The sequence below is a fragment of the Kitasatospora sp. NPDC097605 genome, from assembly GCF_040302725.1.
Taxonomy (GTDB): Bacteria; Actinomycetota; Actinomycetes; order Streptomycetales; family Streptomycetaceae; genus Kitasatospora.
Genome location: NZ_JBEOSF010000003.1, coordinates 282,336 through 339,278 on the forward strand (window position 1 = coordinate 282,336; position 56,943 = coordinate 339,278).

The 56,943-nt window shown below is 73.5% G+C and carries 48 protein-coding genes, 4 tRNA genes and 2 pseudogenes (2 of these 54 running past the window's edge); 32 read left to right on the forward strand and 22 right to left on the reverse strand.

Annotated elements, in window-relative coordinates; translation table 11 throughout:
• Positions 1-377, reverse strand: the start of a protein-coding gene (locus tag ABTX81_RS05010) for a helix-turn-helix domain-containing protein (protein WP_350541566.1). 970 nt of this gene lie to the left of the window's left edge; only the first 377 of its 1,347 coding nucleotides appear in the window; the start codon lies at positions 375-377; its stop codon lies beyond the left edge, outside the window.
• Positions 378-661: 284 nt separating this feature from the next.
• Here ABTX81_RS05010 and cyaB point away from each other — a divergent pair, with 284 nt between their 5' ends.
• The 4 genes and pseudogenes from cyaB to ABTX81_RS05030 form a co-directional block, all read left to right on the forward strand.
• Entirely contained in the window at positions 662-1,243 is a 582-nt protein-coding gene (gene cyaB / locus ABTX81_RS05015) for a class IV adenylate cyclase (RefSeq protein WP_350541567.1), read from the forward strand.
• Positions 1,244-1,368: 125 nt separating this feature from the next.
• Entirely contained in the window at positions 1,369-1,989 is a 621-nt protein-coding gene (locus ABTX81_RS05020; RefSeq protein ID WP_350541568.1) for an HhH-GPD-type base excision DNA repair protein, read from the forward strand.
• A gap of 149 nt (positions 1,990-2,138) precedes the next feature.
• Positions 2,139-3,083 (forward strand): S1 family peptidase, encoded by a 945-nt coding sequence (locus ABTX81_RS05025; RefSeq protein ID WP_350541569.1) that lies wholly within the window; start codon positions 2,139-2,141, stop codon positions 3,081-3,083.
• A 28-nt stretch (positions 3,084-3,111) separates the two neighbouring features.
• Positions 3,112-3,396 (forward strand): annotated as a pseudogene (locus ABTX81_RS05030) (DUF2087 domain-containing protein); the annotation flags it as partial.
• Between the two features lie 108 nt (positions 3,397-3,504).
• Here ABTX81_RS05030 and ABTX81_RS05035 read toward each other — a convergent pair.
• A complete protein-coding gene (locus ABTX81_RS05035) occupies positions 3,505-5,091 on the reverse strand; it encodes an MFS transporter (protein ID WP_502892706.1) in 1,587 nt (528 codons plus the stop codon).
• A gap of 42 nt (positions 5,092-5,133) precedes the next feature.
• On the opposite strand from ABTX81_RS05035, the gene ABTX81_RS05040 reads away from it, so the two are divergent.
• Positions 5,134-6,096 (forward strand): helix-turn-helix transcriptional regulator, encoded by a 963-nt coding sequence (locus ABTX81_RS05040; RefSeq protein WP_350541666.1) that lies wholly within the window; start codon positions 5,134-5,136, stop codon positions 6,094-6,096.
• 8 nt (positions 6,097-6,104) lie between these two features.
• On the opposite strand, the gene ABTX81_RS05045 is transcribed toward ABTX81_RS05040, so the two are convergent.
• Both ABTX81_RS05045 and ABTX81_RS05050 read right to left on the reverse strand, forming a co-directional pair.
• Positions 6,105-6,989, reverse strand: coding sequence for a hypothetical protein (locus ABTX81_RS05045; protein ID WP_350541570.1), 885 nt, complete (start codon positions 6,987-6,989; stop codon positions 6,105-6,107).
• Between the two features lie 5 nt (positions 6,990-6,994).
• Positions 6,995-7,513 (reverse strand): YbhB/YbcL family Raf kinase inhibitor-like protein, encoded by a 519-nt coding sequence (locus ABTX81_RS05050; protein WP_350541571.1) that lies wholly within the window; start codon positions 7,511-7,513, stop codon positions 6,995-6,997.
• Positions 7,514-7,639: 126 nt separating this feature from the next.
• On the opposite strand from ABTX81_RS05050, the gene ABTX81_RS05055 reads away from it, so the two are divergent.
• The 3 genes from ABTX81_RS05055 to ABTX81_RS05065 all read left to right on the forward strand — a co-directional run bounded on the left by ABTX81_RS05055 (position 7,640) and on the right by ABTX81_RS05065 (position 10,706).
• Entirely contained in the window at positions 7,640-8,311 is a 672-nt protein-coding gene (locus tag ABTX81_RS05055) for a rhomboid family intramembrane serine protease (protein ID WP_350541572.1), read from the forward strand.
• Between the two features lie 89 nt (positions 8,312-8,400).
• Positions 8,401-9,564, forward strand: coding sequence for a glycoside hydrolase family protein (locus ABTX81_RS05060; RefSeq protein WP_350541573.1), 1,164 nt, complete (start codon positions 8,401-8,403; stop codon positions 9,562-9,564).
• A 143-nt stretch (positions 9,565-9,707) separates the two neighbouring features.
• A complete protein-coding gene (locus ABTX81_RS05065) occupies positions 9,708-10,706 on the forward strand; it encodes a hypothetical protein (RefSeq protein ID WP_350541574.1) in 999 nt (332 codons plus the stop codon).
• A 31-nt stretch (positions 10,707-10,737) separates the two neighbouring features.
• Here the strand turns inward: ABTX81_RS05065 and ABTX81_RS05070 are convergent, their stop codons facing one another.
• Positions 10,738-12,300, reverse strand: a complete 1,563-nt coding sequence (locus ABTX81_RS05070) for a helicase HerA-like domain-containing protein (RefSeq protein ID WP_350541575.1) — start codon at positions 12,298-12,300, stop codon at positions 10,738-10,740.
• A gap of 140 nt (positions 12,301-12,440) precedes the next feature.
• Here ABTX81_RS05070 and ABTX81_RS05075 point away from each other — a divergent pair, with 140 nt between their 5' ends.
• On the forward strand, positions 12,441-12,737 hold the full coding sequence (locus ABTX81_RS05075; RefSeq protein ID WP_030061387.1) for a type II toxin-antitoxin system VapB family antitoxin: 297 nt from the start codon (positions 12,441-12,443) through the stop codon (positions 12,735-12,737).
• A gap of 276 nt (positions 12,738-13,013) precedes the next feature.
• A complete protein-coding gene (locus ABTX81_RS05080) occupies positions 13,014-13,685 on the forward strand; it encodes a LytR C-terminal domain-containing protein (protein WP_350541576.1) in 672 nt (223 codons plus the stop codon).
• An 82-nt stretch (positions 13,686-13,767) separates the two neighbouring features.
• Here ABTX81_RS05080 and upp read toward each other — a convergent pair whose 3' ends face one another.
• On the reverse strand, positions 13,768-14,403 hold the full coding sequence (gene upp / locus ABTX81_RS05085) for a uracil phosphoribosyltransferase (protein ID WP_350541577.1): 636 nt from the start codon (positions 14,401-14,403) through the stop codon (positions 13,768-13,770).
• A 173-nt stretch (positions 14,404-14,576) separates the two neighbouring features.
• Between upp and ABTX81_RS05090 the strand changes: the two genes are divergently transcribed.
• The 8 genes from ABTX81_RS05090 to ABTX81_RS05125 all read left to right on the forward strand — a co-directional run bounded on the left by ABTX81_RS05090 (position 14,577) and on the right by ABTX81_RS05125 (position 19,586).
• Positions 14,577-14,813, forward strand: coding sequence for a hypothetical protein (locus ABTX81_RS05090; RefSeq protein ID WP_350541578.1), 237 nt, complete (start codon positions 14,577-14,579; stop codon positions 14,811-14,813).
• Positions 14,814-15,055: 242 nt separating this feature from the next.
• Positions 15,056-15,604, forward strand: a complete 549-nt coding sequence (locus ABTX81_RS05095; protein WP_350541579.1) for a tRNA adenosine deaminase-associated protein — start codon at positions 15,056-15,058, stop codon at positions 15,602-15,604.
• Between the two features lie 57 nt (positions 15,605-15,661).
• Complete coding sequence (locus tag ABTX81_RS05100) at positions 15,662-16,222, forward strand: nucleoside deaminase (protein ID WP_350541580.1); 561 nt, start codon at positions 15,662-15,664, stop codon at positions 16,220-16,222.
• A 92-nt stretch (positions 16,223-16,314) separates the two neighbouring features.
• Positions 16,315-16,404: transfer RNA gene (locus ABTX81_RS05105), tRNA-Ser, on the forward strand.
• A gap of 460 nt (positions 16,405-16,864) precedes the next feature.
• Complete coding sequence (locus tag ABTX81_RS05110; protein WP_199926184.1) at positions 16,865-17,029, forward strand: hypothetical protein; 165 nt, start codon at positions 16,865-16,867, stop codon at positions 17,027-17,029.
• A gap of 60 nt (positions 17,030-17,089) precedes the next feature.
• Positions 17,090-17,383 carry a Dabb family protein gene (locus tag ABTX81_RS05115; RefSeq protein ID WP_350541581.1) on the forward strand — a complete coding sequence of 98 codons (294 nt, stop codon included), beginning with the start codon at positions 17,090-17,092 and terminating at the stop codon, positions 17,381-17,383.
• A gap of 300 nt (positions 17,384-17,683) precedes the next feature.
• Entirely contained in the window at positions 17,684-18,553 is an 870-nt protein-coding gene (locus tag ABTX81_RS05120) for an RNA polymerase sigma factor SigF (protein WP_350541582.1), read from the forward strand.
• A 178-nt stretch (positions 18,554-18,731) separates the two neighbouring features.
• On the forward strand, positions 18,732-19,586 hold the full coding sequence (locus tag ABTX81_RS05125) for an RNA polymerase sigma factor SigF (protein ID WP_350541583.1): 855 nt from the start codon (positions 18,732-18,734) through the stop codon (positions 19,584-19,586).
• Positions 19,587-19,599: 13 nt separating this feature from the next.
• Here the strand turns inward: ABTX81_RS05125 and ABTX81_RS05130 are convergent, their stop codons facing one another.
• Positions 19,600-20,436 carry a tyrosine-protein phosphatase gene (locus ABTX81_RS05130; RefSeq protein WP_350541585.1) on the reverse strand — a complete coding sequence of 279 codons (837 nt, stop codon included), beginning with the start codon at positions 20,434-20,436 and terminating at the stop codon, positions 19,600-19,602.
• Positions 20,437-20,848: 412 nt separating this feature from the next.
• Here ABTX81_RS05130 and ABTX81_RS05135 point away from each other — a divergent pair, with 412 nt between their 5' ends.
• The 8 genes and pseudogenes from ABTX81_RS05135 to ABTX81_RS05170 all read left to right on the forward strand — a co-directional run bounded on the left by ABTX81_RS05135 (position 20,849) and on the right by ABTX81_RS05170 (position 31,239).
• The gene (locus ABTX81_RS05135; RefSeq protein WP_350541586.1) at positions 20,849-23,236 is read left to right on the forward strand and encodes a hypothetical protein; all 2,388 of its coding nucleotides are present in this window, start codon (positions 20,849-20,851) and stop codon (positions 23,234-23,236) included.
• 106 nt (positions 23,237-23,342) lie between these two features.
• The gene (pelF, locus tag ABTX81_RS05140; protein WP_350541587.1) at positions 23,343-24,851 is read left to right on the forward strand and encodes a GT4 family glycosyltransferase PelF; all 1,509 of its coding nucleotides are present in this window, start codon (positions 23,343-23,345) and stop codon (positions 24,849-24,851) included.
• Positions 24,848-26,362 carry a hypothetical protein gene (locus ABTX81_RS05145; protein WP_350541588.1) on the forward strand — a complete coding sequence of 505 codons (1,515 nt, stop codon included), beginning with the start codon at positions 24,848-24,850 and terminating at the stop codon, positions 26,360-26,362. The genes pelF and ABTX81_RS05145 overlap by 4 nt, the downstream gene beginning before the upstream one ends.
• Before the next feature lie 150 nt (positions 26,363-26,512).
• Positions 26,513-27,505, forward strand: a complete 993-nt coding sequence (locus ABTX81_RS05150) for an SDR family NAD(P)-dependent oxidoreductase (protein WP_350541589.1) — start codon at positions 26,513-26,515, stop codon at positions 27,503-27,505.
• A gap of 76 nt (positions 27,506-27,581) precedes the next feature.
• Positions 27,582-28,289 (forward strand): annotated as a pseudogene (locus ABTX81_RS05155) (nucleotidyltransferase family protein); the annotation flags it as partial.
• Positions 28,290-28,453: 164 nt separating this feature from the next.
• The gene (locus ABTX81_RS05160; protein ID WP_350541590.1) at positions 28,454-29,359 is read left to right on the forward strand and encodes an NAD-dependent epimerase/dehydratase family protein; all 906 of its coding nucleotides are present in this window, start codon (positions 28,454-28,456) and stop codon (positions 29,357-29,359) included.
• Positions 29,356-30,060 (forward strand): spherulation-specific family 4 protein, encoded by a 705-nt coding sequence (locus tag ABTX81_RS05165; protein ID WP_350541591.1) that lies wholly within the window; start codon positions 29,356-29,358, stop codon positions 30,058-30,060. The genes ABTX81_RS05160 and ABTX81_RS05165 overlap by 4 nt, the downstream gene beginning before the upstream one ends.
• 75 nt (positions 30,061-30,135) lie before the next feature.
• A complete protein-coding gene (locus tag ABTX81_RS05170; protein WP_502892707.1) occupies positions 30,136-31,239 on the forward strand; it encodes an endo alpha-1,4 polygalactosaminidase in 1,104 nt (367 codons plus the stop codon).
• A 57-nt stretch (positions 31,240-31,296) separates the two neighbouring features.
• Here the strand turns inward: ABTX81_RS05170 and ABTX81_RS05175 are convergent, their stop codons facing one another.
• Positions 31,297-31,494: a hypothetical protein gene (locus ABTX81_RS05175; RefSeq protein WP_350541592.1), complete on the reverse strand. Its 198-nt coding sequence runs from the start codon at positions 31,492-31,494 to the stop codon at positions 31,297-31,299.
• Positions 31,495-31,621: 127 nt separating this feature from the next.
• Between ABTX81_RS05175 and ABTX81_RS05180 the strand changes: the two genes are divergently transcribed.
• The gene (locus ABTX81_RS05180) at positions 31,622-32,587 is read left to right on the forward strand and encodes an aldo/keto reductase (protein ID WP_350541593.1); all 966 of its coding nucleotides are present in this window, start codon (positions 31,622-31,624) and stop codon (positions 32,585-32,587) included.
• A gap of 72 nt (positions 32,588-32,659) precedes the next feature.
• On the opposite strand, the gene ABTX81_RS05185 is transcribed toward ABTX81_RS05180, so the two are convergent.
• The 7 genes from ABTX81_RS05185 to ABTX81_RS05215 form a co-directional block, all read right to left on the reverse strand.
• The gene (locus ABTX81_RS05185) at positions 32,660-33,652 is read right to left on the reverse strand and encodes a C40 family peptidase (RefSeq protein WP_350541595.1); all 993 of its coding nucleotides are present in this window, start codon (positions 33,650-33,652) and stop codon (positions 32,660-32,662) included.
• Positions 33,649-34,860 (reverse strand): SPFH domain-containing protein, encoded by a 1,212-nt coding sequence (locus ABTX81_RS05190; RefSeq protein ID WP_350541596.1) that lies wholly within the window; start codon positions 34,858-34,860, stop codon positions 33,649-33,651. Before ABTX81_RS05190 ends, ABTX81_RS05185 begins: the two co-directional genes overlap by 4 nt.
• A gap of 270 nt (positions 34,861-35,130) precedes the next feature.
• Entirely contained in the window at positions 35,131-37,767 is a 2,637-nt protein-coding gene (locus tag ABTX81_RS05195; protein WP_350541598.1) for an Ig-like domain-containing protein, read from the reverse strand.
• A gap of 277 nt (positions 37,768-38,044) precedes the next feature.
• Complete coding sequence (locus ABTX81_RS05200) at positions 38,045-38,437, reverse strand: hypothetical protein (RefSeq protein WP_350541599.1); 393 nt, start codon at positions 38,435-38,437, stop codon at positions 38,045-38,047.
• Positions 38,438-38,737: 300 nt separating this feature from the next.
• Positions 38,738-38,813, reverse strand: a tRNA-Arg gene (locus ABTX81_RS05205).
• Between the two features lie 31 nt (positions 38,814-38,844).
• Positions 38,845-38,920 (reverse strand) — tRNA-Arg (locus tag ABTX81_RS05210).
• Between the two features lie 184 nt (positions 38,921-39,104).
• Positions 39,105-39,198: transfer RNA gene (locus tag ABTX81_RS05215), tRNA-Ser, on the reverse strand.
• Between the two features lie 179 nt (positions 39,199-39,377).
• On the opposite strand from ABTX81_RS05215, the gene ABTX81_RS05220 reads away from it, so the two are divergent.
• A complete protein-coding gene (locus ABTX81_RS05220; protein WP_350541600.1) occupies positions 39,378-43,109 on the forward strand; it encodes a PAS domain-containing protein in 3,732 nt (1,243 codons plus the stop codon).
• A gap of 91 nt (positions 43,110-43,200) precedes the next feature.
• On the opposite strand, the gene ABTX81_RS05225 is transcribed toward ABTX81_RS05220, so the two are convergent.
• Positions 43,201-44,862 (reverse strand): long-chain fatty acid--CoA ligase, encoded by a 1,662-nt coding sequence (locus ABTX81_RS05225; RefSeq protein ID WP_350541601.1) that lies wholly within the window; start codon positions 44,860-44,862, stop codon positions 43,201-43,203.
• Between the two features lie 230 nt (positions 44,863-45,092).
• On the opposite strand from ABTX81_RS05225, the gene ABTX81_RS05230 reads away from it, so the two are divergent.
• The gene (locus ABTX81_RS05230) at positions 45,093-45,290 is read left to right on the forward strand and encodes a hypothetical protein (protein ID WP_350541602.1); all 198 of its coding nucleotides are present in this window, start codon (positions 45,093-45,095) and stop codon (positions 45,288-45,290) included.
• 51 nt (positions 45,291-45,341) lie between these two features.
• Here ABTX81_RS05230 and ABTX81_RS05235 read toward each other — a convergent pair whose 3' ends face one another.
• The gene (locus ABTX81_RS05235) at positions 45,342-46,220 is read right to left on the reverse strand and encodes a DUF1906 domain-containing protein (RefSeq protein WP_350541603.1); all 879 of its coding nucleotides are present in this window, start codon (positions 46,218-46,220) and stop codon (positions 45,342-45,344) included.
• 152 nt (positions 46,221-46,372) lie between these two features.
• On the opposite strand from ABTX81_RS05235, the gene ABTX81_RS05240 reads away from it, so the two are divergent.
• Positions 46,373-47,428, forward strand: a complete 1,056-nt coding sequence (locus ABTX81_RS05240) for an EamA family transporter (RefSeq protein WP_350541604.1) — start codon at positions 46,373-46,375, stop codon at positions 47,426-47,428.
• A 146-nt stretch (positions 47,429-47,574) separates the two neighbouring features.
• Here the strand turns inward: ABTX81_RS05240 and ABTX81_RS05245 are convergent, their stop codons facing one another.
• The 5 genes from ABTX81_RS05245 to ABTX81_RS05265 all read right to left on the reverse strand — a co-directional run bounded on the left by ABTX81_RS05245 (position 47,575) and on the right by ABTX81_RS05265 (position 54,171).
• Positions 47,575-48,336: a pyridoxine/pyridoxamine 5'-phosphate oxidase gene (locus ABTX81_RS05245; protein WP_350541606.1), complete on the reverse strand. Its 762-nt coding sequence runs from the start codon at positions 48,334-48,336 to the stop codon at positions 47,575-47,577.
• Positions 48,337-49,267: 931 nt separating this feature from the next.
• On the reverse strand, positions 49,268-50,632 hold the full coding sequence (locus tag ABTX81_RS05250) for an FAD-binding oxidoreductase (RefSeq protein ID WP_350541607.1): 1,365 nt from the start codon (positions 50,630-50,632) through the stop codon (positions 49,268-49,270).
• Entirely contained in the window at positions 50,625-52,085 is a 1,461-nt protein-coding gene (locus ABTX81_RS05255) for an MFS transporter (protein WP_350541608.1), read from the reverse strand. The genes ABTX81_RS05250 and ABTX81_RS05255 overlap by 8 nt, the downstream gene beginning before the upstream one ends.
• 62 nt (positions 52,086-52,147) lie before the next feature.
• Positions 52,148-52,978: a MerR family transcriptional regulator gene (locus ABTX81_RS05260; RefSeq protein ID WP_350541609.1), complete on the reverse strand. Its 831-nt coding sequence runs from the start codon at positions 52,976-52,978 to the stop codon at positions 52,148-52,150.
• An 83-nt stretch (positions 52,979-53,061) separates the two neighbouring features.
• On the reverse strand, positions 53,062-54,171 hold the full coding sequence (locus ABTX81_RS05265) for a peptidoglycan-binding protein (RefSeq protein WP_350541610.1): 1,110 nt from the start codon (positions 54,169-54,171) through the stop codon (positions 53,062-53,064).
• A gap of 706 nt (positions 54,172-54,877) precedes the next feature.
• On the opposite strand from ABTX81_RS05265, the gene ABTX81_RS05270 reads away from it, so the two are divergent.
• Complete coding sequence (locus ABTX81_RS05270) at positions 54,878-55,999, forward strand: AAA family ATPase (protein ID WP_350541611.1); 1,122 nt, start codon at positions 54,878-54,880, stop codon at positions 55,997-55,999.
• A 327-nt stretch (positions 56,000-56,326) separates the two neighbouring features.
• A protein-coding gene (locus ABTX81_RS05275) for a S8 family peptidase (protein WP_350541612.1) crosses the window boundary here: on the forward strand, positions 56,327-56,943 show its 5' end (the start). It continues 1,309 nt past the right edge of the window; only the first 617 of its 1,926 coding nucleotides appear in the window; the start codon lies at positions 56,327-56,329; its stop codon lies off the right edge, out of view.

The window sequence follows — 56,943 nt, forward strand, 5'->3', positions numbered from 1 at the left end:
CCCGCTCCCAGGACCGTCGTCGCGCCGGCGGCGAGCAGTTGGCGCCGTCCGAGGCCGCCGGGCCAGCGGACGCCGTCGCGGTCGACCCGCAGGAGTACGGACTCCCCGTCGGCCGCGGCCTCGCCCGCCCGCGTTCCGCGCCCGGTGCTCCCCTCGGGCGGTGCCAGCCTCTCCAGCTCGCCGCCGGCGCCCAGTTGGGCATCGCAGCGGCGGGCAAGGTCGGGCGGCGGGGCCTTCTGCCCGCGCTCGATCTTGCTGAGGTGGCCCTTGCTGTAGTTGAGCAGCTCGGCGAGCCGGGTGAGCGTCAGCCCGGCCGCGAGCCGCCGCCTGCGCAACTCGGGACCGAATCCACTCGCGGGCGAACTGGACGTGCGCATGCCAACCCCCTCCTCGGAAACCGTCCGGCCACCTGTCGTCGTCGGGGGCCGGAAGCGGGCTCTCCCCTGCTTCCGCCAAGAATGGTGACACGCACACCGGCGGGCCGAACGGGGATTGCGGGCGTTTCCCGTTTCCTCTTTTTCGGCCGTGCCGACATATTGGCTCCTCGCCTTGCGGACAAACCGAGTTGGACACCGGGCCGAATTCGCAATCCTGGTCACCCGCGATCGAATAGCCTCGAACGTCGAGCCCGATCAGCGTTCCGTCCAGGGGAGCACCCGCCGTGAAGTACATCGAGGTCGAGCAGAAGTTCCGACTCCTCAGCCCCGCAGGCGAGTTGAAGGCGCAGCTCAGCGCGCTCGGCGCCACGCCGGGGCGGCCGGGCCGGCAGGTCGACACGTACTACAACGCGCCGCACCGGGACTTCCTCGACAACGACGTGGTGTCCGAGTGGCTGCGCGTGCGGGTCGAGGACGGGGCGGCGTCGGTCAACTTCAAGCGCTTCCACCCGATCGAGTCACCGGCCAAGACGCACTGCGACGAGTACGAGAGCGTGGTCGGCGACGTCGAGGCCGTCCGGCGGCTGCTCGGTTCGCTCGACTTCGCCGAGCTGACCGTCGTCGACAAGACGCGCGAGGAGTGGCACGCCGACGGGATCGCCGTCGCTTTCGACACCGTGGCCGGCCTCGGCGACTTCGTCGAGTTCGAGTTCAAGGGCGACGCCGACACGGTCGACCGGGCCACCACCCGGCTGGAGGCGTTCATCGCCGCGCTCGACATCGAACTCGGCGACCGGATCCACCTCGGCTACCCCCACATGACCCTCGGTCTGGAGCAGTCGACGCCGTCGGACCGGGCCGGATAGCTCCGCCGACGAACCACCGCCTGGTTCCAAGGAATCACCGGGTCATGGCGTGTTGACGCGGCCCCCTCCTCGACCGTCCAGCAGACTGGGCGCGACCCGAGTCCACGCTCCGAGGAGGTCATCCGATGAACGTCACCGTGCGGCTCGCACAGCAGCCCGAGGCCGACGAGCTGCTCGGGAGGAGCCCGCTCGCGGCGCTCGTCGGGATGCTGTTGGACCAGCAGGTGCCCATGGAGTGGGCGTTCACCGGGCCGCTCACGATCGCGCAGCGGTTGGGGCACGAGGACCTCGACGCGCACGAGATCGCCACCTACAACCCGGAGGAGTTCGTCGCGCTGTTGTGCGAGAAGCCGGCCGTGCACCGGTATCCGGCGGCGATGGCGAAGCGGGTGCAGCAGCTCTGCCAGTTCCTGGTGGCGCAGTACGACGGGGACGCCGGCGCGCTGTGGAAGGACGTCGCCACCGGCCGCGAACTGCTCAGCCGGCTCAACGCCCTTCCGGGGTTCGGGAAGCAGAAGTCGCAGATCTTCCTCGCACTGCTCGGCAAGCAGTACGGCGTACGGCCGGAGGGCTGGCGGGAGGCGGCCGGGCTGTACGGCGAGGAGGACTCGTTCCGCTCGGTCGCGGACATCACCGGGCCGGAGTCGCTGGAGCGGGTGCGCGCCACCAAGCAGGAGGTGAAGCGCGCCGCCAAGGAGGAGAAGGCCGCGAAGGAGGCCCAGGCGAAGGCCAAGGCCCGGGTCTGAGGCGCACACCCCGGGCCCAGGGGGGACATCCCCACCATCCGGGCACCTGCTGCCGGGTCCCCGGGTCCACCTGGTACCACCGTGGCCTGCGGAGACTTCGACAACCAGGCTGAACACATCCGAAATTTCCCGGCAAAAGGAACGCTCCTGTGTTCAGTCTGAAGTCCTCCCGTCGCCGTACCGCCCGCGCCGTCGCCGTCGGTGCCCTCACCGCCGCCGCCGGCGCCACCCTCATGGCCGGCAGCGCCGGGGCGATCGTCAACGGCGGGGACTCCACCGCGAGCTACCCGTTCATGGCGACGATCCCGGAGGCGGCCCCTTCCTACGGCGTGCTCGACGGCAACTGCGGCGCCTCGCTGATCGACCGTCAGTGGGTCCTGACGGCGGCCCACTGCGTCACCGGGGAGGGCCTCGAACTGGAGGGCACCGTCCGGATCGGCAGCGACCAGCGGAAGACCGGGGGCACCGTCCGGAAGATCGACCGGACCTTCGTCCACCCCGGCTACGTGAACGGCGAGGGCGTGGCCCCCAACAAGGACGACCTCGCTCTGGTCCGCCTCGACCAGCCCGTCACCGAGCAGCCCATCAGGATCGCGCAGGAGGCGGGGCGACCGGGCACCGCCACCCGCCTGCTGGGCTTCGGCACCGAGGTCGACGGCGAGCTCGCGTTCCCGAACCGGCTCAAGGAGCTGGACACCCGCCTCGGCGCGGAGTCCGACTGCGCGCCCGGCTTCGCGGGCCCGAACCGGCTGTGCACGATCACCACCAAGCCGAAGGCGATGGCCTGCTCCGGGGACTCCGGAGGCCCGCAGCTCCAGAAGGGCCGCACCGAGGAGTGGGAACTGGTCGGCGTCACTTCGGGCCCCGGCGCCCTGAACGTGCCCTGCTCGGAAGGTCCCGGCCTCTACACCAGCGCCCCCGCCTACGCGAGCTGGATCAAGGACACCATGAAGGCCAACGGCACCGAGGCCCTCGCCGAGACCGGAACCAACGACAACACCGCGGCGCTCGCCGCGGTGGCCGGGGCGCTGGTCCTCGCCGGTGGCGCCACCACCGTCGCGCTGCGCCGCCGGAAGACGCGCCGCTCCGCCTGAACCGGGCCGGGGCCGACGGGGCCGCCCGGTGGCGAAAGCCCGTCGCCGGGCTCCCACCCGCACCCGACGCTCGAACCCCGACCGATGCCGCTGTCGCCGCGTCCGCGCTGTTCGCCCCCGACGGCCGGCTGATCGCCGTACCCCGCCGTGCCGCCCGCCGCGAGCAGCTGCTCGACCACCTCGCCCGGACGCTCTTCGAGCCGGACCCTCCGCCGCCGGGGGCGAGGTCAACGGCGCCCTGCGGACGATGCACGACGACTTCCCGGCCCTGCGCCGCCACCTCGTCGAGGGGCGGCTCCTCGCCCGCGCCAGGGTCGGCAGCAGCTGCCGGCGCGCCGACGCCCGAGAATCCCCCGGGGCGCACACGAGTGACCCCGGCCGCGCACAGCGCGCGACCGGGGCCTCCGTACGAGCCCGACGGCTACACCAGGACCAGCTCCGGCTCCTGGTCCTGCTCCGGATCCGCCACCGCCGCCGTCGGACCGGCACCCGCCGCCCTCCGCCGCCCGGGCAGCGCGAACATCAGCAGGAACACCACCCCGAGCACCGCGAGCACCCACCACATCGCGTGCTGGAACGCCCCGACGAACGGCTCGCCGGCCACCGTCCCGGCCGGCATCGCGCCGAAGAACGCCACCGACACCAGGCCCAGGCCGAGCGCCAGGCCCACCTGGTTGACCGTGTTGATCAGCCCGGACGCCGAGCCGGCGTGCTCCCGGGGGACCTCCGCCAGTACCGCGTCCGTGATCGGCGCGACGATCAGGCCCATCCCGAGGCCCATCACCACCAGCGGCAGCGCCATCTGCCAGGGCGCGATGCCGGTCCCGTACCGGTGCGCCTCACCGATGTAGACGAGCACGCCGAGCGCCATCACCAGCGCGCCCGCCTGGAGCACCTTGCGCCCGAACCGGGGGACGAGCTGCTGCACGGAGACGCCGGCCGCCGCCGAGACGGCGATCGAGAACGGGATGCCGGTCGCCCCGGCCTTCAGCGGGCTCCAGCCGAGCCCCAGCTGCATGTAGAGGGTCCAGACCAGGAAGAAGATCCCGGAGACGACGCCGAAGGTCAGCTGGACGCCGATGCCCGCCGCGAACGACTTCACCCGGAACAGCGACAGCTCCACCAGCGGCGAGCCGTCCCGCCGCGTCTTCATCCGCTCGTAGGCCACGAACAGCGCGAACACGGGCAGGCTGCCGGCCATCATCAGGTGGCCCCAGAGCGGCCAGCCGGCCTCCCGGCCGTGGGTCAGCGGGTAGATCAGCATCAGCAGTCCGGCGCTGGCCAGCACCACGCCCGGCAGGTCCAGCTTCAGGGCCCGCTCGGCCTTGGACTCGCCGATGAAGACCCGGCCCAGCAGCAGGCCGGCGATGCCGACCGGCAGGTTGATCAGGAAGATCGGACGCCAGCCGAGGCCGAACACGTCCCACTCGGTCAGCACCGCGCCGATCAGCGGGCCGCTGACCGCGCCGAGCCCGACCACCGCGCCGAACAGGCCGAACACCTTGCCGCGCTCCTCCGCCGGGAAGGTCGCGTGCACGATCGACAGCACCTGCGGCACCATCAGCGCCGCCGTCCCGCCCTGCAGGATCCGCATCGCGACGAGCATCTCGGAGCCGCTCGCGAAGCCGCACAGCGCCGAAGCGAGCGTGAAGCCGGCTATGCCGATCAGGAACAGCCGCTTCCGGCCGTAGATGTCACCCAACCGGCCACCGGTGATCAAACCGATGGCGAAGGCCAGCGCGTACCCGCCGGTCACCCACTGCACGGCGGAGAACGACGCGCCCGTGGACTCCTGGATGCTCGGGATCGCGATGTTCACGATCGTCACGTCCACCAGGTCCATGAACGAGGCCGTCATCACGATCGCCAGCGCGATCCACCTCCGCCGGTCCGAGACCGGGTCCGCCACCACGTCCGCCACCGGGTCCGCCACCGGATCCGAAACCTTGCCCACCACACGCTCCTCGTCGCCGTTCCTCGTCAGCACGTCGACGAAACTAGGGGGCATCTAGGTCAGGTCCTGACCGCCACTTCCGGCACCCTGGATGCCATGACGGACACCCCGGCACGACTCCTCAGCCTGCTCTCCCTCCTCCAGACCCCGCGCGAGTGGCCCGGCAGCGAGCTCGCCGAACGGCTCCAGGTCAGCCCCCGCACCATCCGCCGCGACATCGACCGGCTCCGCGACCTCGGCTACCCGGTCGAGGCCACCATGGGACCGGTCGGCGGCTACCGGCTGGTCGCGGGCACCGCAATGCCCCCGCTGCTGCTCGACGACGAGGAGGCCGTGGCCATCGCGGTCGGCCTGCGGGCGGCGGCCGGGCACGCCGTGGTCGGCATCGAGGAGGCCTCGGTGCGCGCCCTCGGCAAACTGCTCCAGGTACTGCCCGCCCGGCTCCGCCACCGGGTCGCCACCCTCGACCGGGCCACCCTCCCGCTGCTCAGCGGCGACGGCCCGACCGTCGACCCGGAGGACCTCACCGTGCTGGCCAACGCGGTCGCCAACCGCGAGCGGCTGCGCTTCGGCTACCGGGCCGGCGACGGCGCCCAGACCCGGCGCCAGGTCGAGCCGAACCGGCTGGTCTCGGCCGGCCGCCGCTGGTACCTGGTCGGCTTCGACCTCGACCGGGACGACTGGCGGCTGTTCCGGGTGGACCGGATCAGCGAGCCCTTCGCCACCGGCGCCCGCTTCACCCCGCGCCCGCTCCCCGCCGAGGACGCCGCCGCGTACGTGGCGGGCAAGCTCCGCCGGCAGTCCCCCACCCCGACCCTCGACGCCACCCTCCACCTGCCCGCCGACGAGGTCCGCCACCGGCTGGGCGGCTACGGCGACGCCGACGAGATCGTGCCGGTCGACGAGCGGAGCTGCCGGATCCGCTCGCACACCGACGCGCTCGACTGGCTGGCCGTGCGGCTGCTGATGCTCGGCTGCGAATTCGAGGTCCACTCACCGCCCGAGATGCACGCCCGTCTCCGCGACCTGGCCGGCCGGGCCGCCCGCGCCGCCGGCTGACGACCGGATCAGGCCTCCACCCGGTACCAGGCGTCACCGGCCCGGAACCACAGCACCCCGTCCCGCCCGTGCGCGCGCTCCCGGTCGAGCACCCCGGGCAGCCGGAGCACACCGCGCCGGTGCTCCGCCCACCTGCCGCCGGCCGTTCGCCCGTACCAGGCCAACTCGCCGTCCCCGGTGAGGAAGACGCCCCGGTCGCCGGTGACCGCGAAACCCAGCGGAAGCCGGACCGGGGACGGCACGCTGCGCGAGGTCCCGGCGGCCGGGTCGATCCGGGTGAGCAGGCTGCCCGAACTGTCCGGGTACCAGGCCAGCCAGGCCGACGTGCCCTCGGTCGCCGCCGCCAGGCCCTCCAGCGGACTCTCGGGCAACTCGCCCTCGCCCGGCCGCCAGACCACCCGTCCCCCGGGGTCCACCGCGGTCAGCCCGGGGTGCGCCAGGGGGTGGTCGCCGTAGATGCCCTCGTCCCCGAAGGCCATCCAGATCCGGCCCTCGCGGTCGGTGGTGAGCGCCCGGAGGTCGTCGCCCAGCGCGAGATCGCGGACCGGCCGCCCCTCAGCACCGAGGACGACCGCGTTCGGTGCCGAAGCATCCCGGCCACGGCCCGCCCGGTATCCGGCGAGCAGGACCCGGCGGCCGGGCAGCAGCGCCAGGTGCGCCGGCCGGACCGGCACCCGCACGAGCGGCCGCCGCCGCTCACCCCGGGCGGTCACCGTCACCAACTCCGCGTCGAACGGCGGCGGCACGGACGGGCCTCGCCCGTCCACCAGCAGCACCGCGAGCACGCCGTCCGGACCGACCGTCCAGGCCACCGCCCGACGGCCGGCCCGGACATCCCGCTCCGGCAGCCGCCAGACCTCGGCGGCCCGGACGGCGGCCGGAGCGGTCGACACCCGGGTCAGACCCCGTACTCGGCCGTGATGACGGCGCGGGCCAGGGTGTGGAAGGTGATGTTGAAGCCGACCTGGGCCGGCGGCGTGTCGGCGCCGACGTCCAGCGCGTCCACGTCGAGGGCGTGCACGGCGAAGGCGTAGCGGTGGGCCGGCCCGGGCGGCGGGGCGGCGCCGTCGTACTTGTTGCCCGGGAAGTCGTTGCGCCCGTGGAACGAGCGCTCACCCGGCAGGTCGGCGTCCGAGGCCCCGGCGCCGCGCGCCAGCCCGGTGGTGTCGGCCGGCAGGTTGAGCGCGAGCCAGTGCCACCAGCCGGAGCCGGTCGGGGCGTCCGGGTCGTAGCAGGTCACGGCGATCGAGCGGGTCCCCTCCGGCAGCCCGGACCAGGCCAGCTGCGGCGAGACGTTGTCCCCGCCGTAGATGAACTCCTTGGCCAGCGTCCCGCCCTCGGTGATGTCCTCGCTGCTCAGCGGGAAGGACGGCACCTGCGGCAGGAACTCGTACGGCAGCGGCGGACGCACACTCATGGATGGTCACCTCTCGGCACGGTGGGAAAGGGGCTGCCCGGACCCGGGTTCGGGCCGACGGGCAGGATGCACAGGATTCACCTTAGTGGGGTGACCAACCACTGCTCCCGGCCCTACAGTCGGGTCATGTCACCGCGATTCGCCCGTCTGCTCCGCGACTCCCGCGCCGCGCTGTTCACGATGCTCGGCGCGCTGGCCGTCATCTGGGCGGTGCAGGTGGCGAACTGGCTCGACGACTACCGGCTCTCCTACGAGTACGGGATGAGCTCCGGGCAGCTGGACGAGCTGCCGGACATGCTCACCATGCCGTTGCTGCACTTCGGCTGGGACCACATCCAGGCCAACTCCTGGCCCCTGTTCGCGTTCGGGTTCCTGGCCGCGTACCGGGGGATGAAGCGGTTCCTGCTGGCGACGGTACTGATCGTGGTGGCCGGCGGGCTGACGGTCTGGTTCTTCGAGCGGCCCGACGCCGTGACCGCCGGGGCCAGCGGGGTGGTCTACGGGTACTTCGGCTATGTGGTGCTGCGCGGGGTCTTCGACCGCAACCTGGTGGACACGGTGATCGGCGTGGTCGTCGCCGCCGTGTACTCGTACCTGCTGCTGGGCGTGCTGCCGGGCGCGCAGGGCGTCAGCTGGCTGGGCCACCTGGGCGGGCTGGCCGGCGGGCTGGCCGGCGCCTGGCTGCTGCGGAACCGGGGCGACCGGGGCGACCGGACCCCGAAGGCCGCCCCGAAGACCGCCGACCCGGCGAGCCCGGGCGCCGCGCTGCTCAAGGAGCTCGACGACCTGGGCATCTGAGGTCCGCGCCGCGCCCCGCCAGGTATAGACCATTCCCGCCCCTGCGGTTAGCGTGGGCAGGCATCTGCCCCCTGCTCCGGAGCCGCACCGTGGAGTCGTCCGTCCTCGCCTTCGCCACCGACCTCCTCGACGAGGGCGCCGACACCTTCTTCGGCAACCTCACCGACCGGGCCGGGGTCGGCGGCGTCACCCTCGCCTCGGTCTACCACGAGGCCCGCGACGTCTTCCCGCACAACCCGCGCCGGGTGATCCGCTACCTGGAGCCGGGCGCCGCCTACTTCCGCCCCGACGCCGCCCGCTGGTCCGGGCGGCGGCTGCGGCCCGTGCCGTCCACCGCGATCGGCGAGCGCGACCCGTTCGCCGAGGCCGCCGAGGAGGCCGGCCGGCGCGGTCTGAAGCTGCACGCCTGGACGGTGTTCTGCCACAACGACCGGCTCGGCTTCGAGCACCCGGACTGCGCGCCCGCCAACGCCTTCGGCGACCGCCACCTGACCGAGCTGTGCCCGGCCCACCCGGAGGTGCGCGAGTACGCCCGCACCCTGGTGGCGGAGCTGGCCCGGTACGGCGTGGACGCGATCCGGGCGGAGTCGCTGCACTTCCACGGCCTGCGCCACGGCTACCACCACGAGCGCTACTTCGAGGAGCTGGGCCCCGCCGCCGAGGCACTGCTCGGCCTCTGCTTCTGCGCGCACTGCCGGGCGGCAGCCGTCCGCGCGGGCGTGCCCGCCGACGAGGTCGCCGCGGCGGTCCGCGCCGAGCTGCGCCGCCGGCTGGCCGACGACGCGGCCGCCGCCGAGCCGGCCGCGCTGGACGAGCTGGCGGACGGCGCCGTCGCCGCCTACGTGGACGCCTCGGCGGCGACGGTGACCTCGCTGGCCGCCGAGCTGGCCGAGGAGGCGGCGCGGCACGGCATGCGGCTGACGTTCATGGACGGCGGCGGGCCGGGCACCGGCTGGCTGTCCGGGATCGACCTGCCGGGGCTGGCGAAGGCCGCCCACCAGATCGAGACGCTGGGCTACGCGCGCACCCCGGAGGAGGTCCGGGAGAAGGTCGCCGCCTTCGCCCTGCACGGGGTGCGCCCGCAGGACATGGCGGTGATCCTGCGTCCGATGGCGTCGGACTGCGACGGGCCGGCGAACCTGGCGGCGAAGATCGCCGTGCTGCGCGGGCTGGGCGTGCCGGAGGTCGAGTTCTACCACTACGGCCTGATGCGCCTCTCCTCCCTCGACCGGATCGGCGCCGCACTCGGCTGAGCGACACCCGCCCGGCCTGATCGGATCCGATCCGCGATTGGCCTGATTCGATCGATCAGCTGCGCGAAATGATCCTGACCATGCCAACACCCGGACCCTAAGCTCCCCCTCAGTCGTGATCATCCGACGAGGGGGAGCACCCAATGTCCACAGCACGGATCACCCGCCGCGGCCTGCTCGCCGGAGCCGCCGGCACCGCCGGTGCCGCCGCCCTGGCCACCGTCGCCGGCGCCGGCGAGGCCTCCGCCGCCACCGTCCCGCCGCCCAGCCCGTACACCCTCAAGCTGCCGCACCAGATCGAGGCCGAGGCGCTGGTCGACAACCTGCGCCTGCGCCCCTGGGACCACCTCGCCAACCGCTACAAGCGGGCCGGCGTGTTCGACGACGTCCCCACCAGCGTCCGCTGGGGCACCGCCGGGCACCCGGAGGAGTTCTCCAACCTCTCCCAGTGCTCCTCGTTCCTCACCCTGGTGCTCCAGCGCGCCTACGGCACCGCGCCCACCGTGCCCGCCGGCACCCCGATGCCCTGGGGCGACTACAGCTACGGCTGGGCGACCAGGGACTACTTCCAGCAGTACTTCATCAAGGACCCGGCCAACCCCAACCCCTACCCGACCGCGGAGAAGTACCAGCAGGCCTTCCTGGACACGGCCTCGCTGCCGCACTTCACCCGCGTCACCAAGCCGGTGAACCTGCGCCCCGGCGACCTGGTGGCCCTCGACTACTACCCGGACGAGGACAACACCAAGCCGTACACCGGGCACATCGTCATGATCCGCGAGCGCAAGGGCACCTGGTCCGACCCGGTGGTGGACGCGAAGATCGGCCGTCCGGTCGTCCCGTACGTCTTCGAGGTCGTCGACTGCACCAGTGACCCGCACGGCAACCCGGCGCTCGGCGGCACCGCCACCGACCTCTACCGCGCCTTCCCGGACAGCCGGATCGAGGAGGTCCCCGGCACCAACGGCTCCTCCACCTGGAAGGAGCACGACGGCGTCGGCTACGGCCACATGGTGTTCTACGCGGACGCCGACACCAAGCTGTTCGCCGGCTACCGCTGGAGCCTGAACACCACGGTGCCGCGCTCCGTCACCGAGCGTCCGATCTCGGCCGGGCGGGTCTGGCTCAGCGACAACATCTGACAGCGACCGCAACCGAGCCGGGCGCACCCCGTCACCTGCGCCGCCGGGACGTACCGAACAGGCTCCGGGAGATCTCCCGGCCGAGCTGCGTCCCGGCGGAGCGGGCAAACGACTTCAGCGCCGGGTTGGCCAGCAACGACCCGAGCAGCCCGGTCCCCTCCTTCTCCCGCCGCCCCTCGGACTCGCGCTCCCGCTCCGGCTCCCCCGCCGGCACCGGCGCCGGCTCCGCCTCCGGCCGGGCCGCCCGCGCCGCCAGCTTCTCGTACGCCGACTCCCGGTCGATCGCCTCCCGGTACCGCCCCACCAGCGCCGACCCGTCCACCGCCGCCCGCAACGCCGCCGGATCGAGCGGCCCCATCAGCGACTGCGGCGCCCGCAGCCTGGTCGCCGCGACCGGCGTCGGCGCGCCCTTCTCGGACAGCACCGTGACCACCGCCTCCCCCGTCCCCAGCGAGGTCAGCACCTCCCCCAGGTCGTACGCGGGCGACTTCGGGAAGGTCGAGACGGTCGCCTTCAGCGCCTTGGCGTCGTCCGGGGTGAACGCCCGCAGCGCGTGCTGCACCCGGTTGCCCAGCTGCGCCAGCACGTCCCCGGGCACGTCCTTCGGCGTCTGGGTGACGAAGAAGATCCCCACCCCCTTCGAGCGGATCAGCCGCACGGTCTGGGTGATCGCCTCCAGGAAGGCCTTGGAGGCGCCCTTGAACAGCAGGTGCGCCTCGTCGAAGAAGAAGACCAGCTTCGGCCGGTCGAGGTCCCCGACCTCCGGCAGCTCCTGGTAGAGGTCGGCGAGCAGCCACATCAGGAAGGTCGAGAAGAGCCGCGGCCGGTCCTGCACCGCGGGCAGCTCCAGCACCGAGACCACGCCCCGGCCGTCCTCGGCGCGCCGCAGCAGCTCGGCGGTGTCGAACTCCGGCTCGCCGAAGAAGGCCCCGGCGCCCTCGTTCTCCAGCAGGGTGAGCGAGCGCAGGATCACCCCGGCGGTGGCGGCGGAGAGCCCGCCGATGCCCTTCAGCTCCTCCTTGCCCTCGGGCGAGGTGAGGAAGGTGATGACCGAGGTGAGGTCCTTGAGGTCGTACAGCTCCAGGCCCCGCCGGTCGGCGTAGTGGAAGACCAGGCCCAGCGAGGACTCCTGGGTCTCGTTCAGGTCCAGCACCTTGGCCAGCAGCAGCGGACCGAAGCTGGTCACCGTCGCCCGCAGCGGGATGCCGGTGCCCTGGCCGCCGAGCGCGTAGAACTCGGCGGGGCAGCCGGCGGCCCGCCAGTCCTGGCCGACCTCGGCGGCCCGGGCGGCGGTCCGCTCGCCGGGCGTGCCGGGCGCGGCCACTCCGGAGACGTCGCCCTTGATGTCGGCGAGGAAGACCGGCACGCCCTGGGCGGAGAGCTGTTCGGCGATCAGCTGGAGGGTCTTGGTCTTGCCGGTGCCGGTGGCTCCGGCCACCAGCCCGTGCCGGTTGAGCACCCCGAGCGGCACCCGCACCGGGGCGTCGGTGTAGGCGGTGCCGTCCAGCAGCACCGCGCCGAGATCCAGCGCGGGCCCGGTGAAGGCGTACCCGTCGGCGATCTCCCGGACGGCGGACGGAACAGCAGCGGACATCGGACGACCCTCCAACCGCGCGGGACCTACACGACATTTCCCATGAAACAGCCGCAATCCCCCGCCCGCAGCCCGTACCCGTGCGCGTGGCGGCGTCGCGGCTGCTGCGCCATCCGCCGCCCAAACGGTAGGCTTTCCGTGTGATCTTCAAGCGCATCGGCAATGGGCGGCCGTACCCGGATCACGGCCGTACCAGCACCCGCCAGTGGGCGGACGTCGCCCCGCGCCCGGTGCGACTCGACCAGTTGGTGACCACCAAGGGGCAGCTGGACCTGGAAACCCTCCTCGCGGAGGACTCCACCTTCTACGGGGACCTCTTCGCGCACGTCGTGAAGTGGCACGGTGACCTGTACCTGGAGGACGGACTGCACCGCGCGGTCCGCGCCGCGCTCCAGCAGCGCCAGGTGCTGCACGCCCGTGTCCTCGAAATGGAATGACCCGGGGGCCGGCCGACCGGCCCCGCACGCGTTCGGACCGCCCTCCGGCCAGAGCCGGAGGGCGGTCCGTTCATACCCGGGCGCGGGCGCGGTGCCGCCATTCGGGTACCGGCGTACTCCCGATGATGATCGTTTAGTACCTTCACCGCTGTACGGCACTAATCTGCTGACTACGGCCGCGACCGCGTTCGTGTGACACCGCGTTCGCGTGGCACCGCGCCCGGCCCACCGTCACCCGATCCCCGCCCTGGCACGAGGGGGAGACAAACCGTGAGCATGTTGACTCCCCAAGGCCTGAAGGGGAAGCAGTACCGGATCACCGGCAACTCCTATCCACGGCTGGGCCGCCCGCCGAAGAAGAGCCGCAAGGTGATCGCGCTGATCGCCGCGGTGCTGGCGCTGGCGCTGATCGGGCTGGGCGGCGTCCAGCTCTGGGACATCTTCAGCGGCAAGGGCAAGAACGCCTCCGCCGAGGCCTGCGCCACCCCGTCCGGCAAGCCGCTGGCCGCCCCGGCCCCGGAGCCGACGCCGACCGTACCGGGCTCGGCCGCCGCGCCGATCGACCCGAAGGCCGTCCCGCAGCCGGCGGCGGTCACCGTGAACGTCTACAACGCCACCGCCAAGGCCGGTCTGGCCGCCCGCACCGCCGAAGAGCTGAAGAAGCGCGGCTTCACCATCGGCAAGGTCGGCAACGCCCCGGCCGAGCTGGACAAGAAGGTGCCCGGCACCGCCCAGGTGATCGCCGGCCCGGCCGGCGCCGGGGCGTCCACCCTGGTCGGCTCGGTGATCGCGGGCGCGACCAGCACCGCCGACGCCCGCACCGACGCCACCGTGGACTTCGTCATCGGCGACAGCTACAACGCGCTGCTGGACGAGACCCAGGCCGCCGCCGCGCTGGCGCTGGCCACCAAGCCGGTCCCGGCCCCGAGCGGCACCGGCAGCTGCTGACCGGTCCCCGCGCACCACGAGGCTCCACGACGAAGCCCCCCGGCACCGCGCCGGGGGGCTTCGCACTGGCCGGGAGGACCGCTCAGCCCGCGGTGCCGTACAGCCGGTCGCCCGCGTCGCCGAGGCCCGGGACGATGTAGCCGTTCTCGTTCAGCCGCTCGTCGACGGCCGCGGTGACCACGGTGACCGGCAGGCCGGCCAGCTCGCGCTCCATCACCGCAACGCCCTCGGGGGCGGCCAGCAGCACCACGGCGGTGACGTCGGTGGCGCCGCGCTCGATCAGCATCCGGATCGCCGCGACCAGCGTGCCGCCGGTGGCCAGCATCGGGTCGAGCACGTAGACCTGGCGGCCGGAGAGGTCGTCCGGCATCCGGGTGGCGTAGGTGGACGCCTCCAGGGTCTCCTCGTTGCGCACCATGCCCAGGAAGCCGACCTCCGCGGTCGGCAGCAGCCGGGTCATGCCGTCCAGCATGCCGAGGCCGGCCCGCAGGATCGGCACCACCAACGGGCGCGGGTAGGAGAGCCGGGTGCCGGTGGTCACGGCCACCGGGGTGGTGATCTCCACCTCGTCGGTGCGGACGTCCCGGGTGGCCTCGTACGCGAGGAGGGTCACCAGCTCGTCGGTCAGGCGACGGAAGGTCGGCGAGTCGGTGCGCTCGTCGCGCAGGGTGGAGAGCTTGTGGGCGACCAGGGGGTGGTCGACGACGTGGATCCGCATGCATCGAGGTTAGCCCGGGTCCGGACGCCCGTACGACACGCCGTGCCAGGCCGGGCCGCGGCCGACCCGGGCGGATGCGCCTTCCGTGGTGACGCGCCGTGACGGGGCGAGAATGTCCGGACGGATCGGCCTCCTGTGGTATCAACCCGGCCGATCTGGGAAAGTCTGGTCCTATGACGAGCAACCCGAACCCCGGGGACGGCTCGGCGGACGGGGCCGAGGTCTCGTCGGGCGACCGCTCGGGTCCGCCCCCGGACCGGCCGGAGACCGAGGCGGAGCGCCGCCGGCGCCGCGCCGTCTTCCTGCGCGAGCTGACCGAGGCGCGCGAACTGCGCGAGCGGGTGCAGCCCCGGCGGACCAAGGAACGCCGGATGCGCGAGGCGATGCGGATGCGAACCTTCCGCTTCTAACGGGCCCTCCACGGCTTCTCCACAGACCCGCCGCCGCCCGGCCTCCCTACACCGTCCGGCGGCCAACCCTTCCGACACGACCTGCAAAGACGCGCTGCAGAACACCCCCCGCAAAGCCTCGCTTTCTGTCACGATTCCGATGGGACGGTCCGAACAGCGGACCGCCTCTGGCGCGGGGGCGGCCAGTTCCGCGTCGCCCGCGAGCGCCGACAACCGAGACCGAGATCTTGGGAGTGTCCCTGGTGGCGTACTTCGCTGCAGTGCTTGCTCGCACCGAGGACGGGTGGGATGTGAGCGAGACGGAGCTCGACGACGTCGAAACCCTCGCCGACCTCGCCGACCTGGCCCGGGAGGCGACCCAGGACGACGACAGCGTCCTGGTCTTCATCGAACAGGAGGACGCCTGGTTCGCCATCGTCCGGGTGGACGGCGAGGAGGACCCGCGGATCTTCGTGTCGGACGGCGCCGCCGCCGCCCGCAGCTCCTACGGCTCCGTGCTCACCGACGAGCTGGTGGACCAGGCCGGCGAGAGCGAGTTCGGCGACCTCGACGACCTGGTCGCCGAGCTGGAGGAGGACGCGCAGGCCGAGGAGCAGGAGGACGACGAGGACGGCGACGGCCGCGGCGGCGTCCCGGTCGGCCCGCTCGGCGACGCCCATCTGCTGACCGAGTTCGGCCTGGCCGCCGACGAGCTGATCGCCCTCAGCGGCGAGGGCGCGGTGCCCGGCGACGCCCTGGAGGAGATCGCCGAGGCGCTCGGCTGCGGTGAGGTCCTGGAGGCCGTCCGGTAACGCCCCGTGTCCGCCACCCGGACGGCCGGACCACCGCCATGCCCGACACTGGATGCCATGCAGTCCGTCCGCCCGATCCCGCCGCTGCCCGCTCCCGTCCGCCCCGACCCGGTCCGCGACCGCTGGGCGGCGCCGATGCGCCTCGCCATCGCCGAGGCCGCCCTGGCGCCGGCCACCGGGGACGTCCCGGTCGGGGCGCTCGTCCTCGGCCCGGACGGCGAGGTCCTCGGCCGGGGCCACAACGAGCGCGAGGCCGTCGGCGACCCGACCGCCCACGCCGAGGTGGTGGCCATCCGCGAGGCCGCGGCGAAGCTGGGAAGGGCCGCGCGAAGCGCGTCGAGCGAGGGTGGTGGTGGGCGACGGGAGGGCGAGTGGCGGCTGAGCGGGTGCACGCTGGTCGTCACGCTGGAGCCCTGCACGATGTGCGCGGGCGCGATCGTGCTCTCCCGGATCGACCGCGTGGTCTACGGCGCCCTCGACGAGAAGGCCGGCGCGGCCGGCTCGCTCTTCGACGTCCTGCGCGACCGGCGGCTCAACCACCGCCCCGAGGTGATCTGGGGCGTCCTCGCCGACGAGTGCGGCGAGCAGCTGCGCGCCTTCTTCGACACCCACCGCTGAACCCACCGCTGAACCCACCACCGAACCCGTCGCCGGAGCCGCCGCGGGAACGGATTTCGTTCCCGCGCCACCCGTCCGGTAGAGTTCCCCTCGGTAGCGTGTCCGAGCGGCCAAAGGAGCACGCCTCGAAAGCGTGTGTGGGGGCAACTCCACCGTGGGTTCGAATCCCACCGCTACCGCCAGCAAGCCCGAAGGCCCCGCCCGGTGAACCGGACGGGGCCTTCGGCGTTCCCGCGCACCCTCGGACGCGGAAAGGGCTCCGTACCCGTCGGCCGATGACCACCAACGCCTGTCGAGTACGGAGCCTGGAAGAGGGGGAGCGGTTCGGGGGGACTGACCGCTCCCCCGGCGGAGTCCCACAACCGGGGCCGCGTCGGGGGGAAGCCGCGGCACCCGGTCCCACAGCGGGGAGCTCCGGATCCACGCACCGGGGATTCCTGCCAGATCCTCGGTACATCAACCATCCTGCCGCGCCTCGGCGGCCCGGGCACCCGGAGAAAGGCCCCAGTCGCGGGGACCTTCGTCCCGGCAGGTGAACGCGTCGCACACTTGATAGGCCGTCCGGGTGGATAAGCTGCCCGTTGCACGGGCCGCTCGGGGACCGAGCGACGGCGGCCCACGGCAGGGAGGAAGGTCAACCGGATGGCGCAGGCGAAGAAGATCGGAATGGTCCTCCTGCTCATCTTCGTGCTCTACACGATCATCACCTCGCCCGCCCGTGCGGCCGAGCTGGTCCAGTTGGGGTTCGAAGGCATCTCGAACGCCGCCAAGGCGGTCGGCACCTTCATGACCGGCCTGGTGAAATAGCCCGGCCCCCACCGGTTACGGTGGGCCCGACACCCGACCCCGTCCGCGAGGAGCGGCTCCGTGATCCGCCATCTGGTCCTGTTCAAGCTCAACGAAGGCGTCAGCAAGGACGACGAGCGCGCGCTCGCCGGCGCCAAGGCCTTCACCGAGCTCGGCCCGGTCGTTCCCGAGCTGCGCGAGTGGGAGTGCGGCTGGAACACCACCGAGCGCGACATCGCCCACGACTACGCCATCAACAGCCTGGTCGAGGACCGTGAGGCCCTCCAGGCGTACCTCACCCACCCGGCCCACCAGGCCGCGGCCGCGCAGTGGCGCGAGTTCGCCACCTGGGTGATCGCCGACATCGAGGTCTGAGCCCGGCGGCCCGTCCCCGACGCCCCCGGCCCCGGCCGGCGCGTCCCCCGGACGGCCCGCGGCGCCCCACCCGGCATTCGGGCGGGGCGCCTCGTGCTGTCCCGGCACGACCCGTCCGCCGCACCGCCGCCGTGCGGGGCGGGTCCGGACGGCGCACCAACACACCTCCGCGTGGTACTTGCCCGACATGCGCCCGCCTTGTGATGCTATGACCGGTTTTGCCGGACATGGCGAGGGCGGTGAACGAGACGCGACACCCGGTCCGCAGTTCCCACCGTTGTCGACTTTGGGAGGGGTGACGTGTCCGTGCGGACACCAGGGAGCGCACCGGACGACGAGGTGCTGGCCGCCGTGATCAGCCCGGCCGGCGAGCTCCGCCCGGACGGCCTGCGCGGCCCCGGCGGCCGCCCCGCCGTCGACGTGCGCACCCTCACCCGGGTGCTCTTCGAGCGGCTCGCCGAGCTGCCCCCGGACGCCCCCGAGCGCGAGCGGGTCCGCGCCGCGCTGATCGAGGTGAACATCCCCCTCGTCCGGTACGCCGCCACCCGCTTCCGCAGCCGCAGCGAGCCGATGGAGGACGTCGTCCAGGTCGGCACCATCGGACTGATCAACGCCATCGACCGGTTCGACCCCGGCCGCGGGGTGCAGTTCCCCACCTACGCGCTGCCGACCATCCTCGGCGAGATCAAGCGCTACTTCCGCGACAACGTCCGCACCATGCACGTCCCGCGCCGGCTCCAGGAGCTCTGGGTGCAGGTCAGCGGCGCGATGGAGGAGCTGACCGTAGTGCACGGCCGGGCCCCCAAGGTGCCGGAGATCGCCGCCAGCCTGCGCATCCCCGAGGAGGACGTCCGGGCCTGCCTGGACGCCGGGCGGGCGTACAACGCCGCCTCGCTGGAGGCCGCCCAGGAGCACGAGGGCGGACTGGCGCTGCTGGACCGGCTCGGCTACGAGGACTCCGCGCTGGCCGAGGTCGAGCACCGGGACATGGTCCGCCACCTGCTGGTGCAGCTGCCCGAGCGGGAGCGCCGGATCGTCATGCTGCGGTTCTTCGCCAATCTGACGCAGTCGCAGATCAGCACCGAGCTGGGGATGTCCCAGATGCACGTCTCGCGGCTGCTGTCGCGGATCCTGACCAGGCTGCGGACCGGCAACTCCTGGGAGGACTGACCGCCGCGCGGCGCCGTTACGGCGCGATAGCGGCGCGTCACCGCCGCGTGACATCTTGCGACGCTCGGGTTTGCCGGGGACCGTGAGCCGGTATGCAGGGTGGGAGGGGCCGGACGCGAGCGCGGGAACGTTCCGACGACGGCGCCCGTTGGACCGTCAGTCACAAGGGGGTGGGTGCATGTCCTCGGATGTGGACACCGCGGAGATCCACGCCGCGCCGGCCGGTGCGGCGGAGATCCCGCTCCAGCGCGCCGCGGCCGCGCCGGACGCCGGGCTCGACACCCGGACGCTCTCCCGCTCCCTCTTCGGGCGGCTGGCCGCCCTCGACCCGGGCAGCGCCGAGCACACCTATGTGCGCGACACCCTGATCGAGCTCAACCTGCCGCTGGTCCGCTACGCCTCGGCGCGCTTCCGCAGCCGCAACGAGCCGATGGAGGACATCGTCCAGGTCGGCACGATCGGGCTGATCAAGGCGATCGACCGGTTCGACCCGGAGCGCGGGGTCGAGTTCCCGACCTTCGCGATGCCGACCGTGGTCGGCGAGATCAAGCGCTTCTTCCGGGACACCAGCTGGTCGGTGCGGGTGCCCCGGCGGCTCCAGGAGCTGCGGCTGGCGCTGACCAAGGCCGGCGACGACCTCTCCCAGCGCCTCGACCGCTCCCCCACCGTGGCCGAGCTGGCCGTCTGCCTCGGCGTCAGCGAGGAGGACGTGGTGGAGGGCCTGGCGGTCGGCAACGCCTACACCGCCAGTTCGCTGGACTCCAGCCCGAGCGAGGAGGACGGCGAGGGCCCGCTGGCCGAACGGCTCGGCTACGAGGACCTCGCGCTGGAGGGCGTGGAGTACCGGGAGTCGCTCAAGCCGCTGCTGGCCAAGCTGCCGCCGCGCGAGCGCCGGATCATCATGCTGCGGTTCTTCGGCAATCTGACCCAGTCGCAGATCGGCGAGGAGATCGGCATCTCGCAGATGCACGTCTCGCGGCTGCTGACCAGGACCCTCACCCAGCTGCGCGAGGGCCTGACCGCCGAAGGCTAGGGTCCGTCTTCCCTCAGGACGCCAGCAGGTTGGCCCGCAGGCCGGACAGGACGGCCTCGTCCAGTCCGAGGCCGTCGGCCCAGAACGCGCCGAAGTCCGGCCAGCCGGTCTCGACCTCCTCGAAGGCCGCCTCCAGGTACCGGCGTTCGGCCCGGAAAACCGGCAGCAGCAGTTCCGGCTCGCGCATCAGACCACCGGTCCGGAAGCCCTCCAGAACCGCCTCGACGACCACGGCGGAACGCTCGTTGGTGAGCAGGTAATCCGTCACCACCGTCTCCCGGTCGACGCCGAGGGCGGTCAGCAGCACGGCCGCCGTCCAGCCGGTGCGGTCCTTTCCGGCCGAGCAGTGGAACAGCAGCGGCGCGCCGTCCGGATCGGCCAGCAGCCTCAGCACGCCGGCGAACCGTTCGCGCGCGATCCGGTCGGTGACGAACCACCGGTAGAGGCCGGTCATCATGGCATCGGCGCGGCCGCCGCCGAGCAGGGCCCGCTGCTTGTGCGGATCGCGGTCGGCCAGGGCCTCGCGCAGGATCGCGTAGATGTCGAAGTCGGCGGCGAACACCGGCAGCTGATGGACCGCCATGCCGTCGGCGATCCGGTCGGCGCCGGCCTCGCGGACCTCGTCCGGGCTGCGCAGGTCGACGATCCGCCGCAGGCCCAGCCCGGTCAGCCGGCCGAGGTCCTCGTCGGTGAGCCGGTTGAGGCCGTCGCTGCGCAGGGCGACACCGGCCCGGAGCACCAGCCCCTCGGCGGTCTGGTAGCCGCCCAGGTCGCGGGCGTTCACGGCACCGAGCAGACCCAGGCTGCGGGCGGCCTGAATTGCGGTGGTCTCGATCTGCTGCTCGGTCACTCGACGGCCTCCATTGGATAATCGGACGGTGACGTTGCACAACCCTGAGCGATATTGCATGAACCTGCCCGCCGAAACGACAGGATGTGCAAGGGTGTCACGCGTGACGCCGCCAGTGTAGGGTCCGGCCCCGCCATCGGATCGCACGATGGGTGAGCAGCGGTAACGCTGGGTTCCCGGTTTTAATTTTTAATTCATTATTTGCGCAGCCGGTGCCGTTTCGGCCACAATCAGCGCCCTCATGGCCCGACCATGAACGTTGGTAACAGATTCGCTGCACTCCTGCCCATTCGGTCCCTCCTGCCAGGGGAGTTCCAGCAGGATGGGCGCCGGGCAGCCTGCTGCCCGCGAACAGCTACAGGGCAGGTGGACGCCGGCAGCGGAGCGCCCTGCCCAGGGGAGGAATGTCAACATGGGTCGAGCGACCCGGAGAGTTGCCGCCTGCGCGGCAGCCGTCCTGCTGGCCGGAGGCCTGCAGTCGTCCCTCGCGCACGCCACCACCACCACGCCCCGGATCGATCTCACGGTCCTGGTGATCAGCGACGGCGGGCCGGCGACGGCCGCGATCGCCGCCGAGCTCAAGAGCCAGGGCACGCCGTACAAGCTCGTCGACCTCAACGACGCCAACCGGCCGGTGATCGACGCGGCCTTCCTCAGCGACACGCTGAACGGCCAGCCGCGCGGCAAGTACCAGGGCATCGTCCTGCCCAACGACAACCCGTTCGCGGCCGGCTCCGCCGAGATGACCGCGATCGCCGCGTACGAGGCGGCGTTCGGCGTCCGCCAGGTCGACGCGTACACCTACGCCCGTCCCGACGTCGGCCTGAACTGGGCGGTCAACCCCGGCTACATGGGTACTCTGGACGGCTTCCAGGGCCAGGTCACCACGGCTGGCCTGAGCGGGCCGTTCGACTACCTCAAGGGCAGCGTCCCGTTCGAGGACAACGACCCGGCCGTCTCGGAGAGCTACGGCTACCTGGCCACCCCGCTGACCACCCTGCCGGCCGGCTCCAGCTTCACCCCGCTGGTCGAGGTGCCGATCCCGAACAGCACCGCCAAGGGCTCGCTGGTCGGCGAGTACGAGCACGCCGGCCGCAAGGAACTGGTCGTCACCTTCGTCTACAACCAGTACCAGCAGCAGTACCGCCTGCTGGCCCGCGGCATAGTCGACTGGATAACCCAGGGCGTCCACCTGGGCTACGACCGCAACTACTTCGCGGCCCACGTCGACGACGTCTTCCTCGCCGACGACCGCTGGGACACCGTGCTCAAGTGCACCCCCGGCGACGTCACCTGCCCGCCCGGGACCCCGGAGACCGCCAACCCGATCCGGATGACGGTCGCCGACGCGCAGTACGCCAAGCAGTGGCAGCTCGACCACGGCTTCACCATGGACATGGTGTTCAACGGCGGCGGCAGCGAGGACTGGAAGGCCGACCACGAGACCACCAGCGACCCGATGGTCGACCGGATGGTCGCCGACCAGACCAGCTACCGGTGGATCAACCACACCTACACCCACCCGTACCTGGGCTGCCTCCAGGACGTCTCGGTGGTCCCGTGGAAGTGCACCAAGACCACCTCGGGCAGCACCGTCTGGGTCGACCAGGCCACCATCACCTCCCAGATCAAGAACAACCTGGACTGGGCGGCCGCCCGGGGCCTGCAGCTGGACCGCACCGAGCTGGTCACCGGCGAGCACTCCGGCCTGCTGACCGCCCCCCAGGAGACCAGCGACAACCCGTACCTGGCTCCCTCGCTGGCCGCCAACGGCGTCAAGTGGACCGCCAGCGACGCCTCCCGCGAGCCCGCCCAGCGGGCCGTCGGCAACGCGCTGACCGTGCCCCGTTACCCGATGAACGTCTTCTACAACGCCGCCACGGCGAAGGAGGAGACCGACGAGTACAACTGGATCTACACCAGCGTGGCCAACGGCGGCAGCGGCGTCTGCGAGGCCAACGCCAACTCCACCTGCCTGCCGGCCCCGCTGGACGTCAACACCGGCTACCTCTCGTACATCGTGCCGCTGGAGGCCCGGATCGACCTCGGCCACGTGCTGAGCAACGACCCGCGGCCGCACTTCATCCACCAGTCGAACCTGTCCGAGGACCGGATCGTCTACCCGGTGCTGGAGCGGATCCTCTCCACCTACCGCTCGCTGCACGCCGACAACGCCCCGGTCGTGAACCTCTCCCAGAAGGAGATCGGCCAGGAGTTCCAGCGTCGGGCAGCCTGGAACGCGGCCATCGCCTCCGGCCAGGTCACCGCCTACCGCACCGGCGACACCGTCCGGGTGAGCGCCCCGGCCGGCGTGCAGATCCAGGCCACCATGCCGACCGGCACCGTCCAGCAGCTCGCCATCGGCACCACCGGCTTCGGCACCGCCTACGCGGGCTCGCTCTCCGGCTGGGTCAAGCCCGGCCAGCTGCAGAGCGGCGTCGAGCTGACGCTGCCCGCCGCGGGCACCCCGGCCGCCCCGGCCGGCACCAGCCCGGGCGTCGCGGCCAAGTCCGTCCCGGCCCCGGCCCCGGCGGACACCAAGGTCGTCCCGCAGGGCACCGTGGACGCCGTCCCGGCCGGTCCGGGCGACACCGACCGCACCGACGCGCCGACCCTGGTCCCCGGCAGCGGAACCCCGGTGGCGGGCAAGGACGTCGCTACTGGTACGACTGCGGGTACGGCGAGCGGCGCCGGCGGGAAGGCGGCCGGCCACGGCGGCACCCCGCAGCAGCACGGCAAGGCCTCCGGGGGGAAGGCCGAGCCCGCCAGGAACACCGCCGGTCCGTCCGGCACCCGCTAGACAGGTGAACCCGGTGGCGGACCGCAGAGCGGCGGCCGCCACCGGCACCACCCGACCCGGCCCGCTCGGCCGGGAGCTTGAGGCAAGAACAGGAGGGGGGACACAGATGCGCGTCACCCTGCTCACCGAGGGGACGTACCCGCACCAGCACGGTGGGGTGAGTGTCTGGTGCGACCAGCTCGTGCAAGGCATGCCGGACGTCGACTTCGACATCATCGCCGTCACCGGCACCGGCCACGAACCACTGGCCTGGGACCTTCCCGCCAACGTGCGGTCGGTCACCACGGCCCCGCTGTGGGGCCCGGCCTCGGAGGCGAAGGCGCCGCGCGGCAAGGAGATGCGCCGCTTCCTCAACGCCTACGAACGGTTCCTGCACTCCCTCCTGGACCCGGTCTACACCACGCACTTCGGCACCGAGCTGTACGGCTTCGCCGACCTCGCCCGGCGCGGGCTGCTCAGCCCGGCGCTGCGCAGCGAGCGCGCCCTGCGCACCCTCCAGCACGTCTGGACCCGCGACTACCTCTCCACCGCGGTCTCCCGGCCCACCATGCACGACGCGCTGAACGCCACCGACCTGCTGGAGCACGCGCTGCGCCCGCTGGCGGTCGAGCCGCCGCGCGACGGCGTGGCGCACGCCGCGAGCGGCGGGCTGGCCACCCTCCCGGGGCTGATATCCGCTCAGCAGTTCGGCGTACCGTTTCTGCTGACCGAGCACGGCATCTACCTGCGCGAGCGCTACCTCGGCTACCGCACCGGCCCCTACCGCTGGCCGGTCAAGGCCCTGCTGCTCGGCTTCTACCGGATGCTCGCCGAGGAGAGCTACCGGCGGGCCGCGCTGGTCACCCCCGGCAACCGGTACAACCGGCGCTGGGAGGAGCGCGGCGGCACCCCCTCCACGCACATCCGCACCGTCTACAACGGCGTCGACCCGGCGGCCTTCCCGCCCGCCGGACCGGAGCCCGGGACCCCGACGCTCAGCTGGGCCGGCCGGGTCGACCCGATCAAGGACCTGGAGACGCTGATCCGCGCGTTCGCGCTCGTGCGGCGCGAGATACCCGACGCCCGGCTGCGGCTGTTCGGCGGCACCCCCAAGGGCGGCGAGGCCTACCGCGAGACCTGCGAGGCGCTGGCCGCGGAGCTCGGCGTCGGCGACTCGGTGGTCTTCGAGGGCCGGGTCGCGGACATCACCGACGCCTACGCGGCCGGGAACGTGGTGATGCTCTCCTCGATCAGCGAGGGCTTCCCGTTCACCCTGATCGAGGCGATGTCCTGCGGCCGCGCCACCGTCTCGACCGATGTCGGCGGCGTGCGCGAGGCGGTCGGCGACACCGGCCTGGTCGTCCCGCCGCGCGAGCCCGAGCCGATGGCCGCGGCGGCGGTCGAGCTGCTGCGCGACCCGGAGCGCCGGGCCCGGCTCGGCGAGCAGGCCCGGCTGCGGGTGATCGAGCAGTTCACGCTCCGCCAGAACATCGACGGCTTCCGCGGCATCTACACCGAGCTGCTGGGCACCTCCCGCTGGCTGCCCGAAGGCGTGGTCGCCGTCACCGACGGACCGCCGGACCCGGACCGCGAGCAGCCGGCCGCCGAGCACGAGCGCAGCGAGGTGGGCGCATGAGTGGGCCCCTGCGCCTCGTTCCGAACGAGGCCGACGAGACCGTCCAGCTGCGGGTGCTGCCGCTGAAGCGGCGCCGCCCGACGCTGCCCGCGCAGCGCCCCGGGCCCGAGACGGACCAGCTCGACCTCTCCCCCGACCCGCTGGACGAACTCGCCGACCGGCTGCGGGACATCTGCGCCGACGCCGTCCACCCCTACGAGATCGCGGCCTTCCTGGAGTCCGACGGCCTCTCCGACGAACAGGCGGGCCTGCTGTACGGCCGTCCCGACGCGTTCACCGTCGCCGAGGAGCTGTTCGAACGGGTCGAGCGCCGCTACCCCGGGCCGGCCGCCGAGTTCGCCAACCCCTGGCGGGCCGACCCCTGGCGGTGCGTCGTGCGCGGCCTGGTGTTCGCCCTGCCCGGCCTCGGCTACCTGCTCGGCGCCAATCTGTTCGCCGCCGACCGGATGCGCTTCGGCCTGCCCTCGGGCATGCTCGCGCTGTCCGTCGCGACGCTGGTCAGCTGGTCGTGGAACCAGGCGCTGGCCCACCGCGCGTACGCCTGGCTCGGCCGCGGCCGGCGCCGGTCGGCCGCGGCCTGCCTGTCGATCGGGGCGCCGCTCGGCGCGCTGACCGCGGCCACTGCGGGGTACGTGGTCGGCGGGCCGCTGGGCGCGCTCTGCTTCGCCGCCGGGCAGTCCGCCTACCTGGCGGCGGCCACCGTGCTGCTGGTGCTCGGGCGGGAGAAGTTCCTGCTGCTGGCGCTGGCGCCGTCCTCGCTCGGTGCGGGTGTGGTGCTCGCCGTCGACGTGCCGCAGGCCGTCCGCACCTCGGTGCTGCTGGCCTCGCTCGGCCTGGCCGTCGGGCTCGCCGCCCGGGAACTGCTGCGCTGCCGGCGCGCCGAGGCGGAACCCGTCCCGCTGCGGCTGCCGCTGCACAAGGAGATCCCGCACCTGCTGTTCGGGCTCGCGGTCGGCACCCTGACCCTGATCGCGGGACTCGGGGTGACCGTCCACCAGGCGGTGAGCACCGGCAGCGCCGAGGGCGCCTCGGCCAGCCCGACGGGGCCGGCCATGATCGCCCTGACGCTGAGCCTCGGCCTCGCCGAGTGGCTGCTCTTCCGCTACCGGGCGATGGCGGTGGCCGCGCTGCGCACCAGCCACACCCCGGTCGAGTTCGCCCGCCGCACCGGCGGCGTGCTGCTGGGCTGCCTGTTCATCTACCTCACCACCGTGGCCGCCCTCGACGCCGCCGCCACCGTGCTCTGGCCCGGCGCCCCCGCGCTGGGCCTCCCGGAGCTCGGCGCGCTGCTGCTGCTCGGCGGCTCGCTCTGGCTGGCGCTGCTGCTGAACGCCTTCGGGCTCAGCTGGAGCACCGCCCTCATCTGTCTGGCAGCCGCGGGCGCCGAGTGCGCCGGACTGCTGACCGGTACGGACCCGACCGTCCTGCAGCTGATCGGCTGCGGGGCCGCGGCCGCCGTCCTCACCGCCACCGCCGGGCCCGTGCTCGGCCGCACCACCAAGCACCGCTGACACCGGCGCGCCCGAACAGCTGAACAGCGCAGCACGGAACCAGCACCGACGGAACCGCACACCCGTACCGGCCCGGCCGGCACCACACCGTCGCACCACCCGGCCGGGCCCGTACACCACGTCCCCAGAAGACACAGGAAGCGATTCACCATGAGCAGCGTCGCCGTCACCGGAGCCGAGGGCTTCATCGGCTCCCACCTCGTCGAGACCCTGGTGGCCGACGGCCACCGGGTCCGCGCGATGGTCCAGTACAACTCGTTCTCGTCGTTCGGCTGGCTGGAGACCCTCTCCGAGGAGGTGCTGGACTCGGTCGAGATCGTCCTCGGCGACGTCCGCGACCCCGGCTCCGTCAACGGCCTGGTCAAGGGCACCGAGGCGGTCTACCACCTGGCCGCCCTGATCGCGATCCCGTACTCCTACCGGGCCCCGCACTCGTACGTGGACACCAACGTCACCGGCACCCTGAACGTCCTGGAGGCCGTGCGCCACCTGGAGATCCCCCGCCTGGTGCACACCTCGACCAGCGAGACCTACGGCACCGCGCAGACCGTGCCGATCACCGAGGACCACCCGATCAACACCCAGTCCCCGTACGCCGCCTCCAAGGCGGGCGGGGACCGGCTGGCCGACAGCTACCACGCCAGCTTCGAGACCCCGGTCGTCACCCTGCGCCCGTTCAACACCTACGGCCCCCGCCAGTCGATGCGCGCCGTCATCCCGACCGTGATCGCCCAGCTCGCCGCGGGCGAGACCGAGATCACCCTCGGCGACCTGCGCCCGACCCGCGACTTCATGTTCGTCAAGGACACCGCGCTGGCCTTCCGCACGGTCGGCACCGCCCCCGCCGGGACCGTGGTCGGCCGGACCTTCAACGCCGGCACCGGCGGCGAGATCTCGGTCGGCGACCTGGTCACCCTGGTCGGCAAGCTGATGGGCGTCGACGTCACCGTCAAGGAGGACGAGCAGCGCATCCGCCCGGCCAACTCCGAGGTCATGCGCCTGGTCGCGGACGCCACCCGGCTGCGCGCCGCCACCGGCTGGGCGCCGGCGCACTCGCTGGAGGAGGGGCTGGAGCAGACCATCGCGTTCTTCCGCGACCCGGCGAACCTGGCCCGCTACAAGACCGACATCTACAACGTCTGACCCGGCCGCTCCGCCTTCCGTCCGCTCCCGGCACCCGAAGGCCCCTTGTCGAACCGACTTCCGTGGGGGAACCACCATGCACGCAGTGATCCTGGCCGGCGGTAAGGGCGTACGCCTGCGCCCGTACACGACCGCGCTTCCCAAGCCTCTCGTCCCGATCGGCGACCAGCACGCGATCCTGGAGATCGTGATGCGCCAGCTCGCCGCCGCGGGCTTCCAGACCGTCACCCTGGCCATCGGCCACCTCGGCCACATCATCCGGGCCTACGTCGGCAACGGCTCCCAGTGGGGGCTGCGGGTCGGCTACGCCGTCGAGGACAGCCCGCTCGGCACCCTCGGCCCGCTGCTCACCCTGCAGGACCGGCTGCCGGACCACTTCCTGGTGATGAACGGCGACATCCTCACCGACCTGGACTTCGCCGGGGTGCTCAAGCACCACGAGGCGTCCGGGGCCCCGCTCACCATCGCGACCTACGCCCGCCAGGTGAAGATCGACTTTGGTGTGCTGACCACCGAGGCCGGCTCCATCACCGGCTTCCAGGAGAAGCCGAGCATCGACTACCGGGTCTCGATGGGCGTCTACGGCGTCTCCCGCGCCGCGCTCGCCCGGTACACCCCCGGCCTGCCGCTCGGCTTCGACGAGCTGGTGCTGGACCTGCTGGCCGCCCGGACGCCGCCGTCCGCCTACGAGTTCGACGGCTACTGGCTGGACATCGGCCGCCCGGACGACTACGACCGGGCCAACGCCGAGTTCGCGCTCAACCGCTCGCTGCTGCTCCCGGGCGAGCCGACCGGCCCCGCCCCCGGCGAGGGCCTGTACGCCGTACCGAACAACGGCCAGGGGCTGCCGATCCCCGCCGCCAGGACCGCCCCCGAGGCCGCAGACGGGCAGCCCGCGGCACCGGCGGCCACCGTCCCCGCCGGCCCCGAGAACGACGGACGGGCCGCGTGAGAATCCTGCTGCTCGGCGCCGACGGCTTCCTCGGCCGGCACGCCGCCACCGCCCTGCGGGCCCTGCCCGGCGCCACCGTGCTGACCGCCGGACGGCGGCCCGACCACGACCTGCGGCTCGACCTGGCCACCGCCCAGGCCGGCCCGCTCGGCGAGGAGCTGGCCGCGCTCGCCCCGGACGCGGTGGTGAACTTCGCCGGCGCCGTCTCCGGCAGCGCCGTCACCCTCGCCGAGGTCAACGCCCGCGGCCCGGCCGTACTCGGCGAGGCGCTCGGCCGGGGCGCCCCGTCGGCCCGGCTGGTGCACATCGGCTCGGCCGGCGAGTACGGCGTCTGCGCCCCCGGCGACTCGCTCGCCGAGGACGCCGACGCCCGCCCGGTCGGCGTCTACGGCGCCACCAAGCTGGCCGGCTCCCTCGCGGTGGCCGGCTCGCCGCTGGACGCCGTGGTGCTGCGGGTCTTCAACCCGGTCGGCCCCGGCGCGCCGGCCGGGTCGCTGCCCGGCCGGCTCGCCGCCGAGCTGCGCCGGGCCACGCCCGAGGGCGCCGACGGAGTGGTGCGGGTCGGGGACCTCTCGGCCCACCGCGACTTCGTCGACGCCCGGGACGTCGCCCGCGCGGTCGCGCTCGCCGTCACCGCCCGGGGCCCGCTGCCCCGGGTGCTCAACCTGGCCTCCGGGCGGGCCCGGCCGGTCCGGGCGATCGCCGACGGCCTGGTCGCGGCGGCCGGCTTCACCGGCCGGATCGACGAGAGCGGCGCCGGCTCCGAGCGCTCCGCGGCCGTCTCCTGGCAGCAGGCCGAGGTGTCGGCCGCCGCCCGGGCACTCGGCTGGCGCCCGGAGACCGCACTCGACGAGACGCTGCGCGACCTGTGGCTCTCCACCGGACCGCTGGTCGCCGCATGACCGGGGGCACCCACCCCGACGGCCGCCTGCTGGTGCCGCTCTACGTCCACCCCGCGGTGGACCCGGCGGCCTGGCAGGCGGTCGCCGCCGCCGACCCGAAGCGCGTCGCCGCCGTCGTGCTCAACCTCGCCGACGGGCCGGGCGAGCCCGACCACGTCTTCACCGAGGCCGCCGAGACGCTCCGCGCGGCCGGCCTGCCGCTGCTCGGCTACGCCGACACCGACTACGGCCGCCGGCCGCACGCCGCCGTGGTGAACGACATCCTGACCTACCGTCAACGTCATGGCATCCGCGGCGTCTACCTCGACCAGGTGTCCGCCGCGCCCGGCGCGCTGCCGCACTACCGGCGCCTCGCCACCGCGGCCCGGGCGGCCGGCTGCGCCACCGTGGTGTTCGGCCACGGCGACCACCCGGACCCCGGGTACGCCGAGGTCGGGCTGGCCGATCTGCTGGTGACCTTCGAGGGCGACTGGGCGGCCTACCAGGCACTGGCCCTGCCGCTGTGGACCGGCCGGCACGCCGCCGCCCGGTTCTGCCACCTGGTCTACGACGTGCCCGCCGAACTCGCCGGGGAGGCGGCCGCGTTGATCGCCGCCCGGCGGGCCGGGGTGAGCTGCGTGGTGCCGGGCGCCGGGGAGAACCCCTGGAGCACCCTGCCGCACCGGCTGACCGACGGCCGGCCGCTCACCGAACCCATCTGAGAACGTCCGCGAACCGCCCGCGAACCACCTGCGAAAACCTGCGAACCATCCGACGCGATCCGGAGTCCGTGCCCCGTGACCCGCCGTACCCGGCCCCTGTGGGCCGCCCTCGCCCTCGCCACCGCCACCGCGCTGCTGGCGACGTCGTGCAGCAGCTCCGGCTCGGACGACGAGGACGACACCTCGGCCGACGCCACCGCCGCCCCCGTCCCCGGTACGCCGGTCACCCCCGGCACCCAGGGCACCCCGGGTACGCCGGTCACCCCCGGCACCCCGGGCACCCCGGGCACGCCGGCCACCCCGGACGCCCCGGCCTCTCCCGCCGACCCGGGCCCGCCGACCGCAGCCGGCCGTCCGTCGACCCCGCCCGGCGCCTCCACCACCCCCGGCACCTCCGCCGTCCCGGCCACCCCGGGAACGCCGAACACCCCCGGCGCGCCCGGCACCCCGGGAACCCCCGGTACGCCCGGCGCCGCCGGCGCCCGCTGGCAGCCCACCCCCGGCCTCGCCTGGCAGTGGCAACTCGGCGGCGCCGTCGACCAGTCCGTCGACGTCCCGGTCTACGACATCGACGGCTTCGAGACCGACGCCTCCGTGGTCGCCGCCCTGCACGCCAAGGGCCGCAAGGTGATCTGCTACATCAACGCCGGTTCCTGGGAGGACTTCCGCCCCGACTCCGCCGCCTTCGCCCGGGCCCTCCAGGGCTCGGGCAACGGCTGGAAAGGCGAGAAGTGGTTCGACATCCGCCGGATCGACCAGCTGAAGCCGCTCATGGCGGCCCGCTTCGACATGTGCAAGCAGAAGGGCTTCGACGCCGTCGAACCCGACACCATCGAGGCCTACAACCAGGACAGCGGCTTCCCGCTGACCGCCGACGACCAGCTCCGCTACAACCGCATGCTCGCCGCGCTCGCCCATGAACGCGGCCTGGCGATCGGTCTGAAGAACGACCTGGAGCAGATCCCGGCGCTGCTGGGCGACTTCGACTTCGCGGTGAACGAGGAGTGCGCCCAGTTCGACGAGTGCGCCCGCCTCTCCCCCTTCATCCAGGCGGGCAAGGCCGTCTTCCACGTCGAGTACAAGCTGGGCACCGAGAAGTTCTGCGCCCGCACCAGGGCCCTGGGCTTCAGCTCGATGCAGAAGAAGCTCGAACTGGACGCCTGGCGGAAGCCCTGCTGAGGAGGCGGGGTCCGGCATCCGACGGCTGCCGGACCGCCAGGCATTCCACCGCGAGGATTACTTGACGGCCAGCCAGATGACGGCGCCCAGCACCACGAGGGTGACCACGGCGATGACCGCGATCACACCGGTGCGGCTGCCGCCGTTGCCGCCGTAGGTGTTGACGGAGCCCGGCGCCTGGGGTGCCGGGGTCTCCTCGACGAAGGCCCGGAACATCTGGGTGCTGCCGGCGGGGTCGTACTCGTTGTCAGCCATGGCAGGGACTCTAACGAATCCGCGGAGCACCCCGACACCCGGTCTCCGCGCTACGGACGTGCGACGGGTGTGTGAAGTCCGCCTCGTTCACGGAATGCCCGCCCGGTCGATCGGGTTGACTCGGACCATGACCGATTCCCGCAGCGACGCCCCCCGTTATGTGCAGCTCGGCAGGTCCGGGCTCGAGGTCTTCCCGCTCTCCCTCGGCGGCAACGTCTTCGGCTGGACCGCCGACGAGGCCGAGTCCTTCGCCGTCCTCGATGCCTACGCCGCGGCCGGCGGCAACTTCGTCGACACCGCCGACGTCTACTCCGCCTGGGTGCCGGGCAACACCGGCGGCGAGTCCGAGGCCATCATCGGGAGGTGGCTGCGCAGCCGCGGCAACCGCGACTCCGTCGTCGTCGCCACCAAGGTCGGCCTGCACGCCGAGGCCCGCGGACTGGGCGCGGCCAACATCAAGGCCTCCGCCGAGGGCTCGCTGCGCCGCCTCGGCGTCGACCACATCGACCTCTACTACACCCACCAGGACGACGACACCCCGGTGGAGGAGTTCGTCACCGCTCTGGACGCGCTGGTGCGCGAGGGCAAGGTGCGCGCCGTCGCCGCCTCCAACATCGGCGCCGAGCGGCTCACCGAGGCGCTCGCCTTCGCCGAGCGCGAGGGCCTGACCGGCTACACCGCCGTCCAGCCGCACTACAACCTGGTCTCCCGCGGCACCTTCGAGGGCCCGCTGGCCGACGTGGTCGCCGCGCACGGCCTCGCCACCGTGCCGTACTACGCGCTGGCCTCCGGCTTCCTCACCGGTAAGTACCGCCCGGGCGGCACCGGGGTGGCCAGCGCCCGCGCCGAGGGCGCCGGCCGCTACCTGGACGACCCGCGCGGCCCCAAGGTGCTGGAGGCGCTGGACACGGTGGCCGCCGAGCACGACGTCGAGCTCGCCACCGTCGCCCTGGCCTGGCTCGCCGGCCGGCCGACGGTCGCCGCCCCGATCGCCAGCGCCCGCACCGTCGCCCAGCTCCCGCCGCTGCTGGCCGCCGCCGCGCTGGAGCTCACCCCGGCGCAGACCGCGCTGCTGGACGACGCCTCCGCCTGACACCGCCGTCCACCCGGAAGGGGCGCTCCGTCCACAGCCTGTGGACGGAGCGCCCCTTCGCACCTTCCGGTGCTACGGCCGGCCGAAGTGGGTCGGGTAGAAGCCGCTGCTGATCGTGGAGACCCGGACCGTCTTGCCCGGCCGGGGCGCCTCGACGAACTTGTTGCCGCCCAGGTAGATCCCCACGTGGTGGATGCCGGAGGCCCGGCCGCTGTCCGACCAGAACAGCAGGTCGCCGCGGCGCAGCTGGCCCGCGGTGATCGGCGTGGTCGCCGCGTACTGGTCGTTGGCCACCCGCGGCAGGCTGGTGCCCGCCCGCTTGTAGGCCTGCTGCACCAGCCCCGAGCAGTCGTAGCCGGAGGGGCCGTTGCCGCCCCAGACGTACGGCTTGCCCTGCTGCGCGAGCGCGTACTCGATCGCCGACTCCAGCCGGCCGGCGGACGGCGCCGGGTCCGCGGCGGGCGTGGTGGTGCCCGCCGAGGAGGAGGACGAGGAGGACGAGGAGCCCCCGCCGCCCCCGGACTGACCGGTGCGGCTCAGGTAGACGTCGTAGTGGCTGGTGTAGCGCCACTCGCCCTGGGAGTTCTTGAACCAGTACTTCGAGCCGTCCCAGCCCTGCCGCATCCCGCCGGAGCCGGCCGAGCCGTTGGAGACGGCCGTCTGCGCGGCGGAGGAACCGGAACCGCCGCCCGTCACCTTGGTGTAGACGCTGTAGTGGCTGGTGTAGCGCCACTCGCCACTGCCGTTCTTGAACCAGTACTTGGAGCCGTCCCAGCCCTGCTGGCCCGGCGCGGCGTGCGCGGCCCCGGCTCCGGCGGTCAGTCCCACCACCCCGGCGCCGGCCAGCACGGTGGTGGCCAGGCAGGTATTTCGCACCGCCCGGTGTATTCGGCCGCCGCCGTGCGGCTCCGCCGTGCCCGCGGTGCGCGGCCGGGCCACGCAGTTCGGGCAGGCGCAGCCCGTGATCGCCGGGACGCTGCCGAGGCTCTCCTCGAAACCGATCAGCGCCGCGTCGTCCGCGTCCGCGAACGCCGGGCCGGCGTCCGTGCCGGTGGCTATCCTCATGCCGGTCGTCCTTCCTTCCGCCCGGCCCGGGTGGCCGGGGGCGGTACCGAGGCGGCCATTCCGGCCGGGGCGACGAAGGCGACCAGCAACTGCTCCATCAGTGCGCTCCGGGCGGCCTCGTCCAGCTCGTGCGCGGTCGCCCGCTCCAGCCGGCGCACGGCGAGCGCCGCCGCCTCCACCGCGTCGTCCACCAGCACCGTGCGCAGACCCGCGTCCAGGTCGGCCAGCCGGCGGCGGCGCATCGACTCGGCCACCTCCGGCGCGTAGTCCAGCGCCAGCGGCTGCGCCGAGTAGACCTCCAGGCCGGCCGGCGCGACCTCGGCGGCCAGCGCCCGGGTCAGCTCGTCGGCGAACCACTGGCCGTCGCGCAGCGCGGGACCGGGCGCCGCGTTGCTGTCGCACGGCAGCGTGGAGGCGGTCCGGGTGAGCACCGCCTGGACCTGCTCGCGCAGATAGCTCTCGTGGTCCTCGATCGCCAGCATCGCGCGGGCGGTGTCCTTGACCCGCCAGACGATCAGCAGCCGGACGACGATCGGCGTCCCGGTGCGGTCGACCACCTTGACCGGCTCGCTGCGCCAGTGCCGAAGCCGGACGTCCACCCGGCGGCGGCGCAGCAGCGGATTGACCCAGACCAGGCCGGTGCGGCGGACGGTGCCCCGGTAGCGGCCCCAGCGGGTGAGCACCCGGGTCTCGCCGCCCGCGTTGGCCAGCAGGCCCGCGAGCGAGAGGACGACGACCAGCCCGGCGGCGGCCACGGCGGCCACCGAACGGGCGGTCACCTCGGCCTGGCCGCTGCCCCGGGCGGCGTCCGAGCGCAGGTCGGGCAGCACGTCCCAGTACGGGATGACGCCGTCGCGGACCAGGACCAGCAGGACGGCGACCGTGCCGAGCAGCAGCCCGACCAGGGCGACCCAGCCGGGCAGGGTGGCGGCGGTGCGCTCGCGGAGCGCCTGGTCGGCGCGCGGGGGCCGGCGCGAGGTGGTGGCGGTCGCCACTCCGGCCGGGGCGCTCTCCGGCTCGTCCACCGTCGGGAGCGTCGTGGTCACCGCCGGCGCCGGGTCCGCCGTCTCCAGCGGATCGCGCAGGTCGACGGGCGTGCCGACGGCCGGCCCCGGGACCACCGCGATCGGGGTGGTGGACGGGCCGCTGTCGGCCGGCTTGGCCGGCCTGGGCGTCCTCGCCGCCCTGGCCAGCGGGCTGGAACCCACGGCGGAACGTTCCGGCAGTACCGGGGGGAGCGCCTTGGGCAGGTGGTCGGGTCGCTGCGAAGAATCGCGGGTGACGTCCATGCACGGATCCTCAGGTTCAGTGTGTCGCGCAACGGGCGGCCCGGATCTGACGGGCAGTGCCAGAGCCCAGGCTAAGTTCATACGTCATCAAATGCGACATTTGAACCAGTGCGTGTCGACATTTACTGACGAATCATCCGAAGCGTGGACCTGACGCGCAGGCACATGAGCGGACAGGGGGGCGGCGGTTCAGCTCCGCCGGGGGCCGGAACCCCGGGTGATCACCCGGCGGGTGATCAGTCCGAGGCCGGTGAGTGCCAGCAGGACCCCGGCGAGCACGCCGCGCCAGCCGTCCGACCGGTGCCGGTCGGAGGCCGTCGGGGACGACGGCTCCTCGGCGTCGGCGGGGCCGGCGGTGTCGGCGGCCGGGGACGCCTGTCGCGGCCGGCCCGGCGGCGGCGCGGCCGGAGCCCGGTCCGGGGTGGCGGTGGTGGTGACGGCGGCCGGGGCGGCGGAGGGAGTGACGGTCGAGGCCGGGGTCGGGACGGGACTCGGACTCGGGCTCGGGGACGCCGAGGCCGAGGCGGACGGGGCCGCGCTTCGGGTCGGGGTCGGGGCTGAGGTCGGGGTCGGAGTCGGGGTCGGGGTCGGGGTCGGGCGTGCCGTCGCCGGACCGGACACCGTCGGCGCGGGCGACGGAGCCGCCGGACTGATCGCCGCCCCGGTGACCGGTGGCACGACGACCGGCAGCGGCACGGGCGGGACGAGGGCCGGCACGGCCGCGGCGGGCGCGGGAACGGGCGGCGTGGGGACGGCGACGGTCGGGGCGGGGACCGCCGGAGCGGTCGGAGCGCTCGGAACGGCCGGAACGGCCGGAACGGCCGGAACGGTGGGGACAGGAGCGGCCGAGGGCCTCGGCACCGCCGGAGAGGCGGCCGTCGGGGATGGGACGGCTGCCGAGGGGGCCGCCGCCGCGCTCGTAGGCGCGGACGTGACCGGGGCCGAAGCCGAAGCCACGGCCGAAGGCGTGGGCGTGGGCGTGGGCGTGGGCGTCGCGGCCCGGGTGGGTGTGGCCACCGGCGACGGCACGGCCACCGGCGAGGGCGCCGTCACCGCCGTCTGGCCCGCCACCTCGACCCTGACCGCCACCGCGTCCGCCGTCGTCGCGTTCCCCGCCTGGTCGGTCGCCGCGACGACCAGCCACTGCTCCCCCGCCGTCAGATCCCGGTTGGCCGTGCACGTCCAGCCGCCGTCGACGGCCGCCGTCGCACCGCAGGCGACGATCCGCGCCGCCTCGTCACCGCGCGCCGGACCGGCGGTGACGAGCACCCGCGCCCCGGGCTCGGCCTTCCCGGCCAGCCGGGGCCGGGCGGCCCGGACGGTCTCCCCGGCGGCCGGGGCGGTGAGCACCGGGCGGTCCGGCGGCACGGTGTCGACCACCAGCTCGGCCGGCCGGCCGGGGGTCCGCTTACCGGCGAGGTCGGCGGCGGCCGGGGTGATCCGGTGCCGGCCGTCCGCCAGGTTCTCCACCGGCAGGCAGGACCAGCCGCCGTCGGCCCGGACGGACGTGCTGCACAGGTCGGTCTCCTGGCCGCCGGACGGCAGATCGGTGACGACGACGGTGCTGCCCGCCTCACCGGTGCCGGTCAGCCGCAGGCCCGGGTCGTTGGTGAACTCGGGCAGGGTGAGCACGGGCGTGCCCGGCACCGCGGTCCGCACGGTGATCCGGACCGGCTCACCGCGCCGCGCCGCACCGAGCCCCCCGGTCAGCACCGGGGTGAGGGTGTGCGGGCCCTCGGCCAGCGCCGCGTCCGGGCGGCAGGACCAGTCGCCGCCCTGGGCGCCACGGGAGCGGCAGAGCACGGCGTCGCCCTCGCGGACCTCGACGGCGGCCCCGGCCGTGGCCCGTACGCCGGAGATCCGGGGCCGCGAATCGGTGACGGTGGCGCCGTCGGCCGGCCGGGAGATCTCCGGACGGACGGCCCCGACGGTCAGTCGGATCCGCTGGTCCAGGACCTGCCCGGAGTCGGCGACGCCCTCGGCCGGCACCACCTGGGCGGAGTCCCGGCCGATCCGCAGCCGGGCCCAGGTCTCGCCGGAGGAGGCGTTGGCGGGGACGGTCCATTCCAGGGTGGCGGTGCGCCCGCCGGCGGCGACCTCGGTCTGCACCCGCTCGGCCGGTTCGAAGCGGCCATTGCGGTCGAAGTCGACCCAGCCGGCCAGCGTGGCGGGCGCGTCGCCGACCGCGACGGGCAGGGTGAGCCGGTAGTCGTCGCCGACCGCCGCCTCCTCGGGGTAGCCGAGGGCCTGGCTGGCGCCCCGGGCGTCGGAGCGGGCGCCGGGGGTGGCGGCGTCACCGCCGAGGGAGAGGTCGGAGCGCAGATGGGAGGCGTTTCCGTAGCTCTGCGGGGCGGTGGTGGAGCCGGAATTCCCGATCGCGATTCCGGCGTGTCCGTCGGCGGTCGGCCGGGGTTTGCGGACCGCTCCGGAGAATACCGTCCGGAGCGTTCCGGCGGTCCGCGGGGAACCGTCCGCGGACGCCCGTTCCTCGGAGATCCGGAAAGTCCGCGCGGACTCCCCGGGCCGCGATCCGGCCGGGCGGAGCACGACGGAAGGATCGAATCCGGAACGGTCGGCCAATTCCCCGGGAGCGGCGGGGAAATCCGGCCCGGCGGAGAGGTCGGTGAGGTCGGTGAGGTCGGTGAGGCCGGTGAGGTCGGAGAGGCCGGTGAGGTCGGAGAGGCCGGAGGGCGGCACCGCGCGCCGTTCGGCGGGCCGGCCGTCCGGGACCTGCCGGGCGGCCGAGGGCGGCGGGTTCCAGCCGATCAGCAGCCCGGCCGCCAGGACGGCGGCGGCGCCGGTCACAGCCGGGAACGGTCGGTCCATCCGGCTCTCCTTCGCATCGGCTGCCGGACGGCCTGGATGGCCGGGCAGGCTGGACACAAGACGGGACACAAGATCAGACAAAACGGAATCACGATCCTGGGCCGGTCATACCGCGACACTTGCACTATTGGCCGCATGACACCCGATTGGCGGCCCTCCGACCGGCAGGACGGGATGTACCCGAAAGGACTGCATTTCATCCATTAGGCGGGGTATCGCGGGGTATCACGAGGAATCCCGGTGAAGGACCGCGCACCGATGTCCGGTATCCGACCATTCACCGGTCAACTCTGTTCGAATTGCCGGAGCGCTCAGCAGAGTCGGGGCCGTGACCTTCAACCCCGTTCTCATCAAGAGCAGTTTCGCGTTGGTCGAACCGCACGGCCCCGCCGTCGCCGAGTACCTCTACCAGGACCTCTTCGAACACCACCCCGCCGTCCGCGGCCTGTTCGCCGAGCACATCGACGAGCAGCGGGACCGGCTCCGGGCGGCGCTCGGCACGCTGGTCGCACACCTCGACGACACCGAGACGCTGCTCGGCGTCCTGCGCGGCCTCGGGGCCCGGCAGCAGCCCGCGGGTGCCCCGGGTCCGGCGCCCGTACTCGATCGCCGACGCGCCGCGCCCGGACACCTCGGGCCCGCGCTCGGCGACGCCGTGCTCGACCCTCACTCGCAGCACCCGCTGCCGGCGGTCGCCGGCGCCACCGGCCGGGGACAGACCCGCGCCCTGCTGGAAGCCGTCCGCGCACCCGACCGGGAGGTCACCGTCCTGCCGGCCGTGGAGCACCCGCTCGCCCGGCAGCCGCGGTTACGGGTGCCGCCGGCCGCCCCGGGCCCGGCCGCCGACCTCCTCGGAGTGGTTCCTGGAGCACCGGGACGCCCCCTGGATCAACCGGACCGAACTGGGCTGACCTCCGTGCCCCGCCCCGGGAACGCGGAAACCCCCGGCCGATGGCCGGGGGTTTCTCACTGGTGCGCTCAGCAGGATTCGAACCTGCAACCTCTTGATCCGTAGTCAAGTGCTCTATCCGTTGAGCTATGAGCGCAAGTTCCGGGCGGACCCGGACTTGCGGGGTTTGGTGCGCTCAGCAGGATTCGAACCTGCAACCTCTTGATCCGTAGTCAAGTGCTCTATCCGTTGAGCTATGAGCGCTCGCCCTGGCGAACGTTCCTCCGGGGCGGTGCGGGGACAACATTACATGACCTGCGGCGCGGGACGAAATCGATTGATCCGGGCACCCCGGGCACCCCTCGCCGACACCTCGCCGGCACCGCCCCGGCATGCCCCCGGACATGCGAAGAGCCCCGCCGACGAGATCGTCGACGGGGCTCCCGATTGGCGGAGGCTGAGGGATTTGAACCCTCGATCAGGAATAACCCCGAAACCGCATTAGCAGTGCGGCGCCATAGACCGGACTAGGCGAAGCCTCCTCCACACGGAGCAAGCCCGCGTGCGCGGACTCGTTCCCTGTGCCTGTGATGATGCCACAACCCGGGGGCCCGGCACCAACCGCCGACCACGTTACTAGGCGGGTCGTCCCCGCCGCAAAGAAGAATGAGATACTGCCCTCTCCGGAGAGAGCTGCCCTGAGCCGAGGAGACCTGTCGACGTGAGCAGCAGGCCGATCCGAGGCGCTGCTCGCCTCGCCGCCATACTCGACGCCCTGCCCGACGCGCTGCTGCTGGTGAACAGCAACGGCACCGTCGTCGATGCCAACAACGCGGCCGTGCAGGCGCTGCAGACACCCGGCACCTCGCTGGTCGGCATGGGCGTGCTCGACCTCCTCCCGGAGTTCGACCCCAGCCGGATCCCCGGCTCGATGCGGCCGGCCGCCCGTGAGGACGAGGCGCTCGACCGCCCGGTGCGGATGACCGCCCGGCGCACCGACGGCACCACCTTCCCCGTCGAGGTCTCCGGCAACGACTTCGACGACGACGGGTCCGGCGCCGGCTCCGGGTCCGGGTCCGGCTACGCGCCCCCGACGCCGTACGACCCGTACCGCGAGGGCTCCCGCTCCTCCGACCTGCTCCTGCTGCTGGTCCGCGACCTGACCGGCCGGCTCGGCGTCGAGGCGGAGCTGCGCCGCCAGCACAAGCAGACCGAGATGATCCTGCGGGCCGCCGCCGAGGGCGTGCTGGGCGTCGACCTCGAAGGCCGCTGCGTGCTGGTCAACCCGGCCGCCGCGCACATCCTGGAGTACCGGGCCAGCGAGCTGGGCGGCCGCGAGCTGCACCCGCTGATCCAGCACTCCCGGGCCGACGGCACCCCGCTGGCGCTGGAGGAGTCCGCGCTGCTGGACACCCTGACCTCCGGGCGCAAGCACCGGGTACGCGGCACCGTGCTGTGGCGCAAGGACGGCCGTCCGGTCACCGTCGACCTCACCACCGCCCCGGTCCGGGACGGCGACCAGCTGGTCGGCGCCGTGATGACCTTCACCGACCGCAGCCGCGAGCTGGCGCTGGTCGCCCGCAACGAGCACCTCACCGCCGTCCTGGAGAGCGAGCTGGGCGGCGCGCTGACCGCGCTGCACCGGCGGATCGACGCGCTCGCCGCCGACCCGGCCGGGCAGCTCTGGCCGGAAGCCAACTGGACCCTGCGCCGGCTGGCCGACGAGTGCCGCCGGTACGGCAAGCTGATCGAGGGTGTGCTGGCCCACCAGCGCTGCGAGGCCGGCGAGAGCGCCGGGAGCGGCGCGGACGGCAGGGGCGCGGACGGCAAGGGCTCGGACGGCAAGGGGGACGGCCGGAGCGGGCGGAAGGCCGCCGAGCGGGTGCCGGTCGCCCTGGACAAGGTGGTCCGCCGGGCCGTCGAGCACGCGGGCGAGCTGGTCGGCGCCGGCCGGGTGCGGTTCTCGGTGCACGCCGCCGCCGTCGAGGTGATCGCCGACGAGCAGCGGCTCGCCCAGGCGCTGGCCCACCTGGTCGCCGACGTCAGCGGCATCGGCCTCGCGCTGGACGACGCCGCCCCCGAACCGCCCTCCCCCGGGCTCGCCGCCCCCGGCACGCCCGCCGCCCTGCCGCCGGTCGCCGAGGTGCCGGCCGTGGTGCTCGCGGCCGCCCAGCGCGGTGAGGTCGCCCGGGTGGAGATCCGCGGCCCCGGACGCGGCGGCAGCCCCGTCCACCTGCCGATAGCCCGCGCGGTGGTCGAGCGCCACGGCGGGGTGCTCCAGCCGCACGAGCTGCCGGGCCGCGCCGGCACCACCTACGTCGTCGAACTGCCGCTGGATCCGGCCGCCGCCAAGGCCGCCGCCGAGCGCGCGTCCGCCGAGGGCCGCTCGGACCGGCCGAAGGAGAGCGACAGCGCCGTCCTGCCCGACCTGCCGGGCATCCCGCAGCTGCCGAGCGCCGCCCCGGACGAGGAGCCGGCCGCCGCCGAGGACCCCGCTCCCGCCGGCGCCCCGGCGGAGGACACCCCGGAGGGCGCGCCGAACGGTTCCCCGGCCGATCCCGCGGCGGCCGAGGGCGCGCCGGGCGAGACGCCGGCCGTCGAGCAGCGGCGCGGACGCCGCGGCCGGCCCGCCGTCGAGCTGCCGCCCGCCGCCCCGGAGCAGCCGGGCCGCGACGGTGCCGCGCCCGCCCCCGCCGCCGGCACCGCCCCGGACGTCCCCGCCGACCAGTGGCCCAACGCCCCCGCCCGGATCGAACGGGCCGTCCCCGAGCAGTGGAACGGCACCGGCAACGACCCCGCCTACGGGCGCCAGGGCCTGGGCGGCCCGAGCGGCCCGCAGAACGATCCCTGGGGCAAGGACGACGGCCGCTCCGGCACCGCCTACGCCGTCCCGGTCGACGGCCGGCGTGCGGACGAGCGCCCCGGCGACGGGAACGGCGCGGGGGCCGGGGACGGCGAGCGCCGGGCCGCCGGCGGCGAGGGCGGAGCCCGCAGTCCGATCGCGCTCGGCCCGGGCGGCGGCGGGTCCGCGCCCGACGCCCCGGCCGGTCCCGACGGCGGCGACGCCGAGCACCGGCCGTCCCGGCGCCGCCGCGCGCTGCCCGGGAACGAGGACTCCTCCGGCGGGTTCGCCCTGCCCGGGGTCACCGACACCCCCGTCTACCCGGGGCTGGAGCACGCCCTGCCGGCCGGTCCGGCGCCCGCTCCGCCCGAGCCCGCCGCGCCCACGCCGACCGGTCGGCGGCGCCGGCTGGCCGTCCCGCCCGGGCCGGGCGGCGAGGCCGGCGGTCCGGCCGGGCCCGAGGGATCCGCGGCGGGCGCCTCGGCGCTGCCCGCGCTGCCGTCGGCCGCTCCGGCGCTGCCCAGTGGCTCCGGTGCTCCCGGCGCTCCCGGCGCTCCCGGTGGCGAGCCGCACCAGGGCGGCCCGCGCCCGGTCGGCAGCGGCCTGGGCGAGCTGGCCCCGCTGCGTCCGCTCGGCGGGCCCGGCACCCCCGGCCCGGCCGGGGCCGTCGTCCCGGTGACACCCGTGGCACCGGTGGCGCCCGCCGCCGATGCCCGGCCCGCCCCACGCCCGATGGCCGAGCTGCCCGCCGGGTCCGGCACGCCCGTCCCCGCCCCGGCGGTCCCGGGTGCCCCGCCAGCCGGTGCGGCGATCGCCCTGCCGGGCGGCCGCGCCGAGGGCGGCGAGCACCTCGCGCTGCCCGTCCCGGCCCCCGACGGCGGTCCGCGCCGCCTGCTGGTCTGGCCCGAGCCCGACGCGGCCACCCGGCAGGCGCTCCAGGACCGCGGCTACCGCCCGGTGATCGTCCGCTCCCGCGAGGAGGTGGACGCGCAGGTCGCCGGCTTCCCCGCCGCGCTCTTCGTCGACCCGCTGACCGGCCCGATCACCCGCACCGCGCTGCAGTCGCTGCGCACGGCGGCGCTGAACAGCCGGGTCCCGGTGGTGGTCACCGCCGGCCTCGGGCAGGCCACCCGGGACGCCGCGTACGGCGCCGACCCGGCCGTGCTGCTGCGCGCCCTGGCCCCGCGCGACGGCGAGAACCACGCCCCGCGCGTCCTGCTGGTCGAGGGCGACCCGGACATCGCCGCCGCGATGATCGGCAGCCTGGAACGGCGCGGCATGCACGTCGAGCACGCGGTGGACGAGAACGACGCCGTCGCCCGGGCCAGCAGCGTGCAGCCCAACCTAGTGGTGATGGACCTGCTCCAGATCCGCCGCCGCCGGGTCGGCCTGCTGGACTGGCTGCGCGCCAACGACCGGCTGCACCGCACCCCGCTCGTCGTCTACACCTCGGTCGACCTCGACCCGCGCGAACTGCCCCGGCTGCGCACCGGCGAGACGGTGCTCTTCCTCGCCGAGCGCTCGACCAGCGACGACGTGCAGTCCCGGATCGTCGACCTGCTCGGGCGGATCGGCGCCATGGGCGAGGCGGGCGTCGCCGCGGCGGGCTGAGCCGTGGACGGCGAGGGCCGGCCACCCCCTTCCCGGGGCGGCCGGCCCTCGCCCGCTCCTCGTCCTGTTCCTCAGGCCCGCTCTTCGGCGCCTACTCCTTGCCGAGCCGGGTGACGTCCAGCTTCCGGGCCGCGTAGTCGGCGCGGATCACCTTCTTGTCGAACTTGCCGACCGAGGTCTTCGGCACCGCCTCGACGATCGCCCAGCGCTCCGGAAGCTGCCAGGAGGCGATCCGCTCGGCCAGGAACGCCCGCAGCTCCGGCAGCCCGGCGGTGGCACCCGGCCGCAGCACGACGGTGGCCAGCGGCCGCTCGCCCCACTTCTCGTCCGGCACGGCCACCACGGCGGCCTCGGCGACCTCCGGGTGGGCCATCAGGTGGTTCTCCAGGTCCACCGAGGAGATCCACTCGCCGCCGGACTTGATCACGTCCTTGGCCCGGTCGGTGAGGGTCAGGTAGCCGTCCGCGGTGATGGTGCCGACATCGCCGGTGCGCAGCCAGCCGTCCTCGGAGAACTTGTCGTCCGGGCGGTGCGGGTCCTGGCCCGCGCCCCCGTAGTACGCCCCCGCGATCCACGGGCCGCGCACCTCCAGCTCGCCCGCCGACACCCCGTCGTGCGGCATCCGCTCGCCGCCCGGGCCGATCAGCCGGGCCTCGACGGAGGCCGGGAAGATGCCCTGGGTGACCCGGTAGGGCCACTCCTCCTCCGGGGTCAGGCCGCCCGGCGGCTGGGCGAAGGAGCCGAGCGGCGAGGTCTCGGTCATGCCCCAGGCGTGGATGACGCGGATGCCGTGGCGCTCCTCGTAGCCCCGCATCAGCGACGGCGGGCAGGCCGAGCCGCCGATCACCACCATCCGCAGGCTGGAGGTGTCGTAGTCGCCGGCGTCCAGCTCGTCCAGCAGGCCGCTCCAGATCGTCGGCACGGCCGCGCTGACGGTCGGCCGTACGGCGGCGATCATCTCGGCCATCGGCTTGGGCTGCAGGAAGCGGTCCGGCATCAGCAGGCCGGCGCCGGACATGAAGGCGGCGTGCGGGATGCCCCAGGCGTTGACGTGGAACATCGGCACCACCGGCAGGGCGGTGTCGCGCGGGGTGAAGGCAAAGTTGTCGCCGGTGTTGACCTGGAGGCAGTGCAGGTAGACCGAGCGGTGGCTGTAGAGCACGCCCTTCGGGTCGCCGGTGGTGCCGGAGGTGTAGCAGAGCACGGCGGCCTGGCGCTCGTCGATGTCGGACTGCCAGGGGTAGGCGGTCGGCCGGTCCGCGATCAGCTCCTCGTAGTCGTGCACGCCGCCCGCGAAGCCGGCCAGCACCGACCGGTCACCGGGGCCGCTGACCACGATGTGCTTGAGGGTCGGGGCCAGCTCGGGGAGGACCGCCGCCAGCAGCGGGAGGACGGTGCCGTTGACGATGATCACGCGGTCGGCGGCGTGGTTGACGATGAACGACAGCTGGCTCGCCGGGAGCCGCAGGTTGAGGGTGTGCAGCACCCCGCCCATCGCCGGCACCGCGAGGTAGGCCTCCAGGTGCTCGGCGTTGTTCCACATCAGGGTGGCGACGCGGTCGTCCGCCGTCACACCGAGCTCGTCCCGCAGCGCCCACGCCAGCTGGGCGGCCCGCGCCCCGACCTCAGCGTACGTCCGGACCACCGGGCCGGTGCCGTCCCAGGTGGTGACCGTCGACCTGCCGTGGATCGTGGACCCGTGCTCCAGAATCCGGGCGACGGTGAGCGGTACGTCCTGCATCGTGCTGAACACGGGTCCTCCTCGACCTGGGCGGCACTGCGGCGGCTCCTGCCCCGGCCCGGCCGAACGTCGGCTACTGGGCGGTAATACGGCAGTAGGGCCCGATTCTGCCGCGCCGTGTCCCGGATGTCAGCATCCCGGCCGCGTTGTCCCCATCACGACCCGGCCACGGTCCGGCCACGTTCTCCCCGGTCGGCGGGGGCGGCCGGGGCGCCCGCCCCGGCGGCCGGGATACTGGGCGCATGGGCGACGGACACGGCGAACGGCGGGTGGGGCAGGGTCTGACCGGGTTCCGGCTGCCGTGCCCGTGTTGTTCGGGCGGGGTGCGGACGATGGCGCGGATGGGCCTGCGGGCGGGCCGCACCGGCACCGGGTACGTCTCGGAGACCTGCCGCTACTGCCAGGGCCGGGGCTGGCTGGGGCTGGCGCTGCGCGAGTGACCGGGCCCGGCCGTCCCGGTGGACGCCCTTGCCTTCCCGGCGGTGGGCGCGTCAGCCGGCCAGCGGGGCGTCGACCTGGTTGCGGTCGACGGTGAGCGTCGCGCCGCCGTAGGTCTCCTCGACATTGCCTCGGTACTGGTGGACGCGCTGGTGCTCGCTCCAGAGCTCCGCGCCGAGCGGCCCGCCGCCGGCGGTGTCGGCGCGGTCGTCCCAGCGGGCGTACCAGAGGATGTCGGGCAGCGGCGAACTGCCGGCCCGCGCGGCCGCGGCGAGGTCGGCGACGCCGGAGTCGAGGCTGGAGTAGAAGCCGGAGCGGTAGCCGGCCGCGTGCAGCGCCTGGGTCCAGCCGACGGCGAAGTCGACGACGGCCTGGCCGCAGGCGCGGTCGCGCGTCGGGTAGGCCTCGATGTCCAGGAAGACCGGGCTGCCGTGGCCGAGCCCGACCGCCCGCAGGCCGGCGACCGCCTCGGCCGCCTCCTGGCGCCCCTGCCGGGTGGCCCGCGCGGGGTCGATCCGCTTCGGCTTGCGCTTCAGCTCGCTGCACGGCGCCTGGAGGCCGACGTGCACGGGCAGGAAGCGCCACCCCATCGCCCGGGCCTGGCGCACCCAGTCGGCGGTGAGCCCGGGCTGGGCGCAGCCGCGCTGGCCGCCGCTGGTGTAGATGCCGAGCGCCCCGTACGGCGAGGCGTCGCGCCAGGCCCGCAGGGTCTCCAGCGGGGGCGCGGTGCAGGCGTCGAAGGCCGCGCCGGTGTAGAGGTCGCGGGACCGGGCGGCGGGCGGCCCGAGCCGGTCGGGCAGGACGGTGGCCCGGATCCGGGGGACGGCGGCGGCCGCCGGAGCGGCGTCGTCGGCGCTCGCGCCCGGGCCGCCGGCGGCCAGCACGAGGACGAGGGAGGCGGCGGCGAGGGCGACGGGGCGGAGATGGCGCACGCCGCCTTGATACTGACGGAGCGTCGGGCGATGGCCGCAGCCGCGCCGGGTGCGCCGTCGAAGCTCACCCTTTCGGACGCACCCGTCCGCATCCGTCCCGATTCCGGTAACGAGCTTGCTGCCCAGTGGCTCCTTACGGCAAACTCGCCCCCATGCCCACCTCCCATCCCAGCGAAACCTCCGCCCCGACGTCGGCCGCCGCCGTCGCCGAGGCGCTTGCCATGCCGCCCGCCCCCAAGGGCGAGCCCGCCGGCGAGCGGGGCGGCTGGCGACGAGGCGGGGCGCCCGGCGAGGGGCTGCCACCGGACGCGAGAGCCGGCCGACGGCTCACCGGCCTTCTGCGGCGCCCGGAGAGGATCCCGGCGCCGCTTCTCTGTGTCACGGCGATGTTCCTGGTGCAGACCGGGATCGCGTTCTCCAAGCCGCTCTTCGGGCCGCTCGGGGTGAGCGGCACCACCTTCCTGCGGCTGAGCTTCGCGGCGGTCATCCTGCTGGCCGTCACCCGGCCGCGGCTGCGCGGGCGCCGACCCCGCGACCTGGCCGCCGCCGCCCTGCTCGGCATGGCCTCGGCCGGTATGACGCTGCTGTTCGCCGGGGCGATCGACCGGCTGCCGATGGGCACCGCCGCCACCATCGAGTTCCTCGGCCCGCTCGCGGTGGCCCTGGTCTTCGCCCGCCGGGCCAGCCACCTGCTGTGGGCGCTGCTCGCGGCCGGCGGCGTGGCGCTGCTGACGCTGCTCGGCGAGGGCGGGGAGGGCGGCGGGCTCGACCCGGTCGGCCTGCTGTACGCCTTCGGGGCGGCGGCCTGCTACGCCGCGTACATCCTGTTCACGGACAAGGTCGGGGCGGCGTTCCAGGGCTTCCAGGGGCTGGCGGTGTCGATGACGGTCGGCGCGCTGACGGTGGCGCCGTTCGGGCTCGGCCAGGCCTGGGACGGACTGACCGAGCCCGGCGCCTCACCGCTGATGCTGCTGCTCGCGGTGGCCGGGGTGTCGCTGCTGCTGCCGGTGATCCCGTACGCGCTGGAGATGACGGCGCTGCGGCGGATGCCACAGCGGGTGTTCAGCGTGCTGGTCAGCCTGGAGCCGGCGGTCAGCGCGCTGGTCGGCCTGGTGGTGCTGGGTCAGCTGCTGGGCGCCGCTCAGCTGGCCGGCATCGGCTGTGTGGTGGCGGCGAGTGTCGGGGCCACGTTGACCGGGCGGCGCTGAGGGACGGCACGGCGTCGTGGTGAGGCCGGGGGCGCGCATCGGATCGATGCGCGCCCCCGGTGTTTTACGGCTGTGCGGCGCTGCTCGCTGTGCGGCGCTGCTTGCTGCGCGGCCCTGCGGCGTTGCGGCGTTGCGGCGCTATGGCGCTACGGCCAGAGCAGGGTGCGCGACCACTCCGGGGTGCGGACCGGGCCGGTCCGGGTGTAGCGGAGCCGGACGTGGTGGCGCTCCGCATCGCCCTGCCAGAACTCCACCTCGTGAGCCCAGAGCGTGTAGACGGCGTGCCCGGCGGCGACCGTGTCCGGGGTGGTCTCCAGCCGGCGGCGGGCCACCGCCACGGCCTCCTCGTACTCGGCCGGCGAGGCCAGCGGCTCGCTCTGCCGCCCGACCAGCGCGCCGATCCGGGCGGCCGGGGAGCGGGTGGCGAACTCGGCGCCGGCCACCTGGTCGGCGGCCCGTTCGACGGTGCCGCGCACCCGCACCTGCCGGCCGAGCTGCGGCCAGTAGACGGTGAGCGCGGCGGCCGGGTGGTCGGCGAGCTGGCGGCCCTTGGGGCTGTCGGCGGCGGTCGAGAAGACCCAGCCGGTCCCGGCGGCGTCCACGTCGCGCAGCACCAGGACGCGGGCGTCCGGCATGCCGTCGGCGTCGACGGTGGAGAGGGTGAACACCTGGGGGTCCAGCACGCCGGCGTGCAGGGCGGTGGCGAGCCAGTCCACGAAGAGCGGGCCGGGTTCGGCCGGGGCCGCCTCGGTGTCGAAGGTCGGCAACGGGCGGGCCATCGGCGGGCGACCGAGCATCAGCTCGGGCACGGACCGGGGCGCGGCCGGGGCCGCCTCCCCGCCGGACCCGGGGCCCGGTGCGGGCCTGGTCTCGCCGGGGCCGGTCAGGCCCTCCTCCTCCGCTGCCATCGCGCCCTTCCTTCCGGTTGCCGCGGCCGCAGCCCCACGGCAGGCCGGTCGCCGGAGAGCGGGCCGGGGCGCGGGGTGCGCTGTCGGAGCGCAACCGTACCGCCGTGCGGTGACGCTTCCGGGCGCGGGCCCTGGACTGGACCTCTTCCGGGCCCCGGACGCGCCCGTGGGCGGCACCGACGTGCGGTGCCGCCCACGGGACCGGTGCGCGGTGACCCTTTCCGCTGCCCGGTTACGCGTCTGTGCGATTCGTTCCGATCGCCTGGTTCCGGTCTCCTGGTCTTCCGATCCACTTCACGGATCCGATCACGGATCCGATTCACGGTCCCGTTCCCGTTCGGTCCGCCCCTTCCGTCCGGCCCGGTGTCCGTCGACGGCGCCCCCGCCGTCCACGGCACCGGGTCGGCGCTCAGGGGCGGACCGGTACGAGGACCTGCTTCGAGGCGCCGGCCCCGCTCGCCGTCTGCTGGATGGAGGTGCGGTTGCGCATGAGAGCCAAGAAAGCCTCCAAAACGGTAATCATGCAAGGTGTGCGGAGTTCGCCGACCGGACGAACATCCGCGGGCCGCGGCGTCGGGAGACAGACTTCCGCAACAAATCGACAAAGCACCACCTCCCGGCGCCCTTTTCGCCCTTTTGCGTGACATCCGGCCAGTCGGCGCATAACCGCCACCGGCCGGGAAAGAGCGTCCGCCGAGCCACCCTCACCCCATGGCTCGCAAGGGTCGATCGACTACGATCAGGTGATCTGGCACTGTGCGGGGAGGGCGCGCGGACAAGCCGGTGCACCACCCCGGCGCACGCCGGGACGAACACGCCCTCCGCGGGTCAGGTCGCCTTACCGTGTCGACAATTCAAGCCATTTCGCGACAGTCCGACAATCGGTACGACAATATGCGGCACCGGGCCGTGCGGGCGGGACCGTACGGGATCAGACCGCCTTCCCGGGATTGAGAATGCCCAGCGGGTCGAAGACCGCCTTCAGCTGCCGCTGCAGGTCCATCGCCACCGGCCCGAGCTCCCGCGCCAACCACTCGCGCTTGAGCAGCCCCACCCCGTGCTCACCGGTGATCGTGCCGCCCAGCTCCAGCCCCAGCGCCATGATCTCGTCGAAGGAGCGCTGTGCCCGGGCCGACTGCTCGGCGTCCGCCGCGTCGAAGATGACGATCGGGTGGGTGTTGCCGTCGCCCGCGTGGCTCACCACCCCGATGGTCAGCCCGTGCCGCTCGGCGATCGCGGCGACGCCGTCCAGCATCTCGGCCAGCCGCGAGCGCGGCACCGCCACGTCGTCGATCATCGTGGTGCCCAGCCGGTCCAGCGCGGGCAGCGCCTGGCGGCGCGCCTCCAGCAGCAGCTCGGACTCGGCCTGGTCCTCGGCGGGCACCACCTCGGTCGCCCCGGCCGCCCGGCAAAGTTCCCCGACCGCGGCCAGCTCGGCCACCCGGTCCGGTCCGTCGAAGGCGACCAGCAGCAGCGCCTGGGTGGACTCCGGCAGCCCCATCCGCCCCAGCTCGTTGACCGCGCGCACGCTCACCGCGTCCATCAGCTCCATCAGCGACGGGGTGAAGCCGCGCGCCATCACGTCGCCGACCGCCGCGCCCGCCGCGGCCGTGCTCGGGAACTCCGCCGCCAGCGCCAGCTGCGGCGCGGGGGCCGGCCGCAGCGCCACCACCGCGCGGACCACCACGCCCAGCGTGCCCTCGGAGCCCACCAGCAACCGGGTCAGGTCGTAGCCGGCGACTCCCTTGGCCGTCCGGCGGCCGGTGGACAGCAGCCGGCCGTCGGCCAGCACCACGTCGAGGCCGAGCACGTACTCACCGGTCACCCCGTACTTCACGCAGCAGAGGCCGCCCGCGCCGGTGCCGATGTTGCCGCCGATCGTGCAGGACTCCCAGCTCGACGGGTCGGGCGGGTAGGCGAGGCCCGAGGCGGCGGCGGCCCGGGAGAGCTCGGCGTTGACCACGCCCGGCTCGACCACCGCGATCCGGTTCACCGGGTCGAGCTCCAGGATCCGGTTCATCTTCACCATCGACAGCACGATGCAGCCGTCGACGGCGTTGGCCGCGCCGGACAGACCGGTCCGGGCGCCCTGCGGGACCACCGGCACGCGCAGCGCGGTGGCGGTCCGCATGACGTGCTGCACCTGCTCGACGGTCTCCGGGAAGACCACCACCGCGGGGGTGCCGGCGGGGCAGAAGTCCGCCATGTCGTGCCGGTAGGCGGCCGTCACGTCCGGGTCCACCGCCAGGGCGCCCGGCGGCAGGCCCTCCGCCAGCCGGTCCGTCAGGTCACTCATCGCCGCCTCCGCTCGCGCCGCTGTCCTGGGGCGTGTCCGACCGCGCCGCCGTCCGGCCGCGCCGCGTCCGACCGCGCCCGGCTCTCGCACTCTGCCCGCCGCCCGTCCGCCCGGCAAGTACGGCGCCCCGGCGCAGCACGGGCGAGGCCAGCGCGAGCAGTCCGGCGGCGCCGGTGGCCGCCGCGCAGAGCGCGGTGGGCGTCCGGGGGCCGACCGCGTCGGCGAGCAGGCCGAGCAGGCCGGTCGAAAGCACCAGCGCCGCGCTCTGCACCAGGGTCAGCAGCGCCTGCACCCGGGAGAGGTGGTCCTCCGGCGCGGCCCCGAGCACCAGCGGAGCGATCCGGCAGGCGAACAGCCCGGACCCCGCGCCCGTCACCACCCCGCCGACCACGGCCGTCCCCGGCCCCGGTGCCACGGCCAGCAGCGCGATGCCCGCCGCGGCCACGCAGAGGCCGTACGCCGCGCCGACGCCCGCCGTTCCTCGGTTCTCCCTTGCCCCGTGCTCCCTTCCTCCGTCCTCCCTTCCTCCGCCGTCCCGCCACGCGAGCAGGCTCGCCACCACCAGCACACCGGCCCCCTGGCCGCCCGCCACCAGGCCCGCCGCCCCCGCGCCCCACCCCGCCGTCCGCGCCAGCAGCGGCGCGAGGAGCGACACCACGGGCAGCAAGGCCCCGGCCGCCGCCCCGGTCAGCAGCAGCGCCGACCGCAGCAGCCGGTCCCGCGCCGCCAGCCGGACCCCGGCGGCGGCCTCCGCCGGCAGCCCGGGCCCGCCGCGCCGCCGGGGACGCTGGTGGTGCTGGTGGTGCTGGTGGTGCTGCTCCGGGTGCTGCCGGCCCGGCCGGTGCGGGACCGGCACCCGCAGCAGCACCAGCAGGACGACGGCGAAGCTCGCCGCGTCCACCAGCGCCACCCCGGGCAGCCCGCCCGCCGCGACCAGCGCCCCGCCGAGCGGCGCCCCGAGCAGGACGGCCAGCTGCCCGCCCGCCTGCCGCAGCGCCAGAGCGCGCGGCAGCTGCCCGGTCCCCACGAGCAGGCGCGGCATCGACCCGCTCGCGGGGAGGTAGAACGCGTCCACCACTCCGATCACCACCGCCGCGAGGACCAGCAGCCGGAGCGGGGTGCCCCAGCCGCCGGCCACCGCCGCCAGAGTCAGCGTCGCGGCCAGCATCACCGCGTCCCCGGCGAGCATCACCCGGCGGGCTCCCAGCCGGTCCGCCACCGCGCCGCCGACCAGCACCAGCGCCGTCCGCGACACCGTGATCGCGGTCAGCACCAGCCCGGCGGCGCCCCCGCCGTGCGCGGCCGCGGCCCAGCCGAGGGCGAAGGCGAGAGCGGCATCGCCCAGTGCCCCGAGCTGCGCCCCGGCGAGCCAGAGCAGGTAGGTCGCGGGCAGCGCGGCCCGCCCCGGGCGGCCGGCGGTGCCGTCGGGCGCGAGGGCCCCGGTGGTCGTCATGCCGGCCGACGCTAGGACCCTCGACCCGCTTCAGGGCAAGCGCCGGTCGCCCGCCCGTCCGGCTACGCGCGCACCACGGGCTCCTGCAGTTCCGTCACCCAGTCCGCCACCTCCTCCGGGCACTCCAGGTAGAGCTCACGGGCGTAACCCGTCGAGCGGTAGCCGTTCTCCTCGATGAACCGCGCCAGTGCCTGCACGGCGCCCAGCGAGCCGTCCATCGAGCCTCGGTGTACCAGGGTCGCCGCTTCCTCGACCGCCGGCAGGTCGACCACCGCGAAGCCGTGCTCCCCGGCCGGGTCCACCGAGGTGGAGACCGGCACGGCCACCCGGATCAGCACCGAGCCGTCCCCGTCCCCGGTGTCCTCGTACCGGGCGACCGACGGGCCGGTGTGCGCGATGGCGGCAGCCGTCAGCCGGCCGCAGAGCTCCTCGAACAGCGGGCCGATCACCGGCCCGATGTCCTGCGGCTCGTAGCTCGCCGCGACCCCCGTCAGCTCGGCCACCCGCACCGACGGCACCCGCTTCACCACGACATCGTGCGTGGACATGGTCCCCTCGCTCTCGATCGTCCGGAGCCTCGCCTCGACCCGGGCCAGCCGCTCGGCGTCGGCCGCCATCGCCGCGGCGAGCTCGGCCCGCCGCAGCCGCAGCATCCCGCGCAGCTCGGCCGTGTCCACCTCCTCGTCCAGGACGGCCCGCACCTGTTGCAGCGTGAAGCCGAGGTCCTTGAGGGCGATGACCCGGTTGAGCCGGGCCAGTTGGGCGGCCTCGTAGCAGCGGTAGCCGCTGACCGGGTCGACCCGGGCCGGCCGGAGCAGCCCGATGGCGTCGTAGTGACGCAGCATCCGGACCGACACCCGGCCGTGTTTGGCGAAGTCTCCGATGTTCAACATGGTCCCTCCAGTGCAGACCCTCACACGGTGTCACGGTCAAGCACCGGGTTCGCCGCCCGTTCCCCCGCTCCCGGAGGCGCCGCTCAGTCCGTCACGTCGAACCCCCTCCGCCGGCCCAGCACCTGGAGGCTGCGCTGGCCGGGGATGCCGTTGGCGTCCTCGCCCGAGTAGCCGAGGCTGCGCTGGAACGCGGCGTACGCCTGCACGGTGCGCGTGCCGAGCGAGCCGTCCACCCACCGCTGCTCCAGGAACCCCTCGTCCGCCAGGGCCTGTTCGACGATCCGCACCTCACCGCCGTACGTCTGGTGCCCCTGCTCGGCCCCGGGGTCGGTGCGCGCCGCCGCCACCACATGGGCGAGCGAGACCCGCTGCGGCGAGGGCAGCCGGCCCAGCAGCCGGCGCAGCGACCCCTCGCCCGGCACGCCGTCGGCGTCCGACCCCGAGTACCCGAGACCGTGCTGGAAGTCCTGGTAGTTGAGGGTGTCGGCGTCCCGCCAGTCCTCGTCCGGCCCGGACTGGTAGTGCCGGCCGAAGCCCTGCCGGACGAGCGCCTCGCCCACCTCCCTGACCTGCGGGCCGTGGGCGCCGTAGCCGTACTCCAGCCCGTTGATGGTCACCCGGTACCGGGCGGGCCCGGACCCGCCGCCCGGCGGGGGCAGCGGGGCGCCGCCGGCCACCGCGGCGATGCCGGGCATCACGACCTCGCGGAACTGCCGGGTGCGGGTGTCCCCCGGGCAGGCCGTCCCGCCGTCCGACCACTCGGGGAACATCCGGTGCACCCCGAAGCCGGGGTCGTCCCACTCCCGGCTGATCCGCAACGGGATGCCGTGCCGACGGTGCAGCCACACCCCGAGCGCGACGAGCGCGTTGACCTGGGAGTCCGTCCACGGGTCGGTGCTCTGGTCGTTACTGGCCGACTCCACGCTCACCGCACCCGTGCCGTCGGCCCTGCGGTTGGCCCGCATATTGGCGTCGGCCCGGGTCTCGGTGCCGATGAACTGCCCCACGGAGCCGTCGTACCCGACCCCGAAGTGGGACTCCAGATTGGTGGAGTCCCTCCAGTACTCGTACATCCGCCGCGGCGTCCACGGCGCCGCCACACTGTGGAAGATCACCTGCGTCGGCGTGATCGCCGGCTGCTCGTCCGACTCGGGCTGGAGCTCCATCTTCTCCGCACCGGGGTACCAGGCCATCCGTCTCTCCTTGCCGGGCCCAGGGCAGTTCGCCCCTTACGCCCGGATAGACGGACCCCACACCCCCACGCGATGACACACCCGCCCCAAACCCCCCGTTCAGGTGAATACAGGACCCCACCCACCCCGCCCACCACCCCCGACCCACCCCGGAAAAGCACGAAGGCGGGTGCCGACCTCAGGTCGGCACCCGCCTTGAGCAGGTGGTTCTTCTCCTACCGGCGGAGAGCGTGGGATTCGAACCCACGGTACGGGGTCACCGCACGACAGTTTTCAAGATCATGCACCGCCGAGAGCGCAATCGGATCCTCACCTGCTACGCAGTATCCCGAGCACGACAACCAGAGACGCCCTGTTCCAGGGCTGTGCCACACCTCAACAGCGCCGACCACAGAAGGCCAGCCCAGGGCAGACGCCGCCTGGGTGAGCCTTCCCAGACGCAAGCGGGTTCAGGCAATGAGCGAGCCACCCAGGATCATCATGCGCCTTGCGAACAAACTTTCGAATCTGCTATGTCTGCCACGCGCCCATATCCCGTCCAACGCCTCCATCGTTGGCCGTTCGAAGAAGTGCCCCGTCGCGGCGACTTTCCACCCCCGACAGGGCCACTGTCAGTGCCACCCGTCAGACTGCCCCAGGAGCACTAGCTGGACTAGTGGCGCGCCGATCTCGCAGAACTAGGCCACTGAAGGATAGGGTAACTCTCATGCTAGAGGCGAAAGATCCAGTTCTACTGGACGAGGCAGGACCATATGACCGGGACATAGTCCAGCTTGCACGCGTCGCCATGGCCGGCCGCTCACAAGACGTGCAGACGCTGCTTCAGCGCATGGCCCGGCGCTACCAGAGCTCCAACAGCAGCCTTGCCGAGTCGTTGAGGGCCTTGCTCCGAACAGCACCGAGCCTCGACTCGCCCATGAGGAGCCATGGCAACGCGTTGCCCGTGCCACTTGATGGCGACAGCCGCCTTCCGCTGATCCGAGCCGACCAGGTTGGACCTGCCCACCCTCCCGTGCTGGTCGACGCTGTCCGCGATCAGCTGCACCAGCTGCGCGAGGAGCACACCCATCGCGACCGGCTCGCGCGGTCGGGCCTCATGCCCAGCCGGACTAGCCTCTTCGTTGGCCCCCCTGGAGTCGGCAAGACTCTGGCCGCGAAGTGGCTGGCCGCAGAACTTCGCAGGCCGCTGCTCGTACTTGACCTCTCTTCTGTCATGAGCAGTTATCTCGGACGGACCGGGAGCAATATCCGCAAGGTGCTTGACTACGCTAAGTCGAGCCCATCAGTCTTGCTCTTGGACGAACTGGACACTGTAGCCAAGCGACGAGACGATTCTGCGGAGGTGGGGGAACTCAAAAGGCTTGTCACAGTTCTTCTCCAGGAAATCGATGACTGGCCGTCCACCTCACTTCTTCTCGCAGCCACCAATCACTCCGAGCTTCTGGATCCTGCGGTCTGGCGCAGGTTCGACCAGGTAGTGGATTTCCCGCTCCCAGGCCCTGAGCAGCTCAGGGAGGCCCTCACCCAATATTGCGGCATCGATGGCTCAAAGGAGGTAATTAATTTCCTCGCCAAGGTCCTGAGCGGCTCCTCTTTCGCCGAGGCAGAGCGGCTTGTTCTGAGCGGGCGACGAAGGGCTGCACTAAAGGAAGAGAAGCTTTTCGACGTCCTACTGGACCTAGGCAGAGAACGCCTTCGAGGGATGGATGGGGCCTATCGCATCCAAATCGCTCTCGATCTGATGGAGGAGTGCTCGATCTCCCAGCGTCGAGCTAGCGAAATCACAGGCGTCAGTAGGGATACCATCCGCCGCCGACTGGCGAAATAGTAGTCCGAGGTCCCGCAGGGGGGATTCATGTCAGAGCCAAAAAATTTTCTGCTCGGCCATGGCGAGCGCCTGGTTACGCCCGTCTCGCTGACTCGGCCAGGTAGGCCTCCTACGGCACCCTACACCGCAGAGGAGGCACGCCAGCGCCTACAACCTCAGGTAGCTGCTGCCGCTCGCGCCTTCGCCGCCCTCCCTCCTCAGGCCACTCCTGCAGGAAAATCAGTCGGACTCCTGACACTTCATCCTCAGTTCATCGCCAAAAGCTATCACCCGGCGGATTTTCTAAAGGAAATTGGCCTTACTTACGTAGGCTCCCGGGGCGCTAGGGTGACCCCGCAAAAATGGACGCGGCAGGGCGATCCAGTGGCGATGGATACTACGGAGCTTTTTGTCTCCGGCCCAACGTCGGCTTTCGATTCCTGGCAGCAAAGGCTGCTGCATGAAAATGCGTTTCCCGAAGGATCGCCCCTTCAAAGAATTGAACAGTTCCGAGCCCCAGGAGCATCGGACAAGAAGCGCGGGACCGAAGGGATTCAAACAACCTCCGCGCTGGTGGAAGTCGGTCTCCACTTGCCCGATCGAGACCGCAGCATAATTCTAAGCACGTTCGAGGCATACGCCGCCGCATGTGGCGCTGAGGCGGACATGGCGAGCGGAATTCGCGTTGCCGGCCTTGCATTCATTCCAGTCAGAATTCAGCGCGAAGAAATTGACGAGCTGTCCAAATTCTCATTTCTTCGAGTTGTGCGCCCAATGCCAAGGCTCCGGGCTCTTCACCCAATTGAGCGCAGCACTTCGCACGTGGATCTACTCCCAATTCCCCTGCCTGGCGAGCTGGCAGTCGATCCCAGCGTCCGTGTTGCAGTGTTCGACGGCGGCCTCCCTTCAGACCACCCTTTCGGTAAATGGGCATCTGGATTTCATGGAGACTCAGTGGGAGAGGA

What these genes read in the sequence shown, in the direction of transcription:
- ABTX81_RS05270 (WP_350541611.1), top strand. Translation starts at nt 54,878, where the DNA reads ATGCTAGAGGCGAAAGATCCAGTTCTACTGGACGAGGCAGGACCATAT.
- ABTX81_RS05035 (WP_502892706.1), bottom strand. Translation starts at nt 5,091, where the DNA reads ATGCCCCCTAGTTTCGTCGACGTGCTGACGAGGAACGGCGACGAGGAG.
- ABTX81_RS05040 (WP_350541666.1), top strand. Translation starts at nt 5,134, where the DNA reads ATGACGGACACCCCGGCACGACTCCTCAGCCTGCTCTCCCTCCTCCAG.
- ABTX81_RS05250 (WP_350541607.1), bottom strand. Translation starts at nt 50,632, where the DNA reads ATGAGTGACCTGACGGACCGGCTGGCGGAGGGCCTGCCGCCGGGCGCC.
- ABTX81_RS05080 (WP_350541576.1), top strand. Translation starts at nt 13,014, where the DNA reads ATGTTGACTCCCCAAGGCCTGAAGGGGAAGCAGTACCGGATCACCGGC.
- ABTX81_RS05100 (WP_350541580.1), top strand. Translation starts at nt 15,662, where the DNA reads ATGCAGTCCGTCCGCCCGATCCCGCCGCTGCCCGCTCCCGTCCGCCCC.
- ABTX81_RS05110 (WP_199926184.1), top strand. Translation starts at nt 16,865, where the DNA reads ATGGCGCAGGCGAAGAAGATCGGAATGGTCCTCCTGCTCATCTTCGTG.
- ABTX81_RS05165 (WP_350541591.1), top strand. Translation starts at nt 29,356, where the DNA reads ATGACCGGGGGCACCCACCCCGACGGCCGCCTGCTGGTGCCGCTCTAC.
- ABTX81_RS05180 (WP_350541593.1), top strand. Translation starts at nt 31,622, where the DNA reads ATGACCGATTCCCGCAGCGACGCCCCCCGTTATGTGCAGCTCGGCAGG.
- ABTX81_RS05145 (WP_350541588.1), top strand. Translation starts at nt 24,848, where the DNA reads ATGAGTGGGCCCCTGCGCCTCGTTCCGAACGAGGCCGACGAGACCGTC.
- ABTX81_RS05020 (WP_350541568.1), top strand. Translation starts at nt 1,369, where the DNA reads ATGAACGTCACCGTGCGGCTCGCACAGCAGCCCGAGGCCGACGAGCTG.
- ABTX81_RS05125 (WP_350541583.1), top strand. Translation starts at nt 18,732, where the DNA reads ATGTCCTCGGATGTGGACACCGCGGAGATCCACGCCGCGCCGGCCGGT.
- ABTX81_RS05135 (WP_350541586.1), top strand. Translation starts at nt 20,849, where the DNA reads ATGGGTCGAGCGACCCGGAGAGTTGCCGCCTGCGCGGCAGCCGTCCTG.
- ABTX81_RS05050 (WP_350541571.1), bottom strand. Translation starts at nt 7,513, where the DNA reads ATGAGTGTGCGTCCGCCGCTGCCGTACGAGTTCCTGCCGCAGGTGCCG.
- ABTX81_RS05265 (WP_350541610.1), bottom strand. Translation starts at nt 54,171, where the DNA reads ATGGCCTGGTACCCCGGTGCGGAGAAGATGGAGCTCCAGCCCGAGTCG.
- pelF (WP_350541587.1), top strand. Translation starts at nt 23,343, where the DNA reads ATGCGCGTCACCCTGCTCACCGAGGGGACGTACCCGCACCAGCACGGT.
- ABTX81_RS05260 (WP_350541609.1), bottom strand. Translation starts at nt 52,978, where the DNA reads ATGTTGAACATCGGAGACTTCGCCAAACACGGCCGGGTGTCGGTCCGG.
- ABTX81_RS05090 (WP_350541578.1), top strand. Translation starts at nt 14,577, where the DNA reads ATGACGAGCAACCCGAACCCCGGGGACGGCTCGGCGGACGGGGCCGAG.
- ABTX81_RS05240 (WP_350541604.1), top strand. Translation starts at nt 46,373, where the DNA reads ATGCCCACCTCCCATCCCAGCGAAACCTCCGCCCCGACGTCGGCCGCC.
- ABTX81_RS05150 (WP_350541589.1), top strand. Translation starts at nt 26,513, where the DNA reads ATGAGCAGCGTCGCCGTCACCGGAGCCGAGGGCTTCATCGGCTCCCAC.
- ABTX81_RS05255 (WP_350541608.1), bottom strand. Translation starts at nt 52,085, where the DNA reads ATGACGACCACCGGGGCCCTCGCGCCCGACGGCACCGCCGGCCGCCCG.
- upp (WP_350541577.1), bottom strand. Translation starts at nt 14,403, where the DNA reads ATGCGGATCCACGTCGTCGACCACCCCCTGGTCGCCCACAAGCTCTCC.
- ABTX81_RS05070 (WP_350541575.1), bottom strand. Translation starts at nt 12,300, where the DNA reads ATGTCCGCTGCTGTTCCGTCCGCCGTCCGGGAGATCGCCGACGGGTAC.
- ABTX81_RS05230 (WP_350541602.1), top strand. Translation starts at nt 45,093, where the DNA reads ATGGGCGACGGACACGGCGAACGGCGGGTGGGGCAGGGTCTGACCGGG.
- ABTX81_RS05185 (WP_350541595.1), bottom strand. Translation starts at nt 33,652, where the DNA reads ATGAGGATAGCCACCGGCACGGACGCCGGCCCGGCGTTCGCGGACGCG.
- ABTX81_RS05065 (WP_350541574.1), top strand. Translation starts at nt 9,708, where the DNA reads ATGTCCACAGCACGGATCACCCGCCGCGGCCTGCTCGCCGGAGCCGCC.
- ABTX81_RS05175 (WP_350541592.1), bottom strand. Translation starts at nt 31,494, where the DNA reads ATGGCTGACAACGAGTACGACCCCGCCGGCAGCACCCAGATGTTCCGG.
- ABTX81_RS05055 (WP_350541572.1), top strand. Translation starts at nt 7,640, where the DNA reads ATGTCACCGCGATTCGCCCGTCTGCTCCGCGACTCCCGCGCCGCGCTG.
- ABTX81_RS05245 (WP_350541606.1), bottom strand. Translation starts at nt 48,336, where the DNA reads ATGGCAGCGGAGGAGGAGGGCCTGACCGGCCCCGGCGAGACCAGGCCC.
- ABTX81_RS05195 (WP_350541598.1), bottom strand. Translation starts at nt 37,767, where the DNA reads ATGGACCGACCGTTCCCGGCTGTGACCGGCGCCGCCGCCGTCCTGGCG.